The sequence below is a fragment of the Nonomuraea sp. NPDC005501 genome (assembly GCF_040605905.1).
Classification (GTDB): domain Bacteria; phylum Actinomycetota; class Actinomycetes; order Streptosporangiales; family Streptosporangiaceae; genus Nonomuraea.
In genome coordinates, this window is the sequence record NZ_JBEXDT010000081.1 from 1 (window position 1) to 43,089 (window position 43,089).

General features: G+C 72.9%; 39 protein-coding genes. 24 read left to right on the forward strand and 15 right to left on the reverse strand.

From position 1 onward, the window contains the following. The 5 genes from ABZS51_RS31590 to ABZS51_RS31610 all read left to right on the forward strand — a co-directional run. Positions 1-1,423 (forward strand): IucA/IucC family protein (locus tag ABZS51_RS31590; RefSeq protein WP_355448598.1); only part of this gene is annotated, 1,423 nt, incomplete at its 5' end. After that, positions 1,420-2,796 carry a SidA/IucD/PvdA family monooxygenase gene (locus tag ABZS51_RS31595; RefSeq protein WP_355448601.1) on the forward strand — a complete coding sequence of 459 codons (1,377 nt, stop codon included), beginning with the start codon at positions 1,420-1,422 and terminating at the stop codon, positions 2,794-2,796. The genes ABZS51_RS31590 and ABZS51_RS31595, both read left to right, overlap by 4 nt. Beyond that, on the forward strand, positions 2,793-4,598 hold the full coding sequence (locus ABZS51_RS31600) for an IucA/IucC family protein (RefSeq protein WP_355448604.1): 1,806 nt from the start codon (positions 2,793-2,795) through the stop codon (positions 4,596-4,598). Before ABZS51_RS31595 ends, ABZS51_RS31600 begins: the two co-directional genes overlap by 4 nt. Next, positions 4,595-5,956 carry a glutamine synthetase family protein gene (locus ABZS51_RS31605; protein WP_355448607.1) on the forward strand — a complete coding sequence of 454 codons (1,362 nt, stop codon included), beginning with the start codon at positions 4,595-4,597 and terminating at the stop codon, positions 5,954-5,956. The genes ABZS51_RS31600 and ABZS51_RS31605 overlap by 4 nt, the downstream gene beginning before the upstream one ends. Before the next feature lie 64 nt (positions 5,957-6,020). Then, the gene (locus ABZS51_RS31610; RefSeq protein ID WP_355448610.1) at positions 6,021-6,524 is read left to right on the forward strand and encodes a GNAT family N-acetyltransferase; all 504 of its coding nucleotides are present in this window, start codon (positions 6,021-6,023) and stop codon (positions 6,522-6,524) included. Positions 6,525-6,586: 62 nt separating this feature from the next. Here ABZS51_RS31610 and ABZS51_RS31615 read toward each other — a convergent pair whose 3' ends face one another. Together ABZS51_RS31615 and ABZS51_RS31620 are read right to left on the reverse strand one after the other, a co-directional pair. Then, complete coding sequence (locus ABZS51_RS31615; protein ID WP_355448613.1) at positions 6,587-7,324, reverse strand: VOC family protein; 738 nt, start codon at positions 7,322-7,324, stop codon at positions 6,587-6,589. A gap of 80 nt (positions 7,325-7,404) precedes the next feature. After that, the gene (locus ABZS51_RS31620) at positions 7,405-7,587 is read right to left on the reverse strand and encodes a hypothetical protein (protein ID WP_355448616.1); all 183 of its coding nucleotides are present in this window, start codon (positions 7,585-7,587) and stop codon (positions 7,405-7,407) included. A gap of 12 nt (positions 7,588-7,599) precedes the next feature. Here ABZS51_RS31620 and ABZS51_RS31625 point away from each other — a divergent pair, with 12 nt between their 5' ends. The 4 genes from ABZS51_RS31625 (at position 7,600) to ABZS51_RS31640 (ending at position 9,934) form a co-directional block, all read left to right on the forward strand. Continuing rightward, a complete protein-coding gene (locus tag ABZS51_RS31625) occupies positions 7,600-8,196 on the forward strand; it encodes a hypothetical protein (protein WP_355448619.1) in 597 nt (198 codons plus the stop codon). 233 nt (positions 8,197-8,429) lie between these two features. Further along, entirely contained in the window at positions 8,430-8,852 is a 423-nt protein-coding gene (locus ABZS51_RS31630) for a spore-associated protein A (protein WP_355448622.1), read from the forward strand. 231 nt (positions 8,853-9,083) lie between these two features. Then, positions 9,084-9,524, forward strand: coding sequence for an Hsp20/alpha crystallin family protein (locus tag ABZS51_RS31635; RefSeq protein ID WP_355448625.1), 441 nt, complete (start codon positions 9,084-9,086; stop codon positions 9,522-9,524). 92 nt (positions 9,525-9,616) lie between these two features. Continuing rightward, positions 9,617-9,934: a MerR family transcriptional regulator gene (locus tag ABZS51_RS31640; protein WP_355448628.1), complete on the forward strand. Its 318-nt coding sequence runs from the start codon at positions 9,617-9,619 to the stop codon at positions 9,932-9,934. A gap of 315 nt (positions 9,935-10,249) precedes the next feature. Here ABZS51_RS31640 and ABZS51_RS31645 read toward each other — a convergent pair whose 3' ends face one another. Then, positions 10,250-10,795 carry an XRE family transcriptional regulator gene (locus ABZS51_RS31645; RefSeq protein WP_355448631.1) on the reverse strand — a complete coding sequence of 182 codons (546 nt, stop codon included), beginning with the start codon at positions 10,793-10,795 and terminating at the stop codon, positions 10,250-10,252. A 57-nt stretch (positions 10,796-10,852) separates the two neighbouring features. On the opposite strand from ABZS51_RS31645, the gene ABZS51_RS31650 reads away from it, so the two are divergent. The 5 genes from ABZS51_RS31650 to ABZS51_RS31670 all read left to right on the forward strand — a co-directional run bounded on the left by ABZS51_RS31650 (position 10,853) and on the right by ABZS51_RS31670 (position 16,487). Further along, positions 10,853-12,013 (forward strand): pyridoxal phosphate-dependent aminotransferase, encoded by a 1,161-nt coding sequence (locus ABZS51_RS31650; protein ID WP_355448634.1) that lies wholly within the window; start codon positions 10,853-10,855, stop codon positions 12,011-12,013. A gap of 485 nt (positions 12,014-12,498) precedes the next feature. Then, positions 12,499-14,832, forward strand: a complete 2,334-nt coding sequence (locus tag ABZS51_RS31655; protein WP_355448636.1) for a DUF262 domain-containing protein — start codon at positions 12,499-12,501, stop codon at positions 14,830-14,832. Between the two features lie 52 nt (positions 14,833-14,884). Continuing rightward, a complete protein-coding gene (locus ABZS51_RS31660; RefSeq protein ID WP_355448638.1) occupies positions 14,885-15,076 on the forward strand; it encodes a DUF2397 family protein in 192 nt (63 codons plus the stop codon). An 83-nt stretch (positions 15,077-15,159) separates the two neighbouring features. Continuing rightward, complete coding sequence (locus tag ABZS51_RS31665) at positions 15,160-15,537, forward strand: NucA/NucB deoxyribonuclease domain-containing protein (protein WP_355448698.1); 378 nt, start codon at positions 15,160-15,162, stop codon at positions 15,535-15,537. 77 nt (positions 15,538-15,614) lie between these two features. Continuing rightward, positions 15,615-16,487 (forward strand): DUF6461 domain-containing protein, encoded by an 873-nt coding sequence (locus ABZS51_RS31670; RefSeq protein ID WP_355448640.1) that lies wholly within the window; start codon positions 15,615-15,617, stop codon positions 16,485-16,487. 246 nt (positions 16,488-16,733) lie between these two features. Here the strand turns inward: ABZS51_RS31670 and ABZS51_RS31675 are convergent, their stop codons facing one another. The 6 genes from ABZS51_RS31675 to ABZS51_RS31700 all read right to left on the reverse strand — a co-directional run bounded on the left by ABZS51_RS31675 (position 16,734) and on the right by ABZS51_RS31700 (position 19,498). Continuing rightward, positions 16,734-17,213 carry a ferritin-like domain-containing protein gene (locus ABZS51_RS31675; protein WP_355448701.1) on the reverse strand — a complete coding sequence of 160 codons (480 nt, stop codon included), beginning with the start codon at positions 17,211-17,213 and terminating at the stop codon, positions 16,734-16,736. Then, complete coding sequence (locus tag ABZS51_RS31680) at positions 17,104-17,451, reverse strand: hypothetical protein (protein WP_355448643.1); 348 nt, start codon at positions 17,449-17,451, stop codon at positions 17,104-17,106. The genes ABZS51_RS31675 and ABZS51_RS31680 overlap by 110 nt, the downstream gene beginning before the upstream one ends. After that, positions 17,448-17,591: a hypothetical protein gene (locus tag ABZS51_RS31685; protein WP_355448646.1), complete on the reverse strand. Its 144-nt coding sequence runs from the start codon at positions 17,589-17,591 to the stop codon at positions 17,448-17,450. Before ABZS51_RS31685 ends, ABZS51_RS31680 begins: the two co-directional genes overlap by 4 nt. 553 nt (positions 17,592-18,144) lie before the next feature. Then, a complete protein-coding gene (locus ABZS51_RS31690; RefSeq protein ID WP_355448649.1) occupies positions 18,145-18,639 on the reverse strand; it encodes a VOC family protein in 495 nt (164 codons plus the stop codon). Beyond that, positions 18,639-19,145 carry an SRPBCC family protein gene (locus ABZS51_RS31695; RefSeq protein ID WP_355448652.1) on the reverse strand — a complete coding sequence of 169 codons (507 nt, stop codon included), beginning with the start codon at positions 19,143-19,145 and terminating at the stop codon, positions 18,639-18,641. The genes ABZS51_RS31690 and ABZS51_RS31695 overlap by 1 nt, the downstream gene beginning before the upstream one ends. Beyond that, positions 19,142-19,498 carry a metalloregulator ArsR/SmtB family transcription factor gene (locus ABZS51_RS31700; RefSeq protein WP_310715275.1) on the reverse strand — a complete coding sequence of 119 codons (357 nt, stop codon included), beginning with the start codon at positions 19,496-19,498 and terminating at the stop codon, positions 19,142-19,144. The genes ABZS51_RS31695 and ABZS51_RS31700 overlap by 4 nt, the downstream gene beginning before the upstream one ends. A 294-nt stretch (positions 19,499-19,792) precedes the next feature. Between ABZS51_RS31700 and ABZS51_RS31705 the strand changes: the two genes are divergently transcribed. Beyond that, entirely contained in the window at positions 19,793-23,233 is a 3,441-nt protein-coding gene (locus tag ABZS51_RS31705) for a BTAD domain-containing putative transcriptional regulator (protein WP_355448655.1), read from the forward strand. A 2-nt stretch (positions 23,234-23,235) separates the two neighbouring features. Here the strand turns inward: ABZS51_RS31705 and ABZS51_RS31710 are convergent, their stop codons facing one another. Further along, a complete protein-coding gene (locus ABZS51_RS31710) occupies positions 23,236-25,590 on the reverse strand; it encodes a DPP IV N-terminal domain-containing protein (protein WP_355448658.1) in 2,355 nt (784 codons plus the stop codon). A gap of 248 nt (positions 25,591-25,838) precedes the next feature. Here ABZS51_RS31710 and ABZS51_RS31715 point away from each other — a divergent pair, with 248 nt between their 5' ends. Continuing rightward, positions 25,839-26,300, forward strand: a complete 462-nt coding sequence (locus ABZS51_RS31715; protein ID WP_355448660.1) for a pyridoxamine 5'-phosphate oxidase family protein — start codon at positions 25,839-25,841, stop codon at positions 26,298-26,300. A 48-nt stretch (positions 26,301-26,348) separates the two neighbouring features. Next, on the forward strand, positions 26,349-27,200 hold the full coding sequence (locus ABZS51_RS31720) for an alpha/beta hydrolase (RefSeq protein ID WP_355448663.1): 852 nt from the start codon (positions 26,349-26,351) through the stop codon (positions 27,198-27,200). Here the strand turns inward: ABZS51_RS31720 and ABZS51_RS31725 are convergent. Then, positions 27,182-28,498, reverse strand: coding sequence for an NAD(P)/FAD-dependent oxidoreductase (locus tag ABZS51_RS31725; protein ID WP_355448666.1), 1,317 nt, complete (start codon positions 28,496-28,498; stop codon positions 27,182-27,184). The genes ABZS51_RS31720 and ABZS51_RS31725 overlap by 19 nt on opposite strands. 97 nt (positions 28,499-28,595) lie before the next feature. Between ABZS51_RS31725 and ABZS51_RS31730 the strand changes: the two genes are divergently transcribed. Next, entirely contained in the window at positions 28,596-29,087 is a 492-nt protein-coding gene (locus ABZS51_RS31730) for a MarR family transcriptional regulator (protein ID WP_355448669.1), read from the forward strand. 58 nt (positions 29,088-29,145) lie between these two features. Here the strand turns inward: ABZS51_RS31730 and ABZS51_RS31735 are convergent, their stop codons facing one another. Then, entirely contained in the window at positions 29,146-29,655 is a 510-nt protein-coding gene (locus ABZS51_RS31735; protein ID WP_355448672.1) for a MarR family transcriptional regulator, read from the reverse strand. A 56-nt stretch (positions 29,656-29,711) separates the two neighbouring features. On the opposite strand from ABZS51_RS31735, the gene ABZS51_RS31740 reads away from it, so the two are divergent. Next, on the forward strand, positions 29,712-30,431 hold the full coding sequence (locus tag ABZS51_RS31740) for an SDR family oxidoreductase (protein ID WP_355448675.1): 720 nt from the start codon (positions 29,712-29,714) through the stop codon (positions 30,429-30,431). 36 nt (positions 30,432-30,467) lie between these two features. Here ABZS51_RS31740 and ABZS51_RS31745 read toward each other — a convergent pair whose 3' ends face one another. From ABZS51_RS31745 to ABZS51_RS31755, 3 genes are all read right to left on the reverse strand, one after another. Next, positions 30,468-32,744 (reverse strand): excinuclease ABC subunit UvrA, encoded by a 2,277-nt coding sequence (locus ABZS51_RS31745; protein ID WP_355448677.1) that lies wholly within the window; start codon positions 32,742-32,744, stop codon positions 30,468-30,470. A gap of 99 nt (positions 32,745-32,843) precedes the next feature. Then, positions 32,844-33,305, reverse strand: coding sequence for a MarR family transcriptional regulator (locus tag ABZS51_RS31750; protein ID WP_310715260.1), 462 nt, complete (start codon positions 33,303-33,305; stop codon positions 32,844-32,846). A gap of 41 nt (positions 33,306-33,346) precedes the next feature. Then, positions 33,347-34,690 (reverse strand): NAD(P)/FAD-dependent oxidoreductase, encoded by a 1,344-nt coding sequence (locus ABZS51_RS31755; RefSeq protein WP_355448680.1) that lies wholly within the window; start codon positions 34,688-34,690, stop codon positions 33,347-33,349. A gap of 195 nt (positions 34,691-34,885) precedes the next feature. Here ABZS51_RS31755 and ABZS51_RS31760 point away from each other — a divergent pair, with 195 nt between their 5' ends. From ABZS51_RS31760 to ABZS51_RS31780, 5 genes are all read left to right on the forward strand, one after another. Further along, positions 34,886-36,958 carry an AAA family ATPase gene (locus ABZS51_RS31760; RefSeq protein ID WP_355448683.1) on the forward strand — a complete coding sequence of 691 codons (2,073 nt, stop codon included), beginning with the start codon at positions 34,886-34,888 and terminating at the stop codon, positions 36,956-36,958. Further along, a complete protein-coding gene (locus ABZS51_RS31765) occupies positions 36,955-39,531 on the forward strand; it encodes a LuxR C-terminal-related transcriptional regulator (protein ID WP_355448686.1) in 2,577 nt (858 codons plus the stop codon). The genes ABZS51_RS31760 and ABZS51_RS31765 overlap by 4 nt, the downstream gene beginning before the upstream one ends. A 96-nt stretch (positions 39,532-39,627) precedes the next feature. Then, positions 39,628-41,145, forward strand: coding sequence for a sugar ABC transporter ATP-binding protein (locus ABZS51_RS31770; RefSeq protein WP_355448689.1), 1,518 nt, complete (start codon positions 39,628-39,630; stop codon positions 41,143-41,145). Next, positions 41,145-42,167: an ABC transporter permease gene (locus tag ABZS51_RS31775; protein WP_355448692.1), complete on the forward strand. Its 1,023-nt coding sequence runs from the start codon at positions 41,145-41,147 to the stop codon at positions 42,165-42,167. The genes ABZS51_RS31770 and ABZS51_RS31775 overlap by 1 nt, the downstream gene beginning before the upstream one ends. Beyond that, positions 42,164-43,089: substrate-binding domain-containing protein (locus ABZS51_RS31780; RefSeq protein ID WP_355448695.1), on the forward strand; the 926-nt coding region annotated here is incomplete at its 3' end. The genes ABZS51_RS31775 and ABZS51_RS31780, both read left to right, overlap by 4 nt.

Below are 43,089 nucleotides of genomic sequence, written 5' to 3' on the forward strand. Positions count from 1 at the left end.
CACCGCCGCCCATCTGGCCGCGCGCCGCGCCGAGGGGCCGGACGCGCCGGAGACGGCCGGGTTCCTCGACGCCGAGCAGGCGCTGCTGCTGGGCCACCCGTTCCATCCCGCGCCCAAGAGCCGTGAGGAGGCGTCCACCGGCGACCTGGCCGAGTACTCGCCCGAGCTGCGCGGCTCGTTCCCGCTGCACTGGTTCGCCGCCGCGCCCGGCGTCGTGACCGGCGAGAGCGGGGGCGGCGGCATCGATGAGAGCCGGGGCGCCCCGGCCGAGCTGTGCCGGCGGATCGCCCCCGCCGGGCTCGACCTGCCGGAGGGCTGGGTGCCCGTGCCCGCCCACCCGTGGCAGGCGCGCGAGGTGCTGCGCCGCCCGCGGATCGCGGCCCTGGTCGAGGCGGGGCTGCTGCGGCCGCTCGGGCCCGCCGGCCCGGCCTGGCATCCGACCTCCTCGGTCCGGACGGTGTACCGGGCGGACGCGGAGGCGATGCTGAAGCTGTCGCTCGGCATGCGGATCACCAACTCCCGCCGCGAGAACCTGCGCGGCGAGCTGCGTCTCGGCGTCCGGGCCGCCCGCCTGCTGGCGGCCGGGCCGGCGGAGTGGCTGCGCGCCGAGCACCCCGCGTTCGGCGTCCTGCGCGACTTCGCCTGGGTGTCGGTGGGGACGGAGGACTCGGACGCGGAGAGCGGGCTGGAGACGGCGATCCGCGACAACCCCTTCCGGACCGGCGCGGATCGGGCGCTGTGCGTGGCCGGGCTGATCGCGGAGCGCACCGGGCCGGGCGACGGCTCGCCACCGCGCCACCGCGCGCTGCTGTCCGCCGCCGTCGGCCGAGCCGCCCGCGCGCTCGGCCTGTCCACCGCCGAAGCGTCCGCGCTCTGGCTGGCCCGCTACCTCGACGTGCTGGCCGTCCCGCTCATCCGGCTCCAGGCCAGGTACGGCATTGCCCTGGAGCCGCACCACCAGAACACCCTGGTGGCGCTCGACGCCGACGGCCTGCCCCGGGCCGGCTGGTACCGCGACAGCCAGGGCTACTACGTGGCCGCCTCCCGCGCCGGCGAGCTGGAGCGGCTGGTGCCGGGCCTGGCCGACGGCGTGGACCTGGTCTTCGACGACGCGTTCGTGGACGAGCGGGTCGCCTACTACCTGGGCATCGGCAACCTGCTGGGCCTGGTCGGCGCGTTCGGCGCGCTGGGCCTGGCCGCCGAGGAGGACCTGCTGCGGGTGGCGCGCGCGGCGCTGGAGCGGCTGCGCGCGGCCGAGCCCGGCGCCAAGGGCCTGCTCGGGCTGCTGCTCGACGCGCCGTCGCTGCGCTGCAAGGCCAACCACCTCACCTGCGTGGACGGCCGGGACGAGCTCACCGGCGACGTCCACTCCCAGTCCGTCTACATCGACCTTCCCAACCCCCACTCGGAGGTGCAGCGGTGACCGCCCCCTACGACCTGGCCGGTGTCGGCATAGGCCCGTTCAACCTGTCGCTGGCCGCCCTGTGCGACGGCGTGCCCGGCATGCGGACCCTCTTCCTCGACGCCAAGCCGGCCTTCTCGTGGCACCCCGGCCTGCTGGTGGAGGGCACGGTCCTGCAGGTGCCCTTCCTGGCGGACCTGGTCACCATGGCCGACCCGACGAGCCCCTGGTCGTTCCTGAACTATCTGCGCCGGCACGACCGGATGTTCCCGTTCTTCTTCTCCGAGCGCTTCCACATCCCGCGCCGCGAGTACGACCACTACTGCCGGTGGGTGGCCGAGCGGCTGCCGTCGTGCCGGTTCGACGCCGAGGTCACCGCCGTGGAGTGGGACGGGACGGCCGGGGCGTTCGCGCTGACGTACCGGTCGGCCGCGGGAGTGGTCTCCCGCGTCCTGGCCCGGCAGCTGGTGCTGGGCGTGGGCACCTCCCCGGTCGTGCCGGAGCCGCTGCGCCCGCTGCTGGGCGAGGCCCACGCCGGGCGGGTGCTGCACAGCGCCGACTACCGGGCCCACCGGTCCCGGCTGGCCGCCGCGCCCGACGTCACCGTGGTCGGCGCCGGCCAATCAGGGGCCGAGGTCGTGCTCGACCTGCTGCGCCGCCAGGACGGCCGGGGACGCGGCGGGCCGTACGTGCGCTGGCTGGCCCGTACCCCGGCGTTCGCCCCCATGGAGTACTCGAAGCTGGGTCTGGAGCACTTCACCCCCGACTACGTGCGGTACTTCCGCCACCTGCCCGAGGCGGACCGCGAGCGGCTCGTCCGCGAGCAGTGGCAGCTCTACAAGGGCGTCAGCGCGGAGACACTCGGCGACATCCACGACGAGCTGTACGAGCGGACCATCGGCGGCGCCGAGCCCCGCGCGGCGCTCCACCCGGGGGTCGAGGTGGTCGAGGCGTCCGAACGTGACGGCGGCTACGTGCTCGGCTGCCGGCACGCGGAGCAGGGCACGTCGTTCGAGGTGCGGACGTCGGCCGTGGTGCTGGCCACCGGGTACGCGACGGCCCGGCCCGCGTTCCTGGAGCCGATGGCCGAGCTGGTCGACTGGGACGAGCAGGGCCGCTACCAGGTGGACGGCGACCACCGGGTGGCGCTCGACCCGAGGGTGCCGGGGGCGCTGTACGTCCAGAACGCGGAGCTGCACACGCACGGGGTCGGCGCGCCGGACCTGACCCTGGGAGCGTGGCGGGCGGCGACGATCCTCAACGCGGCGGCCGGGCGGACCGTGGTGCCGCTGCCCTCCCGGACCGCCTGGACCACCTTCGGCGCGCCGGAGCCCGCACCCCCGGCGGATCCCGGGTCGCCGGTCCTCGCCCGGTCCGAGGAGGGCGGCCGATGAGCGGGGACGCGCACGGCGCCTGGCGGCGGGCGTGGGCGCAGGCCGGACGCCGGCTACTGGTCAAGGCGGTCGAGGAGTTCGCGTACGAGGAGCTGCTGGTGCCGCTGGCCGGGCCCGAGCCGGACGAGTACCGGCTGGAGCTGGGAGGCGGCGTCCGGTGGACGTTCCGGGCGGCGCGCGGGTCGTTCGGCTCCTGGCGGGTAGAGCCCGGGACGCTTCGCCGCCACCCCGCCGGTGACGGCGCGGCCGGGCCGGAGCTGCTGCTGCTCGACGCCCGCGCCGTCCTCGGCTGGGACGGGCCCACCACCGCCGAGGCGCTGCGCGAGCTGACCGCCACCCGCCGGGCCGAGGCGGAGATCCTGTCCCGCGCGCTGCCCGCCGCCGAGCTGGCCGACCTGGACCACCTCGACCTGGAGGCGCACCAGCACGGGCATCCCTGCATGCTGCTCAACAAGGGCCGGCTCGGGTTCGCCGCCTCCGACGCCGCCGCCTACGCCCCCGAGGCCGCCGGGGCGGTGCGGCTGAGGTGGGCGGCCGTGCACTCCTCGCTCGCCGCGTACTCCGGCGTGCCGGGGCTGGACGCGGCGACGCTGCTGGCGCAGGAGCTGGACGAGGCGGTCCGCAAGGAGTTCGCCGTGGCGCTGGAGGAGGCGGCGGCGCGCAGCGGGCTGGACCCGGCCGCGTTCACCTGGCTGCCCGTCCACCCGTTCCACTGGGACGAGGCGGTCGAGCCGCTGTTCGCCCCGTACCTGGCCGACGGCCGGATCGTGCCGCTGGGCGAGGGCCCGGACCGCTACCGGCCGCTCCAGTCCATCCGGACGCTCGCCAACCTGGACCGCCCCGGGCGGCGCAACGTCAAGGTGCCGCTGCTCATCCGCAACACGCTGGTCTGGCGCGGCCTGTCCACGGAGCCGACACGGTCCGCGCCCGACGTCAGCGCCTGGCTGCTGACGCTCCGCGAAGCCGACCCGTACCTGCGTGACGACCTGCGCTTCCATCCGCTGGGCGAGGTCGCGTCCGTGGCCGTGCGCCACCCGCTGTACGCGGCCGTGCCCGACGCCCCGTACCGCTACCACGAGCTGCTCGGCGCGGTGTGGCGCGAGCCGGTGACCGGGCTGCTGCGCGACGGGGAGCGGGCGCGGACCATGGCGGCGCTGCTCACGGTCGGCTCGGACGGCCGCGCGCTGGCCGCCGAGCTGGCCGCGCGCTCCGGCCTCACGCCGCGCGACTGGCTGGCCCGGCTCTTCTCGGCGCTGCTGCCCGGCCTGCTCCATCACCTCTACCGCTACGGCGTGGCGTTCTGCCCGCACGGCGAGAACACGGTGATCCTCTACGACGCCGCCGACGTGCCCGTGGGGATCGCGGTGAAGGACTTCGCCGAGGACGTGAACCTGCTGCCTGAGGACCTGCCCGCCTACGCCGGTCTGTCCGCGCGGGCCCGGGAGGTGCTGCTGCGCTGGCCCGCGGGCGAGCTGGCGCACTCGCTGCTCAGCGCCGTGTTCGCCGGCCACTTCCGGTTCTTCGCGCCGCTGGCCGAGGAGCACCTGGGCGTTCCCGAGCGGGAGTTCTGGCGGATGGCGCGGGAGGAGATCGAGCGCCACCACGCGCGCTTCCCCGAGGACGCCGACCGGGCGGAGGCGTTCGGGCTGCTGGCGCCCTCCTTCGACCGGGTGGCGCTCAACCGCGAACAGCTCCTCGGCGGCGGCTTCCACGACCGGGCCGAGCGCGACGAGGGCTTCGACGTCGTCCACGGCACGGTCCCCAACCCCCTCGCCGCTCCTGCCTCCAGGGAGGACCGATGACCACGCTCACGTACGAACGACTGCGCCAGGAGGCCGAGGCCGGGCAGGTGGAGGAGGTGATCGTCGCCGTCCCCGACCTCCAGGGGCGGCTGCAGGGCAGCCGCCTGTCGGTGCCGTACTTCCTGGAGGAGGTGGCGCGGCACGGTTTCGGCGCGTGCGTCTACCTGCTCGCCGCCGACGTGGAGATGAACACCGGGCCGGGGTACGCGATCGACGCCTGGGACTCGGGCTTCGGCGACCTCGTCCTGCGGCCCGATCCGGGGACGCTGCGGCTCCTGCCGTGGGACCCCGGCACGGCGCTGGTCGTCGCCGACGCCGTCTGGCCGGGCGGGGAGCCGGTCGAGGTGGCGCCCCGCCGGGTGCTCCGGGCACAGCTCGACCGGCTCGCCGAGCACGGCCTGGTCGCGCTGGCCGGCACCGAGCTGGAGTTCCTCCTGTTCCGCGGCTCGTACCGCGACGCCTGGGAGCGCCGCTACCACGGCCTGGAGACCGGCACCCGCTACAACGTCGACTACGCGCTGCACGGGCTGTCCGACGTCGAGCCGGTGGTGCGCCGGATCCGCCGCGAGATGGTCCGCGCCGGGCTGCCGATGGAGACGGCGCGCGGCGAGTGCCACGCCGGGCAGTACGAGATCGTGTTCCGCTACGACGAGGCGATGGCCACCTGCGACAAGCACGTCCTGTTCAAGAACGGCGCCAGGCGGATCGCGGAGCAGGAGGGGGTGGCGCTCACGTTCATGCCCAAGTTCGACGAGGGCGAGGGCAACTCCTGCCACGTGCACCTGTCGCTGCGCGGGACGGACGGCTCGCCGGTGTTCGCGGACGAGAGCGCCGGCGACGGCGGCATGTCGGCGCTGTTCCGGCACTTCGTCGCCGGACAGCTCGCCTGCCTGCCGGAGCTGACGCTGCTCATGGCGCCGAACGTCAACTCCTACAAGCGGCTGCGGCCCGGCGCGTTCGCTCCCACCGGGATCGCGTGGGGCAGGGACAACCGTACGTGCCCGATCCGGGTCGTCGGCTACGGCCACTCCCTGCGCCTGGAGCACCGGGTGCCCGGCGGCGACGCCAACCCGTACCTCGCCGTGGCCGCGATGATCGCGGCCGGCCTGTACGGGATCGAGAACCGGCTGCCGCTCCCCGCCCCGCACGCCGGCAACGCGCTGGCCGACCCATCGGTGCCGCGCCTGCCCGCGACGCTGGGCGAGGCGCTGCGCCGCTGGGAGGAGGGCGGCCTGGCGGCCAAGCTGTTCGGCGACGCGGTGGCCGGCCACTACGCCGCGGCGGCGCGGGCCGAGCTGGCCGCGTTCGAGTCGGCGGTCACCGACTGGGAGCGGGTGCGCGGCTTCGAACGCCTGTGATCAGCTTGGCCGGTGCTCCGGAGGGGGCGCCGGCCGCGTGGACGGGGTCCCTAGGATCACGCGTATGGAAGAGACGATCACGTACCTGGAGATGACCGCTCCCGAGCAGCTCGTGCCCGGCCGCGAGGCGGACGGTCTCACCCTGGAACGGGTGGACAGCACCAGCCGCGACCTCGCGCCCGTGCAGACACGGATCGGCGCCCCGTACGGCTGGCGGGGGGCGCGGCTCACCCCGGAGGAGTGGCGGCGCAAGCTGGAGAGCGACCCGTTCGACTACTACCTGATCCGTCACAAGGGCGAGATCGCCGGCATGCTCGTGGTGCACCCGCAGGACGGGGGCGACATCGAGATCGAGACGTTCGGACTGGTCCCGGAGTTCGTCGGCCAGGGGCTCGGCGGGCACGCGCTGACGCTGTGCGCGCGGCAGGCGTGGGCGACCGCACCGCGCGACGGCGGCACGGCTCGGCGTGTGTGGCTGCACACCTCCAGCGCCGACAACCCGGCCGCCCTGCCGAACTACCGGGCCCGCGGCTTCCGCCCGTACCGCACGGAGACCCAGCACACCTGACCCCCGCCCACGCGGCGCTGCCGAGGACGGCCGCCGCCGGCCGCAGGTGAAGAAGCTTCGCGTCAGCCCCGTCCGAGGACACAGAACTCGTTGCCCTCCGGGTCGGCCAGGACCTTCCACGGAACGTCGCCCTGGCCGACGTCGGCGACGGTGGCGCCCAGAGCCAGCAGCCGGGCCACCTCCGCCTCCTGACCCCCAACGGGGTCCGGCAGCAGGTCGAGATGGATGCGGTTCCGCCCGCCGTTCACGCCCGGCGTGCGAAGGAGCTCCAGATACGGGCCGACGCCCTTGGCGGAGCGCAGCACCGCGTGATCGTCGGTGACCTCGTGCAGGGTCCAGTCCACCGCCTCTTCCCAGAACCGGGCCATGGCCCGTGGATCGGCGCAGTCGACCACCACCGCGGCGATCGGCCCGGTGTCCCGGTAGACCGGTCGAGGCTCCAGCACGCAGAACACGTTGCCCTCCGGGTCGGCCAGGACCGTCCACGGGACGTCGCCCTGGCCCACGTCGGCGGGCGTCGCGCCGAGCTCCTTCAGGCGCGCGACGAGCTCCGCCTGATGGGCGGCGGAGGTGGTGGCCAGGTCGAGGTGCACGCGGTACTTCACCGTTTCGGGGTCCGGGACGGTGACGAGGTCGACGTAGAAGGCGTCGGGGTCCGGCCAGTCGAAGCCCTCGGGTTGGAGGTTGGTCACGCCGGGTCCCTCGCTGGAGACACTCCAGCCGAGCGCCTCCGCCCAGAACCGGCCGAGCGCTGAGTCGTCCCGAGCCTTGAAATTCACCTGAACAAGTCGCAGCGCCATGCCGGCGATCATATGCCCGGGCGGACGGGGGTGGTGGGCGGCCGTTCCCGGGACGTGGGAACGGCCGCGGGCGGGCTTGGTCAGGGAGTCACGACGGCGAGCTGGGAGACGTAGTCCTCGGTGGCCCACAGGTTGTCGTCAGGCCCGTCGGTGATGTCGAACGGCCCGAGACGCTGGTCGGCAACGCGTCCAACCGCGGCCGTTTCACCTTCGCGCCGGAACGAACCGCCAACGAGCTGAGCTCGTGGATCACGCTCAACCACGCCACCACCGTCGTGCCCCCACGCGGCAGGACACCGGTCAAGGCCACCATCGCCGTGCCCCCATGGGCTCCGGAAGGCGAGCGATACGCCGTCATCTGGGCAGAAGTCTCCGCCCCCGCAGCAAGCCGGCGGAAGGGCATCACCCTCGTCAACCGCGTCGGGATCCGCACCTACCTCGACGTCGGCCCCGGCGGGGAGCCGCCCACAGACTTCAAGATCGGCGAGATCGTGCCTCAGCGCACCGGCGACGGGCAGCCAAGAATCGAGGCCACCGTCGCCAACACCGGCCAGCGCGCCATCGACCTCGAAGACGGGGTCACCATGTCGGGCGGGCCGAGCTCACTGAGCGCCGGCCCCTTCCCCGTGGAGCGCGGCACCACGCTGGCCCCCGGCCAGCAGGGAAGCGTCTCGATCCTGCTGGGCCGAGACCTGCCCGACGGGCCGTGGAAGTTCAGCCTCACCCTCGAGAGCGGCCGGATCGAGCACACCCGGACCGGGACGCTCACCTTCCGGCGGAAGCCGGGAACGTGGGGCCTGGCGGCCTCGATGGACTCCCCGCTGTCCCTTCTCCTCGCACTCGCCGGCGCGGCGACCTCGTCACCGCGGTGACCCTGCTCGTCGGCTACCGCCGTTTCCGCGCGCGCCGCAAGCGCCCGGCCACACCTTTCCTCCGTGGTGACCTCGCCTGACGGCCCCCTGGATCGCCTCCAGCCGGGCACGGGGGACAGACCACGACGAGGGACGTGATCTGTGCGAACCATCACATCCCGCACAATTTGCGGGTGGCGGCCGTGCATCCGGTGATATTCATGATCATATTGTTGGAGAGCGAAAGGATATTCGTGCGCACACGCAAGCTGGCAACCCTCCTGGCCGGCGCGTCCCTCGCCGCCACCACCACGCTGGTGGCGGGCGCCGCTCCGGCCGGCGCGACCGGACCCTGCGGCAGCAGCTACTCCCGGGTCGGGGTCTACGCCATCTCCAGAGGAGACGGGACCCGCACCGGCACGCTGGAGGTGTACTACAGCTCCAGCACCGGAAAGAACTGCGCTCTGACGTACGGCTACGGCGCCTACGCCGACACCAAGAGCTGGAAGAGAGTCACGATCTCAAGAGGTGACGGCAGCGCGGAGGACACCGATGCCGGGCAGTACAAGACCTACGCCGGCCCGGTGTACGTCTCGGCGCCCGGCCAGTGCATCGACGTCGCCGGAACGGTGCCGGACTGGGTGACCCGCGAGCTCAACAACGTGCACTGCGGCTGATCCGCCGCTGACCCCACCGGGCGCCATCCACGCCTGAGGTGCGACAGTGCCCCGGCCCGCACGAGGCGGGCCGGGGCGTTGCATTGTCTCGCTACGTGGCTGACTGATGATCTCCCTCAGACCGTTCACGGAGACGAGACAGAACTTGCCTTCGAGAGCATATGAAGTTAACCTATAAGCGCAGTTACAAGTTAGCTCTCACTCCGCGATCTGCCAAGGAGGTTCGGAAAGATGCTGCTCACCTCGATCGACCCGTTCTTCCAGGAGTTCGAGCGCCAGTTCAACCGTCTCACCCAGCAGGCGTTCGACCAGAGCAGCGCCGTCATGCCCATGGACGGGCTGCGGCGCGACGACGACGTGGTTCTCCGGTTCGACCTGCCGGGCATCGACCCGGACTCCATCGAGGTCACCGTGGACCGCGGCGTGCTGAGTGTCAGCGCCGGCCGCGAGGAGGAGATCGGCGAGAACGAGCGCCTGTTCGTGCGGGAGCGCCCGATGGGCACCTTCACCCGGCGTGTCTACCTGTCCGAGCACCTCGACAGCGACCAGATCGACGCAGGCTACGCCAACGGCGTCCTGACCGTCCGCATCCCGGTTCTCGAGCGCGCCAAGCCGCGCAAGGTGGAGATCCAGCGCGGCGAGGCGGGCGAGGCGAAGGCCATCAGGGCCTGACGCGCCACGTCCCGGGGACGGCCCCCGAAGACCTGAGGTCCCACATCCTCCCCTCAGCACGAGGGGCCGCCCCCGGGCTACGAGGAGCCACGATGCCCGAACTGCCCATCGACGACGAGCACGCGCCGCTCTACTCCCTGGGCCAGGTGGCCGAGATGCTGCAGGTGCAGCAGGCGTACCTTCGCAGGCTCGACCAGCACGACGTTCTCAGCCCGAGCCGTTCGGCGGGCGGGCAGCGGCGCTATTCGCGCCACGACATCCTGACGCTCCAGCACGTCACCCGGATGGCCGACGAGGGCATGACGCTCATCGCCATCCGCCGCATCCTCCAGCTCGAATGCGAGCTCGCCCAGGTACGCGAGGAGCTGAGGCAGGCCCAGGCCAGCCTGGCCGAGCAAGACCGGTCCTGAACGACGCCGCACAGGCCTGAGCGGACCTGGCGGACCGCGCCAGGGGCAAGACGGCGGTGATCGTCCGCGGGGGCGCCGTGCCGAGGAGCACCGTCCGCCTGCTGAGCCCGGAGGGTGCGGACGTGCGCGGGTCGCCCATGGGCGTCCTCCCTTCGCTGATGGGGTGGTCCGAGGAGCCTGCCTGAGCGCGGAAGCGACGGCGAGTGCCGGCCCGCGCCCCGTGACGCGCGAAAGCTGAGGCCCACCGGCCGCGCCGCCGGCACGGTCCGTGAATCCTTCAGGCGCCGCGGCCCTTTCGTCCTGTCGCTGCCCGGCTCAGCTCTCCGGGTGCACCATGAGAAGGACGGCGCGATTGTTCGCGGCGTGACCTCGGTACAGGTGCGGCCGAGCGGCATCGAACCGGATGGAATCGCCTTCGGCCAGGTCGGTGGGGGAATCGGCCGGGCCGGTGGTGACGCGTCCGTTGGTGAGCACGAGACATTCCTCGACGCCGGGCAGGTGGGCGTCGGAGTGCTGGGTGCTCCCGGCGATGGCGACGTCGTAGACCTCCACGGTGCCGCGCAGTCTGATGCGGTGGAGCAGACGCGCGCTGACCGCATCGCCCTCGACCTGCGGCCGCCTGTCATCGGCGCGTACCACCTCCACCGTCGAGGCGGGCGTTTCCAGCAGCTCACCGAGGGACGCCTTCAGCGCGGTGGCCAGGGCCCACAGGGTGCTCAGGGTCGGGTTGCCCTGGCCCTGTTCGATGCCGTGCAGCGTGGTCTTGCTGATGCCACTGGCGGACGCCAGGTCGGCCAGCGATGTTCCGGCCGCCGTGCGCAGCCGGTGCACGTTCCGCCCGACGACTTGCGTAAGATCCATGCGTATCAGCATAGTGAGATATCTGTACCAGTAAAATGGTTCAGCATCGGAGGCGACATGACAGTGACGCGGCTGCGCGACATTCCGGGCATCGGCGTGGACACCGTTGGTGACGCGGCCGATGCCGTGGCCGACCCGGAGTTCCTGCGTCTGGAGAATCTCGACACCGACCTGCGGCCGCCCGCCGTCGCCATCGCCGCCACGCACGCCGCCATCGACGACGACGCGGCCAACAGCTATCTGCCCTTCCAGGGCCGTCGCTCTCTTCGCGCAGCCGCCGCGGCGCACGTCGGGCGCATCTCAGGGCGCCACTATGACGCCGACACCGAGTGCGTCAGCGTGGCCGGCGGGCTCAACGGCATCCTCAACACGCTGCTCGCCACCGTGGAGCCCGGGCAGGAGGTCGTGCTCTGCGACCCCGTCTACGCCGGCCTGGTCAACCGGGTCCGGCTCGCCGGCGGCATCCCCCGCTTCGTCCCCGCACAGCCCACCCCGGACGGCTGGACCATCGACGCCGAACGACTCGCCGACGCCGTCGGACCCGGCACGGCGGCGGTCCTGATGATGGGGCCGGTGATGCCGACCGGCCTCGTCCTGGACGACCGCCACTGGTCCGCCCTCGCCGACGCCTGCGAACGCCACAACGCTTGGTTGATCTACGACGCGGCCATGGAACGCATCCGCTTCGACGGCCGCCCCGCCAGCCACCCCGCGGCCCACGAGGGCCTGGCACGGCGTACCATCACCGTCGGTTCGGCCGCCAAGGAGCTGCGGCTCATCGGCTGGCGCGTCGGCTGGGTCGTCGGCCCTGCCGACATCATCGCCGACATCCGCCTGGTCGGCTTGACCAACGTCGTCTGCCAGGTCGGGCTGGCCCAAGACGCCGTGGCCGCCGCACTGGACGCGCCCGACGCCGATGCCGACGTCGCCGCCGCCACCGCCGAATGGCAACGGCGCTGCGAGGTGGTCCTGCACCAGCTCGCCGCCTACCCGGCCGTCCGGCCGCACGGCGGCTGGTCACTCCTCATCGACACCAGACCCCTGGAACTGACCGCTGTCGACCTGTCCCGCCGCCTGTTCGACCGGTCCAAGATCGCCGCCACCCCCATGGACGGCTGGGGTCCCAGCGGACGGCACTACCTGCGACTCGTGTTCGCCAACGAACCCGTCGAACGCCTCACCAGCCTCGGCGATCGCTTCGACCTGGCCATCCGATGACGGGCCGGCGCGTCCGATCACTGACTCCACGGAAGCGAGTCCTTGACATGGCCGTCGTCCACCGCACCACTCTCAAGCCGACCGGGCTGGAACCGCTCGCCCGCTGACCGTGACACCTCGGCGGCGCGGGCGAACCGGAACTGGGCAAGGCCGGCGGTATCACAACGTCCGGCTACGGACCCGACAGTTACCAGTTTGCCGGTGGCAAACCTCTTGAACTGATCGACGGCGCTGGGCTCCTGGCCCGCTGTCACGAACACAACATTTCCGCCTGCATCCCGCCGCGCGGGAAGCAGTCCTGAAATTCAGGAATGTTCGGATTTATCACCATAACGTGCTGGCACACCGGCAACCAGAGTCAGCCCACCGACCTGGCCCGCAGGACCGCCTCACTAATTAGCGCCTCAGGCGGTGCTAATCGCGGCGTCCGCCTGAGAGCTTTCGTCTACCCTGTCGCGAGAGCATGTCTGTGGAAAGGAACCGGAGTGGCGAAAACGTTCGAGAGCGGCGACATTCCGCTGGCGGACCTACTCAACCAGGCACACCAAGGAGTACTGCAGCTGCCCGATTTTCAGCGTGGGTGGGTTTGGGACGACGACCACATCGTGAGTCTGCTGGCCTCGGTCTCTCGCTCGTTCCCGATCGGCGCCGTGATGACGCTGGAGACTGGGAACGCTGACGTGCGATTCCAGCCCCGGCCACTCGAGGGAGTCCCGAGTTCTGCTGTGGCGGGCGACCCGAAGTACCTGCTGCTTGACGGCCAGCAACGTACAACCTCGCTCTACCTGGCGCTCCGGTCCGGAGCACCGGTCCCGACCCGAGATACCCGGAAGAAGGACGTCGAGCGTTGGTACTTCGCCGACATCGATGCGTGCATAGACCTCGACGCCGACCGAAATGACGCCATCCTGTCGCTACCGGCAGATAAGCGACGGGTGAATGCCCGCGGCGACGTCGTGCTCGACGCCTCCGCGACCAGGGTGCAGGTGCGGGCCGGCAAGGCGGGCCTCTTCCCACTCGACATCGTGCTCAACCCGGCGGCCACCACCGATTGGCAGCTTGCCTACTTAATGGCAGGATCGCCAGAGGAGCAGGTGAAGATCTGGAAGAGATTCCAGGAGGCGCTGATTCTGCCGTTCCTTCAATACAGCGTTCCGCGGATCGCGCTTGATCAGAAGACGACCAAAGAGGCCGTCTGCCAGGTCTTCGAGAAGGTGAACACTGGCGGCGTCGAGCTGACGGTCTTTGAACTGCTGACAGCAACGTACGCCGCGGAAAACTTTCGATTGCGCGACGATTGGGAGAGACGGCAAGCGACCTGGGCGGACGAGCCGCTGCTCGCAGATCTGGACGCCACGACCTTCTTGCAGATCGTCACGCTGCTCTGGACTCGTGGCCGCTGGGAGGAGCGCACCCGGGAACGCGTTCGCGGTGACCGCGTCCCGGCGGTGTCGGCCAAGCGACGCGACATGCTGTGGCTTCCGCTGAGCGAGTACCGGCGCTGGGCCGATGCCGTCACCGAGGCGTTGCAGAGGGTGGTGCGGTTCCTCCAGCGTGAGCGCATCTTCCGCGCCCGCGACCTCCCGTACAGCACCCAGCTCGTTCCCTTGACGTCGATCCTCACATTGCTCGGCGAGGCCGCGTTCACACCGGAGCCAACCGCGAAGTTGCGTCAGTGGTACTGGTGTGGGGTGTTCGGTGAGTTGTACGGCGGCACCACTGAAACCCGCTTCGCCAACGACCTGCAGGACGTGCTCGCGTGGGTTCAGGACGACGGTGAGGAACCGCGCACGGTGCGTGAGTCGCAGTTCCAGGCTGAACGGCTGCTGGGCTTGCGCACCCGCAACAGTGCCGCTTACAAGGGTCTCTACGCGCTCATGATGAAGCGGGGTGGTCGCGATTTCCGTACCGGCGAAACGATCGACGCGAAGGCGTACGCGGCCGACTCGATCGACATTCGCCACATCTTCCCTCAGAAATGGTGCGCGGCGAACGGTGTTGACAGCGCGTATGCCAACTGCATCGTCAACAAGACCGCTATCGACGGGCAGACCTGGGGATACATGGGCGCGAGCGCGCCGAGCAAGTATCTGGCCGCGATTGAATCCGGTGTGCCGGTGAGCCCACAGGACTTGGACGCTATCTGCAATAGCCACGACATCGACCCGGTCGCGCTTCGTCAGGACGACTTCGGCGCAGTCTTCGACGCGCGCTTCGAACGGCTGATCCGTCAGATTGAGGATGCGACCGGTCGGCCGGTGAACCGGGGTGACGGTCAGGACAGCCCCTTCTCCGTACAACGCGGCGCCGCCGCGTTGGCACGCGGTATCGAGGCGCTGATCAAAGCCGGGGAGAGCAAGGTCGTCGAGTTCAAGTCGACCGGTCGCAAGAACCTGGACACCGGACAGAAGGATCAGGCGATGGAGTGGGCGGTCATCAAGACGATCGCCGGCTTCATGAACGGTCACGGGGGGACGCTGCTCATCGGCGTTCAGGACGATGGGTCGGTGCTAGGTCTGGAAGAGGATCTGACCGTCTTCTCCAAGAAGAACACCGACGCCTGGGAGCAGTGGCTGACCGGCCTGCTCATCCAGGCCTTCGGCAAGGCTGTGACAGCCAACGTGACCGTCGCGTTCGGCACCATCGACGAACGCACGGTCGCCCGTATCAATGTCGCGCCTGCCTCAGCACCGGTTTATACAACGCGGACGAAGACGGGGGCGAAGGGAGCGGTCTTCCTCGTCCGGCTCAACAATACGACGCATGAGCTCGACGGGCCCGAAGCCTCCAAATATCAGCACGACCGATGGTTCAAATAGTCGCGGCCAAAACGATACGCTCGCATGCTAGCGCTCTCTTGTCGGCGGATTCATGCGGAGCGCCTACCCCTCGCGGCACCTTTTGATGGGGCCCGACGAGACCAGCGCGCGGGCCACACCCAGCACCTCGTGGTGGGAGGCCGATCCGGTGGAGGTACCTATCTCGCTACGCCTGCGCGGAGACAGGACCGCGCGGGGTCGCACCGCGTGTCTTTTACGAGCACACTCCCACTCTCGTATTTGATGCCAAAAAAAGCCAGCATCAGATTCTCCGCCAAACACGTTTGGGACGCCTATAACAAAGCGGATACGACCACTCCGAAGAGCATGAGCAAACGAATCCCTGGCGACCCGCTGAGAGCGCCTCTGCACCGCGAGCTGCAAGGTGCCATCCCCGGCTTGGAGGATCCTGACGAAGCGCCGTCCGGCACCATCCAGGCCAATCGAGCCAACTCGATTGCGCAGTGCCGCAATGCGTGGCCGCTAACGAACCCGGGCCAGGAGAAAGTGGACTGTGACGAGTTCCCCTTCGCGAGCACCAAGGAGGGCTCTTTGGGGGCGCAGGGAAACTACAGCGTGCGGTACATACCCGATAGTGATAACCGCGGCTCGGGTAGCATGCTCGGGCTCTTCTACGAGCGAACTCGGCGGCTAGCCGGGGATCCGTTCTGGGTCATGGCCGTTCCACTTCCAGGCGACCGCTAAGCATCCATCAGCCGCGCCGCCTATGGTTACTGCAAGATGGTCGCAGGCGGCGTGGCGCGATTCCGAAGGCGGAGGACGTGAACGACGCGAGATTCGAGGAGTTGCTCGAGGCTGGTCTCTCTGGCGGGATGTCCCTGACGTGGTGCAGGGGCTTGAACATCGAGGAGGTCGGCCGTCGATTCGGTGCGACTGTGCCCGGACAGTGGGTGACGTACGAAGAATTCTCCGAGGAATACTACGACGAGGAGGACATCGTTCTCATCGCGAAGGTGGGCGACTGGCACGTCGCCTACGAGCCGCTCGGATTCCAGGGGCCGCGGCCGGAGGTTGCGAGCGGGCTGTCCAAACAGGGCCACGCACTGAGCGTCTTCTGGAACGTCAACATGGACACGGAACTAACCTACGCGGTCGGCGGCCGGGTGCTCGTCTCCTTCGACCTTCTGCGCCCTGAGGAGCGCTACGGCGCCGACCCGTCGGTACTGGACGGAAAACTCCATGAAACCGGGCTGATATCCAATGACGTCCATGACGTGCGCAAGGGCGCTCTCGCTCTGGGGGAACTGGTGAGCGGCGAGGGCCTCACCCTGCAGTGGCTCTGTGGCTCGCACCTGATGCTCCGGATCGACGCCCCCATACCCGAGTCGATCGTGCCGCTCGGATACCTTCATCCGCGAATGGCCTTTCTGGACGCGCCGGACTTCGCCGGCCTCCTCGCCGGGGCGCCCACTGTGGATCTGGCGCCCGCGATCGTCCGGTATCTCGATGAAATCGCCGTTCGGATCGGCAGCGACGAAAATTCGACCGAAGACGTACGTCGCCGCCTGCGTCAGCCGGACCCCATGGTCGCCGCGAAAGACGGCCTCGATGCGATACGCCAGATGAGCGTGAAACACATTGATGACCACCGCCGTCTTGTTGTCCTGCAAAGGCTCTTGTCCCAAATCAAGTGAAGGCGTGCAACACCTGCCACGGCCGGCCCGGTCTCGCTCATGGGCGCGGTCAGCACCATGGTGTCTTCGATCACGTGGTGGGCACCCCGCCGGCTGGGGTCTTTGCCCGCGCATCGCGCAGCGCAACGTAGTCAACTGGCGCGGCGTCGGCCAACTCCAGGCTGGCCGGCACGGCGGCGCCCACCACCGTTTTTGGAAACCGGGGCGATGAAGCGCACCCCTGCGCCCTGTAGGTCCCGCACATTGTCAGATCACCATGGCGTCAGCGGCAACACGGACCCAGCCCTCCTTCTCGCCGAGCGTGTCGCACAGGTAGCGCAATCCCTGCTCGATCGCGGCGTAGAACTGCCCGATGGTCTCGTAGTTGTTGTCCTCCGGCGGGGCGCCGGGCGGTGCCAGCTGTTCCAGGCGCAGGAACATCTCCAGCACTTCGGGGCCGAACGGGACCAGCGACAGCTCGAGGTCGCCGTGGGGCAGCTTGCGGGGATGAAGCGGCAGCATCTCGGGCGTGTCGAGCCGCGGGGCGCCGCCGACGGCGTTGAGCAGGTTCGCCGCCAGCGCCAGGTGCAGCATCTCCTCCACGAAGACGCCGCTCACCACCTCCACCACCGCCGGGTTAGGCTCCGGGTCGAGGGAGTACAGCGCCGTCAGGTACGGCGGCAGCGTCGCGTGCTCCAGCTCGATCGTCCATTGCAGGTGCTCGCGGAGGCTGTCGAGCGTGTCGATCCGAGGCTCGGGCAACGTAGCCACCCGGCCGCGAGCCGTCCTCCAGCACCTCCACCGCGTCGCGCAGCACCCGCAGAGAGATCTCCTCGCGCTCGACGTCCGTCGGGTCGTACAGCCACTCGGTGACCGGCCGCCCCATCTCCTCCTCCGGGTGGCTGGCCTCGGCGATGATCAGCTCCTCCTCGATCTCGACGTGCAGCTCGTACAGGAACTCGTTCTGACCGTTCGGGGTGCTCATGTCTCCTCCATGGGTTGTACGGCCGGTCTGCTGACCGCGTGGATCAACCGGACGGCGATCCGGCCGGTGGCGAACAGGTGGGCGAAGCGCTCGCCCTGGCGGGCCGCCGCGCTGAGCCTGGCGCTCGGCGAGCCCGTCACCTACCAGGCGGTCAGCCCCGACATGATCCGGGCCGCGGGGTTCCCGGGCGCGGGCGAGGTCGGCAACATGCTCCAGTACCTGATCGCGGCCGGACATCGCCGAGCTCATCGACTTCGAGCTGCTGCGCGAGCTCAACCCGAGGCTGCAGTTCGACACGTGGCTGGCCGCCCACCGCGACACCATCCCGCGCTGACCGGCACCCGTCCCAGATCGGGGCCGAGGAGTTCGCCGAGGCGGCCCGCCCTGGGGGCGAGGCCGCCGGCTGGTTGATCGCTTTCGATCGTGCGGGCCTCCCCCATCGTGAGGCGTTCTTCGCGAGGGTGCGCGAGCGCTTCGCCCCTCCCGGTCCGGTTGAGGAGCTGTGGGACGGCTACCGCAGATGCATGCCAGACCCCGTCCGCTGCCCCGGAAGTACTGGTAGGACTGTCCGGACTGCGCGCCGCGGGATGGTTGGTCGGGATCGTCACCGACGGGGCAATCGTCAGCAACGGGACAGCGGACGACCGACTCGGCATGATCCAGCGAACAAGCCTGGCCGACGCCGTACGACGCCTACGCGCTCTCGGGCATCGGGGAGCGTCCTTGGATGCGCCAGGGCATGTGCTGGAGAGTCCAGGTGTTGCCGTCCGGGTCGGCGAAGCGAGCGTAGTAGACGCCGCCCAGGTCCTCGACCGGACCCACGTCCGCACCGCGCTCCAGGAGTGCCTTACGGGCCTCCTCGATGTCACTCACCACCAGGTGCAGGCCGCGCAACGTGCCGACCGGCATGTCGAGGGACGAGATGCCCTCGGTCAGGGTGATCGAGCAGGCCGAGCCCGGCGGGGTGAGCTGAACGATGCGAACCCCGTCCGAGGGCCGCACGTCGACGTCCACGTGGAAGCCGAGGCGGTCGGCGTAGAAAGCCTTGGCCCGGTCGATGTCCGTGACGGGCACCGGGACGAGTTCGAGGAGAAGCGCACCGGGATGGACGGGCGGTCCAGTGAGGCCGGCCGGGATATCGGCGGTGTCGGCCGGGATTTCGGTCCGCGTGGGCTGGGTGTCGGTCATTACCGTTCGCCTTTCAAGGTCGTCTCGTTGAGCATCTCGGCGAGACGGTCGTACGCCTCGCCAGCGCCGCGTTTCATGGGGGTACGGAGCACGCTGTCGCGGACCTCCCGCGAGGGGTAGCGCACTGTGATGGTCATCGCGGTTCGGCCGCCCCGCTCGTCGAAGACGGTGGTGACGAGGGCCTCACCTGCGTCCCAGCCGTCATGGACCTCGCTCTGGACCAGCCGGCCGGGCGCATCGACCTCGTGGAACACCCCGCGTTGGCCCAACTCGGCACCGTCCGGCCCGCGCGACACGAAGCGCCAGACACCGCCCGGACGCAAGTCGATCTCACAGACGACGAGGTGCCAGCCGCGCGCGCCGTGCCACCGCCGGAGCAACTCGGGCCGGGTGAACGCGTCGAAGACGAGCCGGCGGGAGGCGGCGAACGTCCTGGTGAGTACGAGGTCGGTGTCGGACACCGCCCGTACCGTCAGGCCTTCGGTCTGCTCCTGCCGCGACATCATGGGCTTTCCCGTTCGACGGTGTCCGGTCCGCCGGACTCGAGCTCGCCGAGTAGGTCGTCCAGCCTCTGATAGCTCTCCTCCCAGTAGGAGCGGTAGTTCGCCAGCCACTCCATGGCGTCCTTGAGCGGGCCGGCCTCCAGCCGGCGGGGCCTGCGCTGCGCGTCGCGTCCACGCGAGATCAGTCCGGCCCGCTCCAGCACCCGCAGGTGCTTGGAGATGCCGGGCTGGCTCATCGCGAACGGCGCAGCCAACTCGGTCACCGTGGCCTCGCCCTCCATCAGCCGGGCCAGGATCGCTCGCCGGGTCGGGTCGGCCAGCGCGGCGAACGTCGCGTCGAGAACGTCGGCGGCCATGTTGATTACCCTTCGGTTTTATAACTGAATGGTTTTGTACCGTACCGGGTTCGGCATCGTCAAGAGATTCGGGTCAGTGCCCACACCGGGCGGATGTCGTCCAGATGGCGGGTGATCATGGTTTCGCCTGTGCGGTCGATGACAGGCGGCGCACGATGCGGGAGGTGTCCAGGAACGTGATCCGGTCGGGGTCGATCCCGGGCGTGGTGGGGGCGGTGCAGATGAGGGTGCCTGACGCCTCACCTCGTGGGGCGCGTCGTCCGGGCGGAGGCGCGGGAAGGGCAGAATCGGGGCGTGCGGATCGGGATGCTGGGGCCGTTGGAGCTCCGGGCGGATGACGGGGCACCTGTCGAGGTGGGCGGGGCGCGGCTGCGGGCGGCGCTGATCGTCCTGGCGCTCTCCCCCGGGCAGGTGGTGCCCATGGCGCGGCTGGTCGACGGGGTGTGGGGTGAGCGCCCGCCCGCCGGAGCGGTCAACGCGGTGCAGGCGCTGGTGTCGCGGCTGCGCCGGGCGCTGCCCTCGGTCCCGATCGAGTCCCACCCCGCCGGCTACTTCCTGGCTGTCGAGCCGGACACGGTGGACGTCGTGCGGTTCGAGCGGCTGGCCGCGGCGGGGCGTTCCGCGGCGGCGGGCGACCCGGCCGGCGGGGCGCGGATCCTGCGGGAGGCGCTGGCGCTGTGGCGCGGTCCGGCGCTGGTGGACGTGGCGGGGGCGGACTTCTTCGCCGCGCCGGTCGCCCGGCTGTCGGAGCTGCGGCTGTCGGTGCTGGAGGATCGGGTCGAGGCGGATCTCCGCGTGCCGTCCCTCGACGGGGCGGGTGCCGCGTTGGTCGTGGAGCTGACGTCGCTGGTCGCCGAGCACCCGCTGCGTGAACGGCTGGCGGGGGCGCTGATGCGCGCGCTGTGCGCGACCGGACGGCGGGCGGAGGCGCTCACCGTCTACGGGCGGGCGCGGCGGGCCCTCGCCGAGACCCTGGGCGCTGATCCGTCGCCCGAGCTGTCGGCGCTGCACACCGCGATCCTGCGCGGCGAGGTGGCCGCAGCACCCGGAGCCCCTGCCGCGGCGCGCGCGGCGGACGTCGCGGCGGGGGCTCCCGGTGATGCGGTGCGGACGAATCTGCGGGTGCCGCTGACCGGGCTCGTCGGGCGGGAGAACGACCTGAAGCGGGTCGGCGACCTGCTGGCCGGGCATCGGCTGGCCACGCTCACCGGCCCCGGCGGGTCGGGCAAGACGCGGCTGGCCGGCGAGGCGGCCCACGCGTTCCTCGACCGGCGGCCCGGCGGGGTGTGGCTGGTGGAGGTGGCGCCGGTGCGGGAGGCGGCCGAGGTTCCGCGGGCGGTGCTGGCCGCGCTGCGGATCGGTGAGCAGGCGTGGGGAGAGCCCGTGCCCGAGGGCGACCCTGCCGACCGGCTCGTGGCCGCACTCCGAACCCGGGACCTGTTGCTCGTCCTGGACAACTGCGAGCACCTCGCCGACGCGGTGGCGGCGCTCGCCGACCGGCTGCTCGGCGAGTGCCCGCACCTGCGCATCCTGGCCACCAGTCGCGAGCCCCTGGGTCTGACCGGCGAGGCGCTGTGGCCGGTCGAGCCGCTCGCCCTGCCGCCGGAGGGCGCGGACGCCGCCGAGGCGATGAGGTACCCGGCGGTCAGGCTGCTGGACGAGCGGGCGCGGGCGGCGAGCCCCGGGTTCGAGGTGAACGAGGACACGGCGGCGGCCGTGGTGCGGATCTGCCGGGCGCTGGACGGCATGCCGCTGGCCATCGAGCTGGCGGCGGCACGGCTGCGCACGATGACCGCCGAGCGGCTGGCCGAACGGCTGGGCGACCGGTTCCGGCTGCTCACCGGCGGCAGCCGGGTCGCGCTGCCCCGGCACCGTACCCTGCGGGCGGTGGTGGACTGGAGCTGGGACCTGCTCTCGGACGAGGAGCGGGCGCTGCTGCGGCGGCTCGCCGTCTTCTCCGGCGGCGCGACACCGGAGGCCGCCGAGCAGGTCTGCGCGGACGACCGCGCCACACCGGACGCCGCCGAGCAGGTCCGCGCGGACGGCGGCACTACACCGGAGGCCGCCGAGCAGGTCTCCGCGCACGACGGCACTACACCGGACGCCGCCGAGCGGGTCCGCGCGGACGGCGGCCTCGTCACCCGGCGGGCGGTGGGAGAGGCCGGGGGTGGTGAGCGGGTGCTCGGGCTGCTGTTCGGGCTGGCCGACAAGTCGCTGCTGGTGGTCTCCGACGACGAGGGGCCGCGGTTCGGAATGCTGGAGACGATCCGGGAGTACGCCCTGGAGCGGCTGCGCGAGGCCGGCGAGCTGGAGCGGGTGCGCCGCGCCCACGCGGCCTGGTTCGCCGCGTTCGCCGAGGCCGCCGACCCCCGTCTGCGCCGCGCCGGCCAGGCCGTGTGGCTGCGGCGGCTCGCCGCCGAGCGCGCGAACGTGGACGCCGCCGTGCGCGACGCCCTCGCCGCGCGCGACCACGCGACCGCGGTACGGCTGGTGGCGGCGATGGGCTGGTGCTGGTTCCTCGACTGGTCGCTGAGCGGCCACAAGGCGGAGGGGGCACGACTGGCCGCCGAGGTGCTGGCCATGCCCGGCCTGGGCCTCCCGTACGAGGGCCCGGTCGAGGGAGCGGTGGAAGGAGTGGCGGACGGCAGGGTCGTGGCGGCGGCCTGTGCCGTCGCCGCGCTGTTCGAGCTGAACGGGCACGGTGACGAGCGGCGGGCCGGGGAGTGGATCCGGACTGCCGAGGGGATCGCTGCGCGGACGTGGTGTCCCCACCCGCTGGCCCGGCTGATCGGGCCGCTCAGCCGCATGCCGGCCGACTCCGGCGCCTTGGAGGCGGGCGCCTTGGAGGGGCTGTTCGCCGACGAGGACCCGTGGGTGCGGGCCATGGCGCGGATGAACCAGGCCCTCGCCTGGATCGAGGCCGGGCGCCGGCACGGTGAGGCGGAGGCGGCGCTGGAGAGCGCCCTGGCCGGGTTCCGGGCGATCGGGGAGCGGTGGGGCGTCTCCTCCGCGCTCACGGCGCTGGGCGGGCTGGCCTCCTGGCGGGGCGACCTGGAAGGGGCGGCGGGTCGTCACGAGGAGGCGATCGCCGTGGTCACCGAGGTGGTGCCCGGCGAGGACGTGTGGCAGATGCGGCTGAAGCTGGCCCACCTGCGCTGGCTGGGCGGCGACGCGGACGGCTGCGCGGCGGCCCTGGCGCGCGCCGAGCGGGACACCGAGCGGATCGGCCTGCCCGACGGGCGGGTGGCGGTCGCGTACACCAGGGCGGAGCTGGCCCGCTGGGCCGGTGACCCCGGCGCGGCCCGCGCGTACCTGGCCCGGGCCGAGGACCTGGCGCGGGGCATCCCGGTGAGCTGGGGGTTCCGGGCGATGGTGCTGGACTCGCTGGCGTACCTGGACGCGCTGGCCGGTGACCTGGAGTCGGCGCGCGCCCATCGCGCCGCCGCGCTGCCCTGGGCGTTGCGGTCGATGAGCGCCCCGGCGGTCGGGCTGCTGCTGGTGGGCGTCGCCGACCTGGCCCTGCGGCGCGGGCGGCCGCGCGAGGCGGCGCGGCTGCTGGGGGCGAGCCGCGCCGTGCGGGGCACGCCGGACCTGTCGCAGCCCGACGCGGCGCGCGTGGAGGCGGCCGTCCGGGACGCGCTCGGCGACGCGGGGTACGCCGAGGCCGAGCGGGGCGGCAGGGACGCGACGGTCGCGACGGTGCGGGAGCTCGTCGAGCCCACCCTGACCCCCTGAAGCTAGCTGCCCGGGGGCACCGGGGTGAGGCGGTGGTCCCGCGGCGGCTCGACGCCGAGCAGGTGCCGTACGAGGAAGTCCCACTTGCGGCGGTTGACGTAGTGCTCGTACCCGGCGAACACGTGGTCGGCCCCTGGCACCACCAGCAGCTCGAAGTCCTTGTCCGCGGCGATGAGCCGCTCGGCCAGGCGCAGCGTCTGGTGCGGCGAGACCTGCGTGTCGAGGCCGCCGTGGACGAGCAGCAGCCTGCCGGCGAGCCGGTCGGCGAGGTCCACGTTCGACGCGGCCGCGTACGTCTCCTCGTCGTACGGCCCGTTGTACGCCTCCGTCGTGCCCGGATCGCCGAACCGGGCGTCGTGCGGACCGGCCTCGGCCACCCCCACCGTGAAGACGTCCGGATGGCCGAGCATGGCCCGGACGGCGGCGTGACCGCCCGCGGAGATGCCGAACACCCCCACCCGATCGAGGTCCATCCACGGCCGGTCCGCGCCGAGCTCGCGCAGGGCGGCGACGTGGTCGTCCAGACCGCCGTCGCCGAGCCGCCGGTACGACGCGTCGTGGAACTCCTTGCTGCGCCCCGGCGTCCCGCGCCCGTCGAGGGCGATCACGACGAACCCGAGCGCCGCCACCGCCTCGGCGTCGTAGCCGTGCCAGCCGGGGTCGAACGAGGGGCTCACCCGGGTCACGGCCGGGAAGGGGTACAGGTGGTGCAGCACCGGATACCGCCGGGCGGGGTCGAACCCGTGCGGCCGGTGCAGCACCCCGTACACGTCGGTCCGCCCGTCCGCCGCCTTGACGCGGAACCGCTCGGGCGCGCTCCAGCCGGCCGCGACGAGCCCGGTGATGTCGGCGCGCTCCAGCTCGACCAGCACGCTCCCGTCCCGGCCGAGCACGCGGGTCACGGGGGGCGTGCCGGTGGTGGAGGCGGTGTCCACGACGTACCCGCCGCCGGGCGGCACGACGGCCGCGTGGTCCAGGTCGTCGCCGGTGATCCGCTCCACGCCGGAGCCGTCCAGCCCGGCCCGGCACACGGTACGGCGGTACGGGTCGTCGGGGACGAGCCCGGAGGCGGTGAAGGTGACGACCCGGCGCGCCTCGTCCACGTGCAGGATCTCCTGGACAGCCCACTCCCCCGACGTCACCTGGTGGCGGAGCTCGCCGGTGCGCGCGTCGTACAGGTAGAGGTGGCCCCAGCCGTCACGCTGCGAGTACCACAGCACCTCGTCCCCGCCGGAGTCTCCGCCGGAGCCGCCGCCGGAGCCCCCGCCGGACAGGACGCGCACGAGGTGGGGCCGGTCGAGCCGCTGCGACGGCTCCACCCGCGTGGCCCCGCTCTCCTCCACCAGGGTCGTCACCTCGCCGGTGGCCGGGTCGAGCCGGCGCAGCCGCAGGGTCCGCGCGTCCCGGGAGCGGCTCAGGTAGTGGACGGCCGAGCCGTCCTCCGACCACCACGCCCATCTCAGCAGGATCGGCGACATCGTCGGCATGGCCTCAGGCTCCGCGCCGGCGGGCACGGCCGCGCCCGTGGCCACGTCGAGCACGACCAGCTCGGCCTCCGGAAGCCGCTCGTCACCGGGGTACGGCTGGCGCAGCGTCACCAGCCGCGGCTCGCCGCCGCCCGCCGGCGCGGCCTCGACCAGGTGCGTGAGCCGTACGCCGTCCTGGACGGTGCGGTGCGTCAGCACGCGGGTGGAGTCGGGGGACCAGGCCACCGCGGGAGGCGCGTGCGGCAGGCCGAGGCGCTTCAGGAACGGGGAGTACATGAAGAAGTCGGGGCTCGCGCCGTAGTCGTGGTCGGCGTCGCCGTCGGAGGTCAGCGGCCGTTCCCCGCCGTCCTCCAGGGAACGGACCCACAGGTCGTGGCCGCGGCGGAACACCGCGAGCCGCCCGTCGGGCGAGCGCGCCTCCAGGGGCCCGGTCGGCGGCGGGCCCGGGACGCGCTCGCACGCCGAGCCGTCGGCCCGGCACCGCCAGCGCTCCCCGAACGCGTCGAACTCGACATCCCCGCTCCCCCCGCTGTCCCCGCCCGGCGGGCCGGTGAGGACGTCGAGGGCGGCGATCGGCAGCGCGCGGGCGTCCACCTGCTGTCCCGACGCCTCCGCCAGCGCGGCCGCGACCTTGTCGTGGTCGAACGCGGGCTCCCGCGTGCCCGCCTCCGGGTCCACGAGGACGAACCGCGTGCCCTCGGCGGCGTCCACCGCGTACCAGAAGCGGGCTCCCCCGTCGATCCACCGGGGCGTGATCTCGCCGCCGCGGACGAGCCGGCGGCGGTTGTGGCGGAGCAGCAGCTCGGCGGCCTGGTAGGCGGACGCGTCCAGGCGTGCCGGGGTGCCGGGCGAGATGTGGGGCGGCGTCATGGCGGTCGTTCCTCTCCTGCGGGGACCGCGTCGTGTCCGCGGCCCCCTCTGGCGGGTCACCGTGATGCTCGCGGAGGCCGCCGACAGCCGCTTGAGCGATCGTTGACAGATCGCTGACACGCCCGCGCGGAGGGCCGGACGGGGGCCGTCACATGCGCTCGCGCGGACGGTGAGCGGGAGCCGTCACATCCGCCCGCGCGGATGTGCCAGAGTCATGACGGCACACGCGCGTGAAGGAGAACACACCGATGACCCCGGCTCCGCCCCGTACCGCGCTCCGGCGCAAGCAGGACGTCCTCGACCGGCTCGCCGGTGACGTCGACGCCTGGGTGTCCACCGCCGGCCCCGACGGCTGGCAGCCGCACCTGGTGCCGCTGTCGTTCCTGTGGGACGGCGCCACCCTGCTCCTGTCCACGGCGGCGGACAGCCCCACGGGCCGCAACCTGCGGCACAGCGGGCGGGTCCGGCTCGGGCTCGGCCACACCCGCGACGTGACCGTGATCGAGGGATCCGTCGAGACCGTGCCGCCCGCCGGACTGCGGGAGGGGGAGGGCGACGCCTTCGCCGTCAAGACGGGCTTCGACCCGCGCGCGCTCTCGACGCCGTACCTCTACTTCCGCGTCACGCCGCTGCGGATCCTGGCGTGGCGGGAGGAGAACGAGCTGAAGGGCCGCGAGCTGATGCGCGAGGGCCGCTGGACCGTGGCCTGAGGCACCGTACCCGCATCCCCGGGGCGGCGGCCTCTAGGATGGCGCGTCATGACCGTTCCAGACGTCTTCCAGCTGCGCAGGGACTCGGCCCTGCGGGCGGCCCGGCGCCCCCGGGGGCCGGAGCTGGCCGCCGTCGGCGACGTGGAGGGGCCCGGCGGGCTCCGGCTCCGCCACTACCGGCCCTCCCCCGAGGCGCGGCCGCTGGTGGTGTTCCTGCACGGCGGGGCCTGGGTGATCGGCGACCTGGACACCCACGACCGCACCTGCCGGCGCCTCGCCGCGCGCTGCGACGTCGAGGTGCTGGCCGTGGACTACCGGCGCGCCCCCGAGCACCCCTACCCCGCGGCCGTGGACGACGCGGTCGCGGTCCTGCGGTGGGCCCGGCCGGCGGCGGTGGCCGGTGACAGCGCGGGCGGGTACCTGGCGACGATGGCGTGCCTGCGGCTGCGGGACGAGGGCGGGCCGCTGCCGGCCGCGCAGATCCTCCTCTGCCCGAACACCGACCTGACGCTGTCGATGCCCAGCGTCGCGGAGAAGGGGTCCGGGTACGGGCTCGACGCCGGCTTCCTGTCCTGGGCCGTGAGCCAGTGGACGTCCGGCCCGGAGGTCCGTGACGACCCGCGGGCGAGCCCTCTGACGGCGGCGGACCTGCGCGGCATGCCGGACAGCATCGTTGTCACGGCCGAGCACGACCCGCTGCGCGACGAGGGTGACGCGTACGCGCGGCGGCTGGCCGAGGCGGGGGTGCGGGTGACGCACCGGCAGGAGCCGGGGCTCGTCCACGGCTTCATCCAGAACATGGACCTCACCTCGCCCGAGGCCGCCGCCGCCCACGAGCGGCTCTTCCGGGACATCGCCGGCATGCTGGGCGGCCGGGACGGTCACTCGGCCCCGCGGTAGGCGTACAGGTCGTCGACGAACTTGCGCTTGAGGGCCGGCACGCGGTCCACCACGGTGAAGTAGCCGCGCATGCCGGCCAGCAGGGCGCGGCCGATGACCGGCTTGTGCGCGGCGCCGTCGCCGTCCATGCGGCTCAGCGAGTCCTTCACGCGGGCGAAGCCGTACGGGATCATCTGGCGTTCGTAGGCGGCGACGGCGTCGAGCACCGGCTTGCCGCCGGCAAGCTCCCGGCACAGCAGCATGGCGTCGCGCAGCGCGGTGTTGGCCCCGACGCCCTGGCCGGGGGTCATCGTGTGGATCGCGTCGCCGAGCAGCGTGACGTTCGTGGTGGGCCAGGGGTCGACCGGGACGGAGGTGCGGATGTTGATCGGGAAGCAGCTCCCGGGGTCGGCCAGCGTGAACAGGCGGCGCAGGTCCGGGTGCCAGTCCCCGGTCATGCCGAGGGCGACGTCCACGAGGTCGGCGCCCCGCAGGTCCATGATCCCGGCGGGGAAGCGGGAGGCGGCGGCCGACAGGCCCCAGTTGATGTAGTCGCGTGTGTTGTCGTAGAGCAGGCCCGGCCAGCGCTCGATCAGCTCCCGTTCGCTGCCGCCCACGTCGTGCTTGATCCCGCCCTCGCGGCCCCACTTGAACTCCATGACGTGCCAGATGCAGAACATGCCCCTGGGCGCGAACATCGCCGAGATGCCGTAGAACATCTCCGGCGTGAGCAGCCGCCGCGTCTCCTCGGTGATCGGCACCTTGGCGGAGATGGCGATGATGCCGCTGTCCTTGATCTGGGCGTGCGGGAGGTACTGCCGGCGCACGCGGGAGCCGGTGCCGTCGGCGGCGACGAGCAGGTCCCCGGTCGCGCTGCTGCCGTCGGCGAAGAAGGCGGTGACGGTGCCGTCGGCGTCGCGCTCGTAGCGGGTGAACTCCTTGCCGAAGTGGACGACGTCCTCCATGCCGGTCAGCAGCACCTGGCGCAGCGTCATCCGCGACACCGAGCGTTCGGTGTTGACCGGGTCGTCGTCGTCGGGGCGGAGCGGGAAGGACGCCGTGGTGCCGCGCTTCTCGGTGAGGACGTTGAAGAAGCGCGGGGCGCGGGCGCAGGTGGCGGCGAACGTGTCGAACAGCTCGGGCGGCAGGCACTCCTTCAGCGCCCGGTTGCCGGTGGGGTCGATGCCGACGCGGTAGCCGTGCAGGCCGTCGGCGCGGGTGCGGTCGCGCTCGTAGACGGCCACGGGGACGCCGGCCCGGCGCAGGCCGTGGGCCAGGCACATGCCGCCGGTGCCGGCGCCGATGATGATGACACGCATGACAGGTCCTCTCCGAGGCACAAGGGAAGGGATTCATCTCGTTCGTCATGTATCTTGATGTTCGAGACGTCTTTATCTTGAAGTTCGAGAGGCTTGAATGTCAAGGAGAATTCCGGGCGAGCTCCGCGACGCCGTGGGCGAGGAGATGCGGCTGATGCAGGCCGCGGTCGACTCCTTCGACGAGGCGGCCGCCGGCGTCCTCGGCGTGAACCGGACGGACCTGAGGTGCCTGGAGATACTCGCCCAGGGCCCGGTCATCCCGAGCGTGCTGGGGCCGGCGCTCGGCCTGACCACGGGCAGCGTCACCGCGATGCTCGACCGGCTGGAGAAGCTCGGCTACCTCACCCGCTCCCCCGACCCCTCCGACCGCCGCAAGGTCGTCGTGCGGATCACCGAGGAGGCCGGCGCCAGGACGTGGGACCTGTACGGGCCGTTCGTCGCCGAGGGCGAGACCATGATGGAGGACTTCACGCCCGAGGAGCTGGAGCGGGTGGCCGCCTTCCTGCGCCGCTCACGCGAGATGTACGAGCGGCACGTGGAGCGGGTGCGCGCCCAGCCGGTGGCCAGACGGCGGGGCGCGCGCCGGTAGCCGCACCACGCGAGGGGGCGCGCCCTCGCGTCGGAATGGCGGCCGGCGGCACGCCGCGCTACAGCCCCTGTCGTCGCCGCACGTCGGTCGTGAGCTTCGCCAGCAGGCGCACGAGCGTGGCCCGTTCGTCCTCGGACAGGCCCGCGACCAGGCCGGCCTCACGGCTGAGCACCGAGTCGACCGATCGCTCGATCAGCGCGTGTCCCTCGTCCGTCAGCGACACGTCGACGCTCTTGCGCCCCGTCGCGCCCGGTGCCCGCCGCACCAGACCGTCACGCTCCGCGCGGGCGACGCGCTGGGAGATCGCGCCGGCCGTCACCAGGGTGCGGCCGGCCAGCTCGCGGGTGGACAGCGTGTACGGCGGGCCGGAGCGGCGGATCACCGACAGCAGGTCGAGCGTGGCCGCGTCGATGCCGGCCGCGCGCAGGACACGGACGCGGTCGTCGGCGAACATCTTCGCCAGCCGCCAGATGGGCGTGACGATCTCGATGGAGTCCGTGGGCGTGCCCGGACGCTCGCGCTGCCAGGCCGCCGCGATCTCGGCCGGCTCGGCCGGGTTGTCGGTCACTGTCGGCCCTCCGCTATGTTTAGACCTAAACGATAACACCGCCCAGGGGAGGAAGCGTGACCAGAACTGTCCTCGTCACCGGAGGCACCAGCGGCATCGGGCGCGCCGTCGCCGCGCTCTTCGCGGCCGACGGCGCGGAGGTCCACATCACCGGGCGGCGCCCCGACACCGTCGAGCCGGCCGCCAAGGAGCTGGGCGTGCACGGCATCGCCTGCGACGCGACCATGCCCGACCAGGTCGCCGAGCTCGGCGCGCGGCTGGACGGCCCGCTCGACGTGCTCGTCAACACCGCCGGTGGACTGCCGGAGACGCCGCCGGCCGGGATGCCGCCCCTGGAGGCGCTGGCCGCGGAATGGCAGTCGAGCGTGTCGACCAACCTGTTCACCGCGGTCCTCACCACCGCCGCGGTCCGCGACAAGCTGACCGCGGGCTCCTCGATCATCAGCATCGGGACGATCGGTGCGGAACGCCGCGGCGGATCCTACGGCGCGGCGAAGGCGGCGCTGGCCGCCTGGAACGCCGCGCTCGCCGCCGAGCTCGGCCCGCGCGACATCACCTGCAACGTCATCTCCTCCGGCTACGTGACCGGCACCGGCTTCTTCGGCGGCGGCATGACGGAGGCGCGCCACCAGGCGCTCGTCGAGGAGACGCTGCTCAAGCGGCCGGGCACGCCCGGCGACATCGCGCAGACCGTCTTCTTCCTCGCCTCGCCCGGTGCGCGCCACATCACGGGACAGACCATCCACGTCAACGGCGGCGCCTTCACCACACGCTAGCCTCAGCCGTCAGCCGTTGGTTGACGCCAGGGGCGCTCAGGACACGTAGAGCCGCAGGTGATCGGCCGTCAGGGAGGTGCCCGTGGCCACCAGGTCGGCCGGGGTCCCCGAGAACACCACCTGGCCGCCGTCGTGGCCGGCTCCCGGTCCCAGGTCCACGATCCAGTCGGCGTGGGCCATCACCGCCTGGTGATGCTCGATGACGATCACCGTGTTGCCGTCGTCCACCAGCCGGTCCAGCAGCCCGAGCAGCTGGTCCACGTCCGCCAGGTGCAGGCCGGTGGTCGGCTCGTCCAGGACGTACGTCGTGCCGTTGCGGGCCATGTTGACGGCCAGCTTGAGCCGCTGCCGCTCGCCGCCCGACAGGGTGGTGAGCGGCTGCCCGAGCGTGAGGTAGCCGAGGCCGGCGGCGGCGAGCCGGTCGAGGATCGTCCGCGCCTGGCCGGAGCCGAAGAACTCGAGCGCCTGCGCCACCGGCATGGCCAGCACCTCGCTGATGTCGCGGCCCCGCAGCCGGTACGCGAGGACCTCCGACGTGAACCGCCTGCCCTCGCACTCCTCGCACACCGACGCCACCTCGGCCATCATGGCCAGGTCCGTGTAGACGAGACCGATGCCCTTGCAGGCCGGGCAGGCGCCCTCGGAGTTGGCGCTGAACAGGCTCGCCTTCACCCCGTTGGCCTTGGCGAACGCCGTCCGGATCGGGTCGAGCAGCCCCGTGTAGGTGGCCGCGTTGCTGCGGCGCGACCCGCGGATCGGCGACTGGTCGGCCACCACGACGCCCTCGCGTCCCGCGACGTACCCGTGGATGAGCGAGCTCTTGCCCGAGCCGGCGACGCCCGTGACGACGGTGAGGACGCCGAGCGGGAGGTCCACGCTCACGTCGCGCAGGTTGTGCCGCGTGGCGCCGCGGACGGGCAGGTGACCGGTGGGGCGGCGGGCGTCCTGGCGCAGCTTGACGCGGTGGCTGAGGTAGCGGCCGGTCAGCGTGCCGGAGGCGCGCAGCCCGTCGAGGTCGCCGGCGTAGCAGACGTGGCCGCCCTGGGCGCCGGCGCCGGGGCCGAGGTCCACGACGTGGTCGGCGATGGCGATGGTCTCCGGCTTGTGCTCGACGACGAGCACCGTGTTGCCCTTGTCGCGCAGCCGCAGCAGCAGGCCGTTCATGCGCTGGATGTCGTGCGGGTGCAGCCCGGCGGTCGGCTCGTCGAAGACGTACGTGATGTCGGTGAGGCTGGAGGTGAGGTGCCGCACCATCTTGACGCGCTGGGCCTCGCCGCCGGACAGGGTGGAGGACTCGCGGTCCAGGCTCAGGTAGCCGAGACCGATCTCGACGAGCGAGTCCAGCGTCTCCAGGAGCGTGTCGAGCAGCGGCTTGACCGAGGCGTCCCGGATGCCGCGGACGAACGCGGCCAGCTCGTCGATCTGCATGGCCGAGCAGTCGGCGATGCTGCGGCCGGCGACGAGGCTGGCGCGGGCGGCGTCGTTGAGCCGGGTGCCGTCGCAGGCGGAGCAGGGGGCGAGCTTGACCGCCCGGTCGGCGAAGGCGCGCGCCGCCGTCTGCATCGACTCGCGGTCCTTGGCGAGGTACAGGCGCCGGACCTTGGTGACGAGTCCCTCGTAGGTGAACGTGTTGGAGCCCATCTTGATCTTGGTGGCGGGCTTGTGGAGGAAGTCCTCCCACTGCTCCGTGGTGTAGTCGCGCAGCGGGGCGTCCGGGTCGAACAGGCCGGTCTTGGCGTAGAGCTGCCAGTACCACGTGTCCTTGGCGAAGCCCGGGGCCGTGATCGCGCCCTCGTTCAGGGACAGGTCGCGGTCCACCAGCGCGTCCACGTCGATCTCGGAGGTCTTGCCGAGCCCCTCGCACACGGGGCACATGCCCTCGGCCCGATTGAAGCTGAAGGCGAAGGGCGGGCCGGCGTGCGGCGCGCCGAGACGGCTGAACATGATCCGCAGCATGGTGTGGCAGTCGGTGGCGGTGCCGACGGTCGAGCGGGCGTTGGCGCCCATCCGCTCCTGGTCCACGATGATCGCGGCGCTGAGGTTGCGCAGCGCGTCGACGTCCGGGCGGGCCTGGGAGGGCATGAAGTTCTGGAGGAACGCGGTGTAGGTCTCGTTGATGAGCCGGCGGGACTCCGCGGCGATCGTGTCGAAGACGAGCGACGACTTGCCGGAGCCGGAAACGCCGGTGAACACCGTCAGGCGCCGCTTGGGGATGTCGAGGGAGACACCCGCCAGGTTGTTCTCCCTGGCGCCGCGCACCTGGATGACGTCGTGGCTGTCGGCGGCCAGCTTGCTGGGGAGGGAGGAAGGCATGCCTGCAAGTGTGTCATTGACCTGCCTGTTGAGACTTTCGGCGAGGGTACCAGGAGAGACGGGCGCCGAACCCTCAAACCGGGGGGACGCCGGGAGGAGTCAGGGCCTGAGACGGGCCAGGGAGTCGGGGGTGAGGCGGGCGGCGAGGGCCTCCAGCAGGGCCGTGACCTCCGTGACCTCGGTGTGGCCGGCGGGCTCCGCGCCGCCCAGCGCGAGCGCCAGCGCGGGCTCGATCGGCGCCGCGCGGACCTCGGCCACCCGGTCGGACAGCTGGGGCGCGTGCCTGATCACGGTCCTGCGCCGGTCGCGGGGGTCGGGCTCGGTCACCACGGCGCCCGCCTCGCGCAAGCGGGCCACGGAGGCCGACACGGCGCTCTGCGGCAGGCCGGTGCGGGCGACGATCTCGCCCACCGAGGTGTCGGGATGGCTCCGGACGTCGCTGACGACGATGAGGACGGTGCGCACGCTCGTGGTCTGCGGCCCGATGCCCTCCGTCGGCATGGCCTCCTCGCCGATCTTCATCAGCGTGCGCCCCAGCAGGAACAGGTCCACAGCGTTCATGAGGCCACAATACATCAAATCTGATGGGTTGCCGCGTCCTGTCACACCGGCGGCCGCGAGGGGGCGGGAGAGTGCTCGGGCGGCGGGTCGATGCCGAGCTGCTCGGCGCGGACGAGCCCGGCCGCGGCGTCGGGGACCAGGCCGAGGCTGACCGTGTTGCGGCCGACCAGGGCGTTGAGCGCCCAGTCGGCGGCCACACGCAGCCGGTTGCCCGCGCCGGGCAGAGCGTACAGGTGGTAGCCGCCGGTGACGGCCTTGGCCGGTGGACCGGTGACGGGCAGGCCGAGCGGCGCGGCGGCCGCCTGGGCCCCGCCGAGGTCCGCGACGGTGCCGAGGTCGCGGTGCCGGTACGGCCGGGCCCTGCCGTGTCCCAGGCTCGCCGCGACGTTGCGGGCCGCGGCCCGGCCCTGGCGCATGGCGTGCTGGGCCGTCTGCGGGCACACCGAGCCGGGGCGGCCGAGGTCGGGCACGGCCGCGGCGTCGCCCAGCGCGAAGACGTCCGGGTGCCCCGGCACGGCCAGGTCTGCGCCCACGGTGAGCCGGCCCCTGTCCAGCGGCAGCCCCAGGTCCTCGACGAGCGGGCTGCCGGTGACGCCGGCCGTCCACACCAGCAGCCGGCACGCCACCGTGGTGCCGTCGCTGAGGTGCGCGGTGTCGGCGGTGAGCCGGTCCACCAGGGTGCTCAGCCGCACCTCGACGCCGCGCGAGCGCAGGACGGCCAGCGCGTGGTGCGACAGGCGCGGCGGCAGATGCTCCAGGACGCCGTGGCCGTGCTCGACGAGGATCCAGCGGATGTGCTCCGCCCGCAGCCGCGGGTAGGCGCGCAGCGCGGACGCCACGAACAGCCGCATCTGCGCGACGTACTCCGTCCCGGCCAGCCCCGCGCCGACCACGACGAACGTGGTGTACGCCTGCCGCTCCGGCCCGTCGGGCAGGCCGTCGGCCCGCTCCAGCTGGGCCAGGACGCGGTCGCGCAGGTACACCGCCTCGATGACGGTCTTGAAGCCGTGGGCGTACTCGCGCAGCCCCGGGACGTCGCGGATGCGGGTGACGCTGCCCGGGGCGAGCACCAGGCGATCCCAGGAGAGGGTGGACAGGCCGCCGTCGTGGTGGCGGACGGTCACCGTGCGGCTGCCCAGGTCGGCGCCGGTGACCTGACCGGTCCACAGGCGGGTGCGCCGCAGCGACCGCAGCGGCACGGCGACGTCCGCCGGGTTGACGGTCCCGGCGGCGACCTGCGGCAGCAGCGGCGTGTACAGGTGGTAGTCGGTACGGCTGACCAGCACCAGCTCGGCCGCGCCGGGCGGGAGCAGGCTCTCCAGGCCGCGCAGGCAGTGGTAGCCGCCGAACCCCGCTCCGACGACCACGATCCTGGGCTTGGGCATCGTTTCCTCCCTCCAGGTGCCTGGCCGTCCCGTGGCCGGTTCAACCCCGGCTTGGGCGGATCCATGGCGGCCGTTGGCGTTTCCGGGGCCACCCGCGGGAGGTGGCGACATGCGGGGTTCTAGGCTGGAAGGCATCGGCCGGTCTGCTCAGCGGGAAGCCTTCCCGGAGGCGCCGGCCGGTGGAGCAGTCAATCCATGGCCGTGGTGAGCGAGTCCACGTTCGTCGGCCGCAGGCACGAGGTGGCCGCGGCCCGGAAGGCTCTTGCCCGGGCCCGGCTGCTCACGCTGACCGGCACGGGAGGCGTCGGCAAGAGCCGCCTGGCGCTCAAGGTCGCCGCCACCCTGCGCGGCGCCTTCCGCGACGGGGTCGAGGTCGTGCAGCTCTCCTCCCTGGAGGCCGGCGAGCTGCTGGCGCCGACGGTCGCCGCGGCGCTGGGGCTGCGCGACGGCGACTCCGACCCCATGGCGCTGCTGGAGGACCACCTGGCCGGGCGGCGGATGCTGCTCGTCCTCGACAACTGCGAGCACCTGCTGGAGGCGTGCGCCCGTTTCGCGGCCCGGGTGCTGCGCGAGGCGCCGAGGCTGCGGCTCCTCATCACGAGCAGGCAGAGGCTGGGCGTGTACGGCGAGCACGTGCTCCCGGTTCCGTCCCTGCCGGTTCCGGACCCGGGGCTGCCGCCGCACGTCATAGCCCGGCACGACGCCGTGCGGCTGTTCGCCGACCGGGCGGCCGACGCCTCGCCGGGGTTCCGGTTGACCCGGGAGAACGCCGCGGACGTGGCCATGCTCGCCCGGCGCCTCGACGGGCTGCCGCTGGCGATCGAGCTGGCGGCGGCCCGGCTGCGCACGGTGCCGCTGGACCGGCTGGCGCGCGAGCTGGACGAGCGTCTTCAGGCCGTGACGTCGCCGGCCACGCTGCCGCCGCGGCAGCGGACGCTGCGCGCGACCATGGAGTGGAGCTACCGCCTGTGCTCGGCCGGCGAGCAGCGGCTCTGGGCCCGGCTCTCGATGTTCCCCGCGGGGGCCGGCCTGGAGACGGCCGAGGCGGTGTGCGCCGGCGGCGACGTGGACGGATGCGAGGTGCTCGACCTGGCGGCGGGGCTGGTCGACAAGTCGATCCTCATCGGCGAGCAGGCGGAGGGCTGCGTCAGGTACCGCATGCTGGACACCATCCGCGCGTACGGCTGCGAGCGGCTGGCCGGCGACGAGGAGCGGGACCTGCGCGAGCGCTACATCGGCCACCACCGGGACCTCGTGGCCCGCAACCGGATCCACGAGACGGTCCCCGACCAGCTGGAGCGCTACCGGCTGCTGCGGCGGGAGCTGCCCAACCTGCGCGCCGCGATCGAGACGTGCCTCGGCGGGCCTGGACCGCCCGCCGTGGGGCTGGAGATGACCGCGTCGCTGTGGTCGTTCTGGCTGCTGTCCGGCTCCGCCACGGAGGGACGGTACTGGCTGGAGCGCGGCCTGGAGCGGGTGACCGCGCCGGGCCGCGGCCGGGCGACGGCGCTGTGGGTGTACAGCATGCTGGCGCTGCGCCAGGGCGACCCCGCCGCGGCGGCGCCCCGGCTGGAGGAGTGCGGGGCGCTGATCCGGCGCGAGGGGTTCGCGGACGTGCTCCCGTACGCGGTGCGCACCAGCGGCGTGGCCGCGTTCTCCGCCGGCGAGCCGGGGCGCGGGCTCGCGCTGCTGGAGGAGTCGCTGGCGCTGCACAGGGCGGCGGGCGACCTCGACGGGGTGGCGTTCAACCTGTACTACATGGCGGCGTACGGGGCGAGCCAGAGCCCCGGGCGGGCGGCGGAGTGCGGCGAGGAGATGCTGGCGCTGTGCGAGGAGCACGGGGCGCCCGTGACCCGCTCGTACGCGCAGCTCGTGCTCGGCATCGTGCTGTGGAACCTCGGCGACCTGCGACGGGCCGAGGAGCTGGTGGGCGAGGCGGCGGAGTTCACCCGCGACATCGACGACAAGTGGTGCCTGACGCAGTGCGTGGAGGTGCTGGCGTGGGCGGCGGGCGCTCACGGCGACCACGGCCGGGCGGCCCGGCTGCTGGGCGCCGCGCACGCCCTGTGGCAGTCCGTGGACGCCTCCCCGATCCGGCTGTCGTACCACGCGCCGTGGCATGAGCGGTGCGTGGCGCGGGCCCGGTGCGCCCTCGGGGTCCGGGCGTATCAGGCGGCGTTCCGGGAGGGCGCCCGGCTGAGCCTAGATCCGCGGCTCCTCGCAGGTTCCGGCAGGCCGGGGGCTCATCACGCGTCCGGGAGGGTATGACTGAACCCGACATGGCCACGGGGGCGACGACGCGCCGGGCAACGGGGAACCTGCCCGTCGAGTTGACCAGTTTCGTGGGGCGCCGGCAGGAGCTGACCGAGGCGCGGCGCCTGCTCTGCGCTGGGCGGCTGCTGACGCTGACCGGCGTGGGCGGCGTCGGGAAGACGAGGCTGGCGCTGCGGCTGGCCGCCGAGACGGCGCGGAGCTTCCCTGACGGGAGCTGGCTGGCCGACCTCGCCCCGCTGGCCGCCGGCGAGCTGCTCGGCGAGACGGTCGCCCAGGCGATCGGCTGCCCCCGCAACGATCTGGAGGGGCTGCGCGAGCACCTGCGCGGCCGGCGGACGCTCCTGGTGCTCGACAACTGCGAGCACCTGCTGCCCGAGTGCGCCGCTCTGGTGGGCGAGCTGCTCGCGGCCGGGCCCGGCGTGCGCATTCTCGCCACCAGCCGGCAGCCGCTGCACGTGGCCGGCGAGAGCGTGCTGGAGGTGCCGCCGCTGACGGTGCCGGGCGCCCCGGGTGCCGTACCGGCTGCCCCGGGGGCCGCGCCGGAAGCCCTGGAGAACGTGCCGGACGGGCTGCCCGGTCCGGCGCTCACCCCCGTCGCTGGACCGGCGTCCGGAGCGGCCCCCGAACCCGCGTCCGGCACGGCGTCCGGAGCGGCGTCCGGTGGGCCCGGGGTGGTCGCGGCCGGCGCCGGGACGGACGGGGAGGCGGGCCCCGGGCCGGGCCTCGGGCCGGCGCCGGAGGTGCTGTCGGAGGCGGTCAGCCTGTTCGCCGACCGGGTGACGGCCGTGGTGCCGGACTTCACGGTCGACGCGGGCAACAGCGTGGCGGTGACCAGGCTGTGCCGGCGGCTCGACGGGATCCCGCTGGCCATCGAGCTCGCGGCCGTCCGGATGCGCGTGCTGTCGGTCGAGCAGATCCTCGACCGGCTCAACGACCGGTTCCGGCTGCTCACCCAGGGCAGCCGGGTGGCGATACCGCGCCAGCGGACGCTGCGGGCGCTCGTCGACTGGAGTTACGACCTGTGCACGCCCGGGGAGCGGGCCCTGTGGCGGGAGCTGTCGGTCTTCTCCGGGGGCTGGGACCTGGAGGCGGCGGAGCGGGTCTGCGCCCCGGACGAGATCGCCGGGGCGGCCTTGTCCGACGTGCTGACCGAGCTGGTCGACAAGTCGATCGTGCTCCGCAGGGAGCAGGATCCGGCCCTGGCGGGCATGCGGCCCGGGGAGCACGGGTACGGTGCCCGCTACGACATGCTGGAGACGCTGCGCCAGTACGGCGAGGAGCGGCTGGCCGAGTCGGGCCGGCGCACGGCCCTGCGGCTGCGCCACCGCGACTGGTGCCGCGAGCTGGCCGAGCGGGCCGAGGCCGAGTGGTTCGGCGAGCACCAGATGCGCTGGCTGGCCCGGCTCCGCCTCGAACAGGCCAATGTGCGCGCCGCCCTGGAGTTCTGCCTGAGCGAGCCGGGGCAGGCGTGGGCCGCGCTGGAGATCGGCGCGGCGATGTGGAGCCACCGGCTGTCGTGGACGTCGCCGAGCGAGGGGCACCACTGGCTGGAGCGGGCACTGGCCGCCGAGACCGCGCCCGGCTCCGCGCGGGCCAAGGCGCTCTGGGTGGACGCCTGGCTGGTGCTGCTGCGGGGCGACGCCGCCGCCGCGCGGCCGCTGCTGGAGGAGTGCCGGGCGCTGTCCGAGCGGCTCGGCGACGAGGCCGATCTCGCCGGGGCGGTGCACATCACCGGGTTCGCGGCGCTGCTCGCGGGCGCCTTCCCGCGCGCGTTCACACTGCTGGAGGAGGCGCTGGAGCGGCGGCGGGCGCTCGGCCACCGGGGCCACGCCTGGGTCACGCTGCTCCAGCTCGCGATGGCCGCCGTGTTCATGAACGCTCCCCGCTCGTCCGCGCTGTGCGAGGAGGTCCTGGAGACGGCCCGGCGGGAGCGCGCCGAGTGGTCGGTGTCGTACGGGCTGTGGATCGTGGCCCTGGACCGGTGGCGGCTGGGCGACGCGCGGGCGGCCACCGCCATGATGCGCGACGCGATCCGCGTCAAGGTGCGCTGCCACGACCACCTCGGTCTCGCCCAGTGCCTGGAGGGGCTGGCGTGGATCCTGGCCGGCGAGGGGGCGCGGCCGCGCGCCGCCGAGCTGCTCGGCGCCGCCCACATGGTGTGGCGGTCGATCGGGACGTCGCTGTCGGGGCTCGGCCACCTGGCGGGGCTGCACGACCGGTGCGAGCAGCTGCTGCGGCGCGGGCTGGGCGACGAGGGGTTCACCGCGGGCTTCCTGCGCGGCTCGGAGCTCACGCTGGACGCCGCGGCGGCGTACGCGCTGGAGGACGGGCTGCTGCCCGACGCCGGTGACGCCGAGCAGGAGCCCGGTGTCGCGGCCGTGCTGACCCGCAGGGAGCGGGAGATCGCCGAGCTGGTGGCGCGGGGGCTGAGCAACCGGCAGATCGCCGAGACGCTGGTGATCGCGCAACGCACCGCCGAGAACCACGTCGAGAACGTGCTGCGCAAGCTGGGCTTCACCTCGCGCGCGCAGATCGTGCGCGCCTGGAACACTCGTCAGGCCGGCTGAACAAGCCCTTGACCTTTGGTTCTGTACGATGAACGGAACATCGGACGGGCCGTCAAAGCTTGCCCGCCGGGCGATCCGAGCCCCGCGGAGGGGCCTGTGCACGACTGCGCCAGCCACGACCTCGGCAGGGCCGAGCCGGAGCCGCTTGTCCGTGTCCGCGGGCTGCGCAAGCGGTTCGGCGGCATCCCCGCGCTCGACGGCGTCGATCTCGACCTGGCCCGCGGCAGCGTCCTGGCGCTGCTCGGCCGGAACGGCGCGGGCAAGTCCACCCTGATCAAGATCCTGGCCGGCGCGCACCGCGCCGACGCCGGGGAGGTGACGGTGGCCGGGCACCCGCTCGGCGGCCGGGCCGCGGCCGGCCGGATGTCGTTCGTCCACCAGGACCCCGGCCTGGTCGACTGGATGACCGTCGCGGAGAACGTCGCCCTGGGCGCCGGTTACCCCCGCCGCGGCGGCCTCATCTCCGGACGCGGGACGCGCGTGCGCTGCGCGGCGGCGCTCGACGCGGTCGGCGCCCGGGTGGACCCCGGCGAGCGGGCGGGCGATCTCACCCGTGCCGAGCGGGCGCTGGTCGCCGTGGCCCGCGCGCTGGCCCGCGACACCGAGGTGATCGTGCTGGACGAGCCGACCGCGAGCCTGGGCGCGGCCGACCGCGACCGGCTGTTCGGCGTGCTGCGCGGGCTGCGCGACCGTGGCCGCGGCGTCGTGTATGTGAGCCACCGGCTCGCCGAGGTGCGCGAGCTGGCCGACAGCGTGGCCGTCCTGCGCGACGGGCACCTGGAGCGCGCCATCGTGGCGGGCGAGCCCATCGACCACGACGACCTGGTGCGCGCCATCGTGGGCGGCGAGCCCGCCGTTCACCGCCGGCCGCGCCGGGAGCCGGGTGAGGTGGTGCTGAGCGTGCGCGGCCTGCGCACCGCGCTGGCCGGTCCGGTCGGCTTCGACCTGCGGGCCGGCGAGGCGATCGGCCTGACCGGGCTCGCCGGCGCGGGACACGTGGACGTGGGGCGGGCGCTGGCCGGCGTGCGGCCCGTCCTGGACGGGCGGGTGCTGCTGGACGGGCGGCCCTACCTGCCGGCGTCGGCGCCGGAGGCCGTCGAGGCGGGTGCCGGTCTGGTCGCGGGCGACCGGCTGGAGGAGGGCGCCGCCCCCGGCCTCACCGTCCGGGAGAACGTCCTGGCCAACCCGCGCCTGCGCGGCGGCTCACCGCTGACCTGGATCGGGCCTCCCGAGGAGCGGGCGCGGGCCGCGGGCCTGCTGGCACGCCTCGGGGTCCGTCCCGCCGACACCGAGCTGCCGTTCACCGCGCTGTCGGGCGGCAACCAGCAGAAGGCGCTGATCGGCCGCTGGCTGTGGACCGGACGGCGGGTGCTGATCCTGGAGGAGCCGACGGCCGGGGTGGACGTCGCGGCCCGGCCCGAGATCTACCGCCTGCTGGACGCCGCCCTGAGCGCCGGCCTGGCGGCCGTGCTGGTCTCGGCCGACGCCGAGGAGATCACGCACGTGTGCGACCGCGCGCTCGTCCTCACGCGCGGCGCGGTGACCGCCGAGCCGGCCGGCGATGACCTCACCGTCACCGGGCTCACCCGCGCCGTCACCGGGACGGGCCGCTGATGGCCGCCGGAGGCCGGGCACCCCGGCGCCGGTCCGCGCCCGGCAGGCTCGTCGGCGCGTACGGGCTGCTGGCGCTGGCGGTCCTGCTGTTCGCGGTGTTCTCCCTGGTGCTGCCCCAGACCTTCCCCACCCTGGCCAACCTGCGGGTGGTGCTGTCCACGAACGCGATCACCGCGATCCTGGCGCTGGGCGCGATGGTGCCGATCGTCACGGGCAAGTTCGACCTGTCCATCGGGTACGGGATCGGCCTCTGGCACGTCGTGACGCTGAGCCTCATCGTGTCGGCCGGCTGGCCGTGGCCGCTGGCCTGCCTCGGCGTCCTGGCGGGCGGGGCGCTGGCGGGGGCGGTCAACGGGCTGCTCGTCGAGTTCGCCCGCATCGACTCGTTCATCGCCACCCTCGGCACGGGCAGCGTGCTGTACGCGATCACGGGGTGGGTGACCGGGGGCGCGCGGATCGTGCCGGGCCCCGGGGGGCTGCCCGGCGGGTTCACGAACCTGACCGACGCGACGGCGCTGGGGCTGCCCGTGCCCGCGCTGTACGTCACGGCGCTGACGGCGGCGCTGTGGGTGATCCTCGAACGCCTCCCCCTTGGGCGCTACCTGTACGTCATCGGCTCCAACCCGCGCGCCGCCGAACTGGCCGGCATCCGCACCCGCCGCCACGTCTGCGCGGCCTTCACCGCCTCCGGGCTGGTGACCGGCTTCGCGGGCGTCCTGCTCGCCGCCCAGAACCAGATCGGCAACCCGAGCGTCGGGCTGGACTACCTGCTGCCGGCGTTCACCGCGGCGCTGCTCGGCTCGTCCGTGATCCGGCCTGGCCGGCCCAACCCGCTGGGCACGGTGGTGGCGGTCGCCATCCTGGCTGTCGGCCTGTCGGGGCTCGGGCAGCTCGGCGCGGAGTTCTGGGTGACTCCGCTGTTCAACGGGCTGACGCTGCTCGTGGCGGTGGGCCTCGTCGGCTTCTCTGCCCGGCGGCGGCTGCGCGCCCGTCCCCCGGCGGAGAGCCGGGGAGCCCCATGAGCCCCGCCCCGCCCATGAGCGCCGGCTGTTCCAGGCGCGCCGCCGCCCGGCCCGTACGCGCGACCGCCCGGCCCGTACGTGCGACCGCCCGGCTCGTGCGCGCCGTGGCCGCGCTGCTGCTCGCCGTCGTGCTGACCGGCGGCTGCGCGGGCGGCGACGCCCCGGACCCCGGCCGGCCGGCGCGGCCGTGCCCCGCTGTGCTCGCCACGGCCCGGGAGGCCGTCGCCCGCGCCGAGCGCACCGCCCCCTGGGACGGGCCCACGACCGGGCCCCGGGCCGTCCCCGGCAGGAGCATCGTGTACGTGGCCGCCACCATGACCAACCCCGGCGTCGCCGGCACGGCCTCCGCCGTCACCGGGGCGGCCCGCTCGATCGGCTGGAAGGCGCGGGTGATCGACGGCCAGGGCACGCCGGCCGGCGTCCGCGCCGCCTTCGGCCAGGCGATCGCGTTGCGCCCGTCCGGGATCGTGATCGGCGGCTTCGACCCGGGCTCGGTCGCCCAGCAGGTACGCCAGGCCGATCAGGCGGGCATCACGCTGGTCGGCTGGCACGCGACCCGCTCCCCCGGGCCCAGCGCGAACCCGAGGCTGTTCGCCAACGTCACCACCCGGGTGGAGGACGTCGCCCGGCTCAGCGCGTACTGGATCATCGCGAGGTCGGGCGGCGGCGCGGGGGTCGTGGTGTTCAGCGACTCCTCGATCCCGTTCGCGCAGTACAAGGCGCGGCTGATCGAGAGGACGCTGCTCGGCTGCCCGGGCGTCACGCTGCTCGCCCGCGAGAACATCCCGCTGCCCGACGCGGGCACCCGCACGGCGCAGGAGGCGTCGTCAGCAGCAAGCCGGACAGGCTGTACCAGAGCTTCCAGCGGCCGACGAAGTCGATATCGATCTCGCCGCGGTAGAGGCGACGCCCCAGTCCCATG

Excerpts from the sequence above, each read along its gene's own strand:
- ABZS51_RS31600 (WP_355448604.1), top strand. The coding sequence starts at position 2,793 with ATGAGCGGGGACGCGCACGGCGCCTGGCGGCGGGCGTGGGCGCAGGCC.
- ABZS51_RS31605 (WP_355448607.1), top strand. The coding sequence starts at position 4,595 with ATGACCACGCTCACGTACGAACGACTGCGCCAGGAGGCCGAGGCCGGG.
- ABZS51_RS31610 (WP_355448610.1), top strand. The coding sequence starts at position 6,021 with ATGGAAGAGACGATCACGTACCTGGAGATGACCGCTCCCGAGCAGCTC.
- ABZS51_RS31615 (WP_355448613.1), bottom strand. The coding sequence starts at position 7,324 with ATGGCGCTGCGACTTGTTCAGGTGAATTTCAAGGCTCGGGACGACTCA.
- ABZS51_RS31635 (WP_355448625.1), top strand. The coding sequence starts at position 9,084 with ATGCTGCTCACCTCGATCGACCCGTTCTTCCAGGAGTTCGAGCGCCAG.
- ABZS51_RS31640 (WP_355448628.1), top strand. The coding sequence starts at position 9,617 with ATGCCCGAACTGCCCATCGACGACGAGCACGCGCCGCTCTACTCCCTG.
- ABZS51_RS31645 (WP_355448631.1), bottom strand. The coding sequence starts at position 10,795 with ATGGATCTTACGCAAGTCGTCGGGCGGAACGTGCACCGGCTGCGCACG.
- ABZS51_RS31650 (WP_355448634.1), top strand. The coding sequence starts at position 10,853 with ATGACAGTGACGCGGCTGCGCGACATTCCGGGCATCGGCGTGGACACC.
- ABZS51_RS31660 (WP_355448638.1), top strand. The coding sequence starts at position 14,885 with ATGCGGAGCGCCTACCCCTCGCGGCACCTTTTGATGGGGCCCGACGAG.
- ABZS51_RS31665 (WP_355448698.1), top strand. The coding sequence starts at position 15,160 with ATGAGCAAACGAATCCCTGGCGACCCGCTGAGAGCGCCTCTGCACCGC.
- ABZS51_RS31680 (WP_355448643.1), bottom strand. The coding sequence starts at position 17,451 with ATGAGCACCCCGAACGGTCAGAACGAGTTCCTGTACGAGCTGCACGTC.
- ABZS51_RS31690 (WP_355448649.1), bottom strand. The coding sequence starts at position 18,639 with ATGACCGACACCCAGCCCACGCGGACCGAAATCCCGGCCGACACCGCC.
- ABZS51_RS31695 (WP_355448652.1), bottom strand. The coding sequence starts at position 19,145 with ATGATGTCGCGGCAGGAGCAGACCGAAGGCCTGACGGTACGGGCGGTG.
- ABZS51_RS31700 (WP_310715275.1), bottom strand. The coding sequence starts at position 19,498 with ATGGCCGCCGACGTTCTCGACGCGACGTTCGCCGCGCTGGCCGACCCG.
- ABZS51_RS31710 (WP_355448658.1), bottom strand. The coding sequence starts at position 25,590 with ATGACGCCGCCCCACATCTCGCCCGGCACCCCGGCACGCCTGGACGCG.
- ABZS51_RS31715 (WP_355448660.1), top strand. The coding sequence starts at position 25,839 with ATGACCCCGGCTCCGCCCCGTACCGCGCTCCGGCGCAAGCAGGACGTC.
- ABZS51_RS31720 (WP_355448663.1), top strand. The coding sequence starts at position 26,349 with ATGACCGTTCCAGACGTCTTCCAGCTGCGCAGGGACTCGGCCCTGCGG.
- ABZS51_RS31725 (WP_355448666.1), bottom strand. The coding sequence starts at position 28,498 with ATGCGTGTCATCATCATCGGCGCCGGCACCGGCGGCATGTGCCTGGCC.
- ABZS51_RS31730 (WP_355448669.1), top strand. The coding sequence starts at position 28,596 with ATGTCAAGGAGAATTCCGGGCGAGCTCCGCGACGCCGTGGGCGAGGAG.
- ABZS51_RS31745 (WP_355448677.1), bottom strand. The coding sequence starts at position 32,744 with ATGCCTTCCTCCCTCCCCAGCAAGCTGGCCGCCGACAGCCACGACGTC.
- ABZS51_RS31750 (WP_310715260.1), bottom strand. The coding sequence starts at position 33,305 with ATGAACGCTGTGGACCTGTTCCTGCTGGGGCGCACGCTGATGAAGATC.
- ABZS51_RS31755 (WP_355448680.1), bottom strand. The coding sequence starts at position 34,690 with ATGCCCAAGCCCAGGATCGTGGTCGTCGGAGCGGGGTTCGGCGGCTAC.
- ABZS51_RS31760 (WP_355448683.1), top strand. The coding sequence starts at position 34,886 with ATGGCCGTGGTGAGCGAGTCCACGTTCGTCGGCCGCAGGCACGAGGTG.
- ABZS51_RS31765 (WP_355448686.1), top strand. The coding sequence starts at position 36,955 with ATGACTGAACCCGACATGGCCACGGGGGCGACGACGCGCCGGGCAACG.
- ABZS51_RS31775 (WP_355448692.1), top strand. The coding sequence starts at position 41,145 with ATGGCCGCCGGAGGCCGGGCACCCCGGCGCCGGTCCGCGCCCGGCAGG.